The organism is Methylobacterium sp. J-076 (assembly GCF_022829405.1).
Lineage (GTDB): Bacteria > Pseudomonadota > Alphaproteobacteria > Rhizobiales > Beijerinckiaceae > Methylobacterium.
On the sequence record NZ_JAKSXW010000072.1, the window covers coordinates 1 to 51,729 of the forward strand.

45 protein-coding genes, 1 tRNA gene and 2 pseudogenes are annotated in these 51,729 nt (G+C 71.1%); 19 read left to right on the forward strand and 29 right to left on the reverse strand.

The genetic code is table 11. The features are described from left to right. The first annotated feature begins 432 nt into the window (after positions 1–432). The 6 genes and pseudogenes from MKK53_RS05645 (at position 433) to MKK53_RS05670 (ending at position 7,741) form a co-directional block, all read left to right on the forward strand. On the forward strand, positions 433–879 hold the full coding sequence (locus MKK53_RS05645; RefSeq protein ID WP_243927688.1) for a MarR family winged helix-turn-helix transcriptional regulator: 447 nt from the start codon (positions 433–435) through the stop codon (positions 877–879). 313 nt (positions 880–1,192) lie between these two features. Next, positions 1,193–2,566: pseudogene (locus MKK53_RS05650) on the forward strand (ABC transporter substrate-binding protein). 82 nt (positions 2,567–2,648) lie between these two features. Further along, a complete protein-coding gene (gene selB / locus MKK53_RS05655) occupies positions 2,649–4,634 on the forward strand; it encodes a selenocysteine-specific translation elongation factor (protein WP_243927690.1) in 1,986 nt (661 codons plus the stop codon). Positions 4,635–5,091: 457 nt separating this feature from the next. Further along, the gene (locus MKK53_RS05660) at positions 5,092–5,640 is read left to right on the forward strand and encodes a DUF3489 domain-containing protein (RefSeq protein ID WP_243927692.1); all 549 of its coding nucleotides are present in this window, start codon (positions 5,092–5,094) and stop codon (positions 5,638–5,640) included. A 41-nt stretch (positions 5,641–5,681) separates the two neighbouring features. Further along, the gene (locus tag MKK53_RS05665; protein ID WP_243927694.1) at positions 5,682–6,173 is read left to right on the forward strand and encodes a DUF2924 domain-containing protein; all 492 of its coding nucleotides are present in this window, start codon (positions 5,682–5,684) and stop codon (positions 6,171–6,173) included. Then, positions 6,170–7,741 (forward strand): recombinase family protein, encoded by a 1,572-nt coding sequence (locus MKK53_RS05670; RefSeq protein ID WP_243927696.1) that lies wholly within the window; start codon positions 6,170–6,172, stop codon positions 7,739–7,741. The genes MKK53_RS05665 and MKK53_RS05670 overlap by 4 nt, the downstream gene beginning before the upstream one ends. A 56-nt stretch (positions 7,742–7,797) precedes the next feature. On the opposite strand, the gene MKK53_RS05675 is transcribed toward MKK53_RS05670, so the two are convergent. Next, complete coding sequence (locus MKK53_RS05675; RefSeq protein ID WP_243927760.1) at positions 7,798–8,073, reverse strand: hypothetical protein; 276 nt, start codon at positions 8,071–8,073, stop codon at positions 7,798–7,800. Positions 8,074–8,242: 169 nt separating this feature from the next. After that, positions 8,243–8,318, reverse strand: a tRNA-Ala gene (locus MKK53_RS05680). Positions 8,319–8,439: 121 nt separating this feature from the next. On the opposite strand from MKK53_RS05680, the gene MKK53_RS05685 reads away from it, so the two are divergent. Together MKK53_RS05685 and MKK53_RS05690 are read left to right on the forward strand one after the other, a co-directional pair. After that, positions 8,440–8,742 carry a YggT family protein gene (locus tag MKK53_RS05685; RefSeq protein ID WP_243927699.1) on the forward strand — a complete coding sequence of 101 codons (303 nt, stop codon included), beginning with the start codon at positions 8,440–8,442 and terminating at the stop codon, positions 8,740–8,742. Positions 8,743–8,753: 11 nt separating this feature from the next. Continuing rightward, on the forward strand, positions 8,754–9,797 hold the full coding sequence (locus tag MKK53_RS05690) for a MaoC family dehydratase (RefSeq protein ID WP_243927701.1): 1,044 nt from the start codon (positions 8,754–8,756) through the stop codon (positions 9,795–9,797). A 71-nt stretch (positions 9,798–9,868) separates the two neighbouring features. On the opposite strand, the gene MKK53_RS05695 is transcribed toward MKK53_RS05690, so the two are convergent. The 3 genes from MKK53_RS05695 to MKK53_RS05705 all read right to left on the reverse strand — a co-directional run bounded on the left by MKK53_RS05695 (position 9,869) and on the right by MKK53_RS05705 (position 11,183). After that, a complete protein-coding gene (locus MKK53_RS05695) occupies positions 9,869–10,105 on the reverse strand; it encodes a hypothetical protein (RefSeq protein WP_243927704.1) in 237 nt (78 codons plus the stop codon). Continuing rightward, positions 10,102–10,539 carry a putative toxin-antitoxin system toxin component, PIN family gene (locus MKK53_RS05700; protein WP_243927706.1) on the reverse strand — a complete coding sequence of 146 codons (438 nt, stop codon included), beginning with the start codon at positions 10,537–10,539 and terminating at the stop codon, positions 10,102–10,104. Before MKK53_RS05700 ends, MKK53_RS05695 begins: the two co-directional genes overlap by 4 nt. Before the next feature lie 83 nt (positions 10,540–10,622). Continuing rightward, positions 10,623–11,183, reverse strand: coding sequence for a L,D-transpeptidase (locus tag MKK53_RS05705; protein ID WP_243927708.1), 561 nt, complete (start codon positions 11,181–11,183; stop codon positions 10,623–10,625). A gap of 196 nt (positions 11,184–11,379) precedes the next feature. Between MKK53_RS05705 and MKK53_RS05710 the strand changes: the two genes are divergently transcribed. The 3 genes from MKK53_RS05710 (at position 11,380) to MKK53_RS05720 (ending at position 16,637) form a co-directional block, all read left to right on the forward strand. Further along, a complete protein-coding gene (locus MKK53_RS05710; RefSeq protein ID WP_243927710.1) occupies positions 11,380–11,805 on the forward strand; it encodes a hypothetical protein in 426 nt (141 codons plus the stop codon). A gap of 161 nt (positions 11,806–11,966) precedes the next feature. Next, on the forward strand, positions 11,967–13,196 hold the full coding sequence (locus MKK53_RS05715; protein WP_243927761.1) for an efflux RND transporter periplasmic adaptor subunit: 1,230 nt from the start codon (positions 11,967–11,969) through the stop codon (positions 13,194–13,196). Between the two features lie 276 nt (positions 13,197–13,472). After that, positions 13,473–16,637 carry a multidrug efflux RND transporter permease subunit gene (locus tag MKK53_RS05720; RefSeq protein WP_243927712.1) on the forward strand — a complete coding sequence of 1,055 codons (3,165 nt, stop codon included), beginning with the start codon at positions 13,473–13,475 and terminating at the stop codon, positions 16,635–16,637. Between the two features lie 329 nt (positions 16,638–16,966). Here MKK53_RS05720 and purQ read toward each other — a convergent pair whose 3' ends face one another. The 5 genes from purQ to MKK53_RS05745 all read right to left on the reverse strand — a co-directional run bounded on the left by purQ (position 16,967) and on the right by MKK53_RS05745 (position 20,377). Continuing rightward, positions 16,967–17,647: a phosphoribosylformylglycinamidine synthase subunit PurQ gene (gene purQ / locus MKK53_RS05725; RefSeq protein ID WP_243927713.1), complete on the reverse strand. Its 681-nt coding sequence runs from the start codon at positions 17,645–17,647 to the stop codon at positions 16,967–16,969. Further along, positions 17,647–17,886 carry a phosphoribosylformylglycinamidine synthase subunit PurS gene (gene purS, locus MKK53_RS05730; RefSeq protein ID WP_243927715.1) on the reverse strand — a complete coding sequence of 80 codons (240 nt, stop codon included), beginning with the start codon at positions 17,884–17,886 and terminating at the stop codon, positions 17,647–17,649. The genes purQ and purS overlap by 1 nt, the downstream gene beginning before the upstream one ends. 130 nt (positions 17,887–18,016) lie before the next feature. Continuing rightward, positions 18,017–18,247, reverse strand: coding sequence for a hypothetical protein (locus MKK53_RS05735; RefSeq protein WP_243927717.1), 231 nt, complete (start codon positions 18,245–18,247; stop codon positions 18,017–18,019). Positions 18,248–18,343: 96 nt separating this feature from the next. After that, positions 18,344–18,943, reverse strand: coding sequence for an ActR/PrrA/RegA family redox response regulator transcription factor (locus tag MKK53_RS05740; RefSeq protein ID WP_243927719.1), 600 nt, complete (start codon positions 18,941–18,943; stop codon positions 18,344–18,346). 36 nt (positions 18,944–18,979) lie between these two features. Further along, positions 18,980–20,377 (reverse strand): ActS/PrrB/RegB family redox-sensitive histidine kinase, encoded by a 1,398-nt coding sequence (locus tag MKK53_RS05745; protein WP_243927721.1) that lies wholly within the window; start codon positions 20,375–20,377, stop codon positions 18,980–18,982. Positions 20,378–20,574: 197 nt separating this feature from the next. On the opposite strand from MKK53_RS05745, the gene MKK53_RS05750 reads away from it, so the two are divergent. After that, positions 20,575–21,855, forward strand: coding sequence for a polyhydroxyalkanoate depolymerase (locus tag MKK53_RS05750; protein ID WP_243927723.1), 1,281 nt, complete (start codon positions 20,575–20,577; stop codon positions 21,853–21,855). A gap of 75 nt (positions 21,856–21,930) precedes the next feature. On the opposite strand, the gene MKK53_RS05755 is transcribed toward MKK53_RS05750, so the two are convergent. From MKK53_RS05755 to tsaE, 4 genes are all read right to left on the reverse strand, one after another. Then, positions 21,931–22,155 (reverse strand): hypothetical protein, encoded by a 225-nt coding sequence (locus tag MKK53_RS05755; RefSeq protein WP_243927725.1) that lies wholly within the window; start codon positions 22,153–22,155, stop codon positions 21,931–21,933. Positions 22,156–22,360: 205 nt separating this feature from the next. Then, a complete protein-coding gene (locus tag MKK53_RS05760; RefSeq protein WP_243927727.1) occupies positions 22,361–23,143 on the reverse strand; it encodes an SDR family NAD(P)-dependent oxidoreductase in 783 nt (260 codons plus the stop codon). Further along, the gene (locus MKK53_RS05765) at positions 23,110–23,919 is read right to left on the reverse strand and encodes a nucleotidyltransferase family protein (RefSeq protein ID WP_243927729.1); all 810 of its coding nucleotides are present in this window, start codon (positions 23,917–23,919) and stop codon (positions 23,110–23,112) included. The genes MKK53_RS05760 and MKK53_RS05765 overlap by 34 nt, the downstream gene beginning before the upstream one ends. Positions 23,920–24,064: 145 nt before the next feature. Beyond that, positions 24,065–25,621, reverse strand: coding sequence for a tRNA (adenosine(37)-N6)-threonylcarbamoyltransferase complex ATPase subunit type 1 TsaE (gene tsaE, locus MKK53_RS05770; protein WP_243927731.1), 1,557 nt, complete (start codon positions 25,619–25,621; stop codon positions 24,065–24,067). Between the two features lie 249 nt (positions 25,622–25,870). Between tsaE and cynS the strand changes: the two genes are divergently transcribed. Next, positions 25,871–26,359 (forward strand): cyanase, encoded by a 489-nt coding sequence (gene cynS, locus MKK53_RS05775; protein ID WP_243927733.1) that lies wholly within the window; start codon positions 25,871–25,873, stop codon positions 26,357–26,359. Positions 26,360–26,365: 6 nt separating this feature from the next. Here cynS and MKK53_RS05780 read toward each other — a convergent pair whose 3' ends face one another. The 5 genes from MKK53_RS05780 to MKK53_RS05800 form a co-directional block, all read right to left on the reverse strand. Continuing rightward, complete coding sequence (locus tag MKK53_RS05780) at positions 26,366–26,518, reverse strand: hypothetical protein (RefSeq protein ID WP_243927735.1); 153 nt, start codon at positions 26,516–26,518, stop codon at positions 26,366–26,368. Between the two features lie 54 nt (positions 26,519–26,572). Next, on the reverse strand, positions 26,573–27,010 hold the full coding sequence (locus tag MKK53_RS05785) for an EamA family transporter (protein ID WP_243927737.1): 438 nt from the start codon (positions 27,008–27,010) through the stop codon (positions 26,573–26,575). 373 nt (positions 27,011–27,383) lie between these two features. Continuing rightward, positions 27,384–29,636 (reverse strand): xanthine dehydrogenase family protein molybdopterin-binding subunit, encoded by a 2,253-nt coding sequence (locus MKK53_RS05790; RefSeq protein ID WP_243927739.1) that lies wholly within the window; start codon positions 29,634–29,636, stop codon positions 27,384–27,386. An 8-nt stretch (positions 29,637–29,644) separates the two neighbouring features. Further along, on the reverse strand, positions 29,645–30,652 hold the full coding sequence (locus MKK53_RS05795) for an FAD binding domain-containing protein (RefSeq protein ID WP_243927741.1): 1,008 nt from the start codon (positions 30,650–30,652) through the stop codon (positions 29,645–29,647). Continuing rightward, on the reverse strand, positions 30,649–31,176 hold the full coding sequence (locus MKK53_RS05800; protein WP_243927743.1) for a (2Fe-2S)-binding protein: 528 nt from the start codon (positions 31,174–31,176) through the stop codon (positions 30,649–30,651). Before MKK53_RS05800 ends, MKK53_RS05795 begins: the two co-directional genes overlap by 4 nt. A gap of 498 nt (positions 31,177–31,674) precedes the next feature. On the opposite strand from MKK53_RS05800, the gene MKK53_RS05805 reads away from it, so the two are divergent. Beyond that, positions 31,675–33,063, forward strand: coding sequence for a M20/M25/M40 family metallo-hydrolase (locus MKK53_RS05805; protein WP_243927745.1), 1,389 nt, complete (start codon positions 31,675–31,677; stop codon positions 33,061–33,063). 120 nt (positions 33,064–33,183) lie between these two features. Here MKK53_RS05805 and MKK53_RS05810 read toward each other — a convergent pair whose 3' ends face one another. The 4 genes from MKK53_RS05810 to MKK53_RS05825 form a co-directional block, all read right to left on the reverse strand. Then, the gene (locus tag MKK53_RS05810; protein ID WP_243927746.1) at positions 33,184–33,474 is read right to left on the reverse strand and encodes a hypothetical protein; all 291 of its coding nucleotides are present in this window, start codon (positions 33,472–33,474) and stop codon (positions 33,184–33,186) included. A gap of 208 nt (positions 33,475–33,682) precedes the next feature. Continuing rightward, positions 33,683–34,348, reverse strand: a complete 666-nt coding sequence (locus MKK53_RS05815) for an AAA family ATPase (RefSeq protein ID WP_243927747.1) — start codon at positions 34,346–34,348, stop codon at positions 33,683–33,685. A gap of 175 nt (positions 34,349–34,523) precedes the next feature. Then, a complete protein-coding gene (locus MKK53_RS05820) occupies positions 34,524–35,300 on the reverse strand; it encodes a YoaK family protein (RefSeq protein ID WP_243927748.1) in 777 nt (258 codons plus the stop codon). A gap of 68 nt (positions 35,301–35,368) precedes the next feature. After that, positions 35,369–36,328, reverse strand: coding sequence for a class I SAM-dependent DNA methyltransferase (locus tag MKK53_RS05825; RefSeq protein ID WP_243927749.1), 960 nt, complete (start codon positions 36,326–36,328; stop codon positions 35,369–35,371). Positions 36,329–36,460: 132 nt separating this feature from the next. Between MKK53_RS05825 and MKK53_RS05830 the strand changes: the two genes are divergently transcribed. The 4 genes from MKK53_RS05830 (at position 36,461) to MKK53_RS05845 (ending at position 40,756) form a co-directional block, all read left to right on the forward strand. After that, on the forward strand, positions 36,461–37,504 hold the full coding sequence (locus MKK53_RS05830; RefSeq protein ID WP_243927750.1) for a ligase-associated DNA damage response exonuclease: 1,044 nt from the start codon (positions 36,461–36,463) through the stop codon (positions 37,502–37,504). Further along, on the forward strand, positions 37,501–39,333 hold the full coding sequence (locus tag MKK53_RS05835) for a cisplatin damage response ATP-dependent DNA ligase (RefSeq protein WP_243927751.1): 1,833 nt from the start codon (positions 37,501–37,503) through the stop codon (positions 39,331–39,333). Before MKK53_RS05830 ends, MKK53_RS05835 begins: the two co-directional genes overlap by 4 nt. Further along, positions 39,330–39,797 carry a secondary thiamine-phosphate synthase enzyme YjbQ gene (locus tag MKK53_RS05840; RefSeq protein ID WP_243927752.1) on the forward strand — a complete coding sequence of 156 codons (468 nt, stop codon included), beginning with the start codon at positions 39,330–39,332 and terminating at the stop codon, positions 39,795–39,797. Before MKK53_RS05835 ends, MKK53_RS05840 begins: the two co-directional genes overlap by 4 nt. A 167-nt stretch (positions 39,798–39,964) precedes the next feature. Continuing rightward, entirely contained in the window at positions 39,965–40,756 is a 792-nt protein-coding gene (locus tag MKK53_RS05845) for a flagellar hook basal-body protein (protein WP_243927753.1), read from the forward strand. Positions 40,757–40,798: 42 nt separating this feature from the next. Here the strand turns inward: MKK53_RS05845 and MKK53_RS05850 are convergent, their stop codons facing one another. From MKK53_RS05850 to MKK53_RS05860, 3 genes are all read right to left on the reverse strand, one after another. Beyond that, entirely contained in the window at positions 40,799–42,313 is a 1,515-nt protein-coding gene (locus MKK53_RS05850; protein WP_243927754.1) for an efflux transporter outer membrane subunit, read from the reverse strand. Between the two features lie 196 nt (positions 42,314–42,509). Continuing rightward, positions 42,510–45,659, reverse strand: a complete 3,150-nt coding sequence (locus tag MKK53_RS05855; RefSeq protein WP_243927755.1) for an efflux RND transporter permease subunit — start codon at positions 45,657–45,659, stop codon at positions 42,510–42,512. Positions 45,660–45,669: 10 nt separating this feature from the next. Further along, positions 45,670–46,998 carry an efflux RND transporter periplasmic adaptor subunit gene (locus tag MKK53_RS05860; protein ID WP_243927756.1) on the reverse strand — a complete coding sequence of 443 codons (1,329 nt, stop codon included), beginning with the start codon at positions 46,996–46,998 and terminating at the stop codon, positions 45,670–45,672. A 355-nt stretch (positions 46,999–47,353) separates the two neighbouring features. On the opposite strand from MKK53_RS05860, the gene MKK53_RS05865 reads away from it, so the two are divergent. Further along, the gene (locus MKK53_RS05865) at positions 47,354–48,346 is read left to right on the forward strand and encodes a CobW family GTP-binding protein (protein WP_243927757.1); all 993 of its coding nucleotides are present in this window, start codon (positions 47,354–47,356) and stop codon (positions 48,344–48,346) included. A 196-nt stretch (positions 48,347–48,542) separates the two neighbouring features. Here the strand turns inward: MKK53_RS05865 and MKK53_RS05870 are convergent, their stop codons facing one another. The 3 genes and pseudogenes from MKK53_RS05870 to MKK53_RS05880 form a co-directional block, all read right to left on the reverse strand. Beyond that, on the reverse strand, positions 48,543–49,664 hold the full coding sequence (locus MKK53_RS05870; RefSeq protein ID WP_243927758.1) for an ATP-dependent RecD-like DNA helicase: 1,122 nt from the start codon (positions 49,662–49,664) through the stop codon (positions 48,543–48,545). A 205-nt stretch (positions 49,665–49,869) separates the two neighbouring features. After that, positions 49,870–50,802, reverse strand: a complete 933-nt coding sequence (gene hemF, locus MKK53_RS05875; RefSeq protein WP_243927759.1) for an oxygen-dependent coproporphyrinogen oxidase — start codon at positions 50,800–50,802, stop codon at positions 49,870–49,872. A gap of 622 nt (positions 50,803–51,424) precedes the next feature. Next, positions 51,425–51,729 (reverse strand): annotated as a pseudogene (locus tag MKK53_RS05880) (OmpA family protein); the annotation flags it as partial.

The window sequence follows — 51,729 nt, forward strand, 5'->3', positions numbered from 1 at the left end:
ACCAGGGCGTAGCCAATACAACAAAGCCCAGACCAAATTAGGAGCGCGCAACCTGCAAGAATATTTGCTATCAACACGTTGGTCGCCCCGGCCATTTTGTAGGGTTGAAGGCCCTGGTCCAATTACATGCCCGCTTCCCACTCCGATGTGAAGTTGCCAAGCGGCTGACGAACGTCCGCTTCGTGGGAATACCGCCAGCACTCCCGACGACCGGGTTGGGTCGAAGGCGGAATGGCCGCTTGGGGTCGGAAGCGGGATGGCTGCTTAGTGTGGATAGTCGCCGGTCCGCTTTCGGTCGACTTCTCGCGGATGCAGACGCTCAGAAAGCGGGCAAGGCAGGCCTGTTAGCCGCGTTTGCCGCTGCATAAGATACGGCCCGTTGACAATATCTTTCACGCGTGAATGATCGAGGTCTGAACGGAGCAGCGGTCAATGGCGACGTCGACGAAGCAACGCGGCCTGCGGCTGGACGACCAGCTCTGCTTCGCTCTCTACGCCGCTACGAACTCGGTCGTGCGCGCCTACAGGCCGCTATTGGGCGAGTTCGGGCTTACCTACCCGCAGTACCTCGTCATGCTGGCGCTCTGGCAGGATGGCGTGACGGCAGTGCACGACCTCGCCGCCCGCCTGCAACTCACGTCCAGCGCGATTACGCCCTTGGTCGACCGGCTGGAGGCGGCGGGCTTTGTGATCCGGACCCGCGCCGTGGACCGGCGCATTGTCCTCGTCGCCCTGACGGAGGCGGGCCGGTTGCTGGAGGACCAAGTCGCGACGGCGCAGCAGGCCGTGGTCTGCCGTACCAGCCTCGGCGACCGCGAGCTCGCCGACCTGCGCCAGGAGTTGAAGGATCTCGCTGACCGCGTCGCTGCGACGGGCTGAGAATGCACCGCGCGCAGGCGTGCGGATGATGCGCCCCGAGTGGGCGAACTGAAACTGCGAGGGTTCGACACCGGCCTGGCCGACGACCCACGTGGACCAATCGAGGGCCATGCACAAGTGCACGCGCCTTCCATCCTGTCGGCTCGCGATGAGCCAGACGATGCTCGCAAGCCATGCGGGTCGAACACGAGGAGGAGACATGGACGCGCAAGCGACCGGGGATCCGGGGGGCGGCCAGCCCTGGGGACCCCACAACACGGTGACGGTGGTCGACCCGTCGCCGGTGAACTGGCTCTCCATCACCTGGAACACGATGGAGGAGGCCAACCGCGTCGACCACGACGGCATCGGCCAGCCGAGCCTCGCCGAGAGCTGGCGCTGGCTCGATGGCGAGATCCTCGAACTCAAGATGCGTGACGCGGTCTACCAGGACGGCGAGCCTTTCAACGCCGCGATGTTCAAGCTCGGGTTCGACAAGGTCCAAGAATGGACCAACCCGCACCCGCCGGGCGCCTTCCTAAACTTCGCCCGGGACGTGACCTGCGAGGCGGTGGACGACCGTACCATCCGCATGCGCTTCCCCAGCGGTGATTCTGCGGCGCTGATGAAGCTGCGCGGCATGCACCTGCCGTCGACGCGCTTCTGGAATGAGTGGGGTTTCGTCGACCCGAAGACGGGGTCGGCAGAAGGTCATTGGTGAGTGATCGACGCGCCTGGTCCGTGGGGGACTGGCCCGTTCGTGCTCACCGAGGGCGTCTCGCTCATCGATAGCCGCTCCGACCGCGTGGTCATGGAGCCCAACCCGACGTACTGGAACCCGGCCCGCAGGCCGACGGTCCGGATCGTCTACGACAACGTCATCGGCAAGGACGAAGGCATCAAGTCGGTCGCGGCCGGTGACGGTCGGGTCGACGTGGTGTTTGACCTCACCCCTGCCGAAGCGAAGTCCTTCCCGGACAGTGCGCACGGAAAGATCCAGACGAAGAAGGCGAAGACGATCCTGACGGGCGTCTTCAACGAGAACCGTCCGGCCTCGCCCTGGCGCAACCCGGAGGCCCGCCGGGCGCTCAACCTCGCCATCGACCAGGCGTTCGTGCTGGAGCACGGGGCGCATGGCTACGGCACGGTGATCCCGGCCTTCATCCAGCCCGGGCGCTACGGAGCGGACCCGGACATGAAGCCGATGCCGCACGACCCCGAGGGTGCCAAGCGCACGCTCGACGGTCTGGGCCTCGGGGGACGGGAATTGGTCTTCGTCGCCTCGCCCGCCTGGAAGGGCGTGGTGGACGCCATCGACCAGTGCCTCGCCAAGGTCGGCATGGGCTGCCACTTCGTCAGCGCCAAGGATGAGCCGCCGGCAGAGTTCGACGTCAAGCTCGAATGGTACTTCGACTGGACGCCGCAATATCCGGTGGCCTGCGTGCACCGGGAGTTCTTCGGACGTGACGCGACCCTGCGCCAGGGTCCGGAGGATCCGAAGTTCGACGCCCTCTACGAGAAGCTCTTGCATACGCCGGAGACCGAAACGGAGGGGGTGGTGCGCGAGGTGGAGCGCTACCTGCAGGACGAGGCCAAGGCCCTGTTCCTGTACTCGCCCTTCACCCTGTTCGCGGTGTCGGACCGGGTAGAGTTCACACCCTACGACACCTGCATGTCCGAACTTGCCGAGACCCGGATCAAGGGTTGATGCCTTCGGGCGGAAGTGAACGCCGGCGCGGGGTGACCCGCGCCGGTCCTTCGTGTCAAATGCAGCTCGGTCGAGGGACAAGATGATCGTCGCGACCGCCGGGCACATCGATCACGGCAAGACGGCCCTCGTGAAGGCGTTGACGGGGGTCGATGCCGACCGGCTTCCGGAGGAGAAGGCCAGGGGCATCACCCTCGACCTCGGCTTCGCCTACGCGCCGAGGAACGGTCGCCTGCGGGCCCCGCTAGGCTTCGTTGACGTGCCGGGCCACGAACGCTTGGTGCGCACCATGGTGGCGGGCGCCACCGGCGTGTCCTGCGCGCTCCTGGTGGTCGCCGCCGACGACGGGGTGATGCCGCAGACGCGCGAGCACGCTGCCATCCTCGACCTTCTTGGCCTGGACCGCGGCGTTGTCGCGGTGACGAAGTCCGACCGCGCCGATCCAGAGCGCGTCGCGGCGGTGGCCGCGGAGATCCACGCCCTCCTCGCCGGAACCGGGCTCGCCGCGGCGCCGGTCGTCGCCTGCTCCGCGCTGACGGGATCAGGCATCGACGACCTTGCCCGTCGGCTGGAGGCCGCGGCCGGCTCCCACGCCCCGGCAGGTGCGGATCGCGGCTTCCGCCTTGCCGTCGACCGGCGCTTCACCGTGCCCGGTGCCGGCCTGGTCGTGACTGGGGCGGTGCACGCGGGCACGGTGCGGGTGGGCGACCGGCTCCTCGTCTCGCCAAGCGCGCGCGAGGTCCGGGTGCGCGGCGTGCGCGTTCACGATGCGGTGACCGAGACCGCGTGCGCCGGGGAGCGCTGCGCCCTGAACCTGGCTGGTTCTCGCCTTTCGCTCGACGATGTGGGCCGGGGCACGTGGATCTTGGCGCCGGACCTGCACGGGCCGGCGACCCGCCTCGACGTCTCCGTGCGCGTGCTGCCGCACGAGGTTCGCCCCCTGCGCCACCGTACGCCGGTGCATCTCCATCTCGGCGCGGCCGCGGTGACCGGACGGTTGCTGCTTCCCGGGGGCGGATCGGTCGAGCCCGGCGCGTCCGCCCAGGCGGTGATCACGCTCGACCACGAGATCGGCACCCTCGCCGGGGACCGTTTCGTCCTGCGCGACGTCTCGGCCGCGCAGACCCTCGGGGGCGGTCGGGTGATCGATTTGGATGGACCGCACCGGGGTTCCTGGACGCTGGAACGTCGGGCGGTCGTTGCCGCCCTCGACACCATGGACGACGGTCGCGCCCTTCGCGGCCTCCTTGCCACATCCGGACCTGGAGTCGACCTCGTCCGCTTTGCACGCCTACGCAACCTGCCCGCGGCAACCCTCGATGCACTCGTTGCGGATGCGGGGGCGGTCGTCGCGGACGATGGCTCGCGGATGGCGTTCCAGGGTTCGCGGGTCGCGGCGCTGGCCGCGGGCGTGATGTCTGAACTCGCCCGGACACACATGGCCCAGCCTGACAATCCCGGGCTAACGCGGGACGAGATCGCGTCGACGGTAGAGGCCGGGGACCGTCCGGCCCTCGCGGCCGCCCTCGATGGCTTGGTCCGGACGGAACAGGTCTTGCGGCGCGGCTCGCTCCTGCACCTACCCGGCCACACGGCGCGCCTGCGTCCGGCCGACGCCGCACTCTACGATGCTGTTCGCGCCGTGCTGGAGAAGGCGGGCTTGGACCAGCCCCGCCTCACCATCCTCGCCGACCGCCTGGGCCGCCAGCCGGACGATCTTCGCCACCTCCTCGACAAGGCCGGCCGCCTCGGCTGGATCCAGCGGATCTCGAAGAGCTACTACGCGCTGCCTGACGTGGTGGCCGAACTGGCTCGGGTCGCCGACGTAGTGGCGCGTGAGCATCCAGAAGGACTGCTGACGGTCGGGCGCTTCCGCGAGATGGCCGGCATCGGTCGCAACATGACCATGCCGCTCCTTGAGTTCTTCGACGAGAGCGGATTCACGGTTCGGATCGCGGAGGGCCGGCGCATTCGGGCCGACTGGCGCGTCCTGGCCTCCTCGTCCTTGCATGCCTCAGCGCCTGAAGCATCGGGTTCGGATCCAACGAACCTGCGGGTGTCAGCTTGATGGTGGGGGCGCTTCTCTTGGTCCAGGCTTAATTAGCTCGGAGGGGGCTCTCGTATAGAGCGGCGTACATTAGGGTATCCACCGTCCCGCATGAACGACTGCTTTCGGGTTTCGTTCGAAACAAGTCGAACTGCGTGGTTGGGTCTGAACCAGTCCGTCCGCTTTGCGCACAGTTTTGCACCGTCCCCGCCCACCCGCACATTCGACTGGACTGCCGAAGCGAACGGAGCGTGTGTGGTCGCCGGGACGACGCAGCCGGTGTCGCTGAGGCTGCGCTCGTTTGGACCGAGGGGCAGCAGGGGGGCGTCAGAACAGACCACTCAACGACTGTTGGCTTTCCCCGCCTCGGGGTCGTCTCTCCAGCATCATGCACGTTGCCCCGCCGGCCGGCCTCGCGCCGTCCGCGGGGTCAGGGTCGTGGCAGGGCCTGTCCTGCCGCTGACAGAGATCCCGACCCATGACTACCATCTCGCTCACCCGCTCCGAGGCGGGCATCCTGCGGGCTGCCGCCGCGGACGAGGGGCGGCTGCATTTCGCCCCAGCCATGAAGCCGGCCAGCCGCAAACGGCTCGTCGGGCGCTTGCTGCGTGATGCGCTCATCAGCCCGCCGTGCGCGCAGGACGGACAAGTTCGTCTCACGCCCGCGGGCTACCGAGCCCTCGGCCTCACTCCGCCCCCGGTAGCTGGGGCAACATCCCGCCCGAATAAGAAGGCGCTGGTGCTGACGCTGCTAGCCCGGGACGAAGGGGCGACGCTGGCCGAGCTGATCGCGGCGACGGGCTGGCTGCCACATACGACCCGCGCTGCCCTCTCGCGGATCCGGTCGGGAGGACAGCCGCTGGCCAAGGCAGCTCGCCCGGACGCGGCTACGTCCTACCGTATCCTGCCGCCCCCGCCCGCGGCGCGTAACCGCGCCCGGCGCAAGGCAGAGGTTCCGGCCGGTGCGCTGACCGGAGGCACAGGTTCTGAGCCGCATGCGGGTGCGTCGATGCAGGCCACCGCCTGATGGCGCGGCACCGACCCATCGCGGGGGGCGAGGCGGACCGCATGTCCGCCTCGCTGGACGCGCTCGCCGGGATGGACGCGGCGGCGCTCGAACGGCGGTGGCGCCAGGTCTTGGGTTCGGCCCCGCCTCCCGGCCTCCCGCCGGCGCAGCGCGCGCGGGTCATCGCCTACCGCCTGCAGGCCCTCGCCTACGGCGACCTCGACCGCGACACGGCACGAGCCCTCGATCGGCTCGCGCGAGCACGGGAACAAGCGGGCCAGGGAGGGGACGATACCCCAATCCGCGTATCGGTGCTGGTGCCGGACCGGCGCGGGCACACCCCCGGCGTGACGCTCTCGCGGGAATGGGCGGGGGTGATGCACACCGTGCAGGTGCTGGAGCAAGGCTACGCCTGGAACGGGGCGATCTACGACAGCCTGTCCCGGGTGGCGCAGCTCATCACCGGCACCAAGTGGAACGGGCCGCGCTTCTTCGGCCTCCGCGCCAAGGGGACCGGCGGCGGGGAGATCGGAGCGGGGAGGGTTGAGGCATGAGCACTCGCTCGCCCAAACCGCGGCAGGCGCCGCCCCTCGGCACACGGCCGACGCTGCGTTGCGCGATCTACACCCGGGTCTCGACCGAGCATGGGCTCGATCAGGAGTTCAACTCCCTCGACAACCAGCGTGAGGCGGCCGAAGCCTATATCCGCTCGCAGGCACACGAGGGCTGGCGCCTGCTGTCCGGCCGCTACGACGACGGCGGCTTTTCCGGAGGATCGCTCGAACGCCCCGCCCTGCAGCGGCTGCTGGCCGAGGTACGGGCACGGCGTGTCGACGTCATCGTCGTGTACAAGGTCGACCGGCTCACCCGCGCCCTGTCAGACTTCGCCAAGCTGGTCGAGCTGTTCGACGGGCACGGCGTCTCGTTCGTGTCGGTGACCCAGGCGTTCAATACCACCACAAGCATGGGCCGGCTCACGCTCAACGTGCTCCTGTCGTTCGCCCAGTTCGAGCGTGAGGTCACCGGCGAGCACATCCGCGACAAGATCGCCGCGAGCAAGCGCAAGGGGCTGTGGATGGGCGGCGTCGTCCCGCTCGGCTACCGGGTCGAGGGCCGCGCGCTGCACGTCGTCGAGGAGCACGCCGCCCTCGTGCGGGCGATCTTTGCGGGCTACCTCGCCCAGGGCACGGTGGCAGCGCTGAAGCAGGATCTCGATGCGCAGGGCATCAACCTGCCGGTCCGCCGCGACGGGGCCGGGCGGGAGACGGGCGGGGGTCCGTTCTCGCGTGGGCATCTGTACAAGCTGCTCGGCAATCCCCTGTACGTCGGTCAACTTCGGCACAAGGGGCAGGTCCATGATGGCCAGCATCCCGCGATCGTGGACGGGGCGACGTGGCGGGCGGTGCAGGATCAGCTCGCCGCTAATCACCATCAGCATCATCGCGGCCGAGCGGCGAGCGGACATCTCCTCGCCGGACGCCTGCGCGATGCGGGGGATGAGTCGATGGTGACGAGCCACGCCCAGAAGGGCGCGGTGCGCTACCGCTACTACGTCGCCCGTGCAGTCGGGCTGGACAGCAAGCGGCTGCGCCTGCCCGCCGCATCGATCGAGGCGGTGGTCGTGGCGGGTCTGCGGAGCATCGCTGCACCGAACCCAGTACCACTTGATGACACCGCCCTGGTCGCTGCAGAACTCGAGGCGGTGACGGTCCATGCCGATCACCTCGTAGTGCAGCCCACCGGCGATCGCCCTCCCCTCACCCTTCCCTTCGCGCAGCAACCGCAGCGGCGCCGCCGGGCGATCGTCGTGCCGCTAGACCGCGAGGGCGATCGACAGCGTGCGATGAAGGTGGAGGATCGCACCCGCATGCTCGCGGGCATCGCCGCGGGCCGCACCTGGATGGGAGATCTCGTGGCTGGGCGAAGCGAGGGGATCGAGGCGATCGCTCTGGCCAAGCAGCGCAGCGAGCGCTCGGTGCGCATGACGCTGTCACTCGCGCTGCTCTCCCCCCGCATCGTACAAGCGATCGTCGAGGCCCGTCTGCCCCGGGGCATCGGCCTGCGCCATCTCTGCGAGCTGCCTCCGGCCTGGGATGCGCAGGAACGCATCCTCGGCCTTTGACGTCGAAGCATCCAGCCAGAGCTCCGCACGGCTGACGTCATTGCCTCCGGAGGCGATCAGGCGATCAGGCGAACCGCCATCCCAACCAGCACCGCGGCTCCCAAGCAGCGCCGCCATGGGTTGACCCCGCGCAGCAACTCATCGCCCGCCCAGACCGCGAGGGCGATCCAGGATGCCAGGTCCGCCCACCGCCCGACGGTGGTGTCCTCCCCCGCAATCCAGGCGACGGCCTGCATCAGACCGAACAGCCATAGCGGCGTGTTCGGCCACTGGCCGATCACGATGCGTCCGCTGGTGCGGTCGTGGAAAAACCAATCGAAGGCTGCGGACAGCATCGCAGGAAACGGGAATGAGGCCTGTGGAGACCGGAGGCAGAATGGCCGGTGATCCGGCCCCGGAGACACAACAGAGACGCGGCTGAAGCGGGACACTCGAGCTAAGCTACTGACAAGTCGAGCAATCTGACGACCACCGGGATCCTGCGATTTGCGCAAAGACCTTTGGTGGAGCTGAGGGGAATCGAACCCCTGACCTCCGCAGTGCGATTGCGGCGCTCTCCCATCTGAGCTACAGCCCCGTCGAGGCGCCGGCCTTGTAGGCGCGGCGGGCTCAGCCTGTCAATTCCCGTCTCGCATGTCCGCTTCGCTTTCGGCGAAACCGGCGCGCGGACGTGCCCCCGAGGACATCGCGCGGACCGCATGAACGCCCTGATCTGGCTCTTCGATACCGTCGTCCAGCTGTTCATCTACGTGCTCATCGCGAGCGCGGTGCTGAGCTGGCTCGTGGCCTTCAACGTCGTCAACGTGCGCAACCCCGTCGTGGCGCAGATCGGCGAGGTCCTCTACCGGATCACCGAGCCCGCCCTGCGGCCGATCCGCAACCTGCTGCCCAATCTCGGCGGGGTCGACATCTCCCCGATCATCCTCATCCTGCTGCTGCTGTTCGTCAGCCGCCTGCTGCACGAGTTCGCCGTCCCGGCGACCTCCGTCTACATCCGGTGAGGGGCGGCCCGATGAAGACCAATCCCGGCCGCTTCTTCGAGGATTTCCGCCTCGGGGAGACCATCCGCCACGCCACGCCCCGCACGGTGACCGTCGGCGACGTGGCGCTCTACACCGGCCTCTATGGCCCGCGCTTCGCCGTGCAGTCCTCGGACGCCTTCGCCCGGGCGCTCGGCTACCCGCAGAGCCCCCTCGACGACCTGCTCACCTTCCACGTCGTGTTCGGCAAGACCGTCCCCGACGTCTCCCTCAACGCGCTGGCCAACCTCGGCTACGCGGAGGGCGGCTTCCGCCGGCCGGTCTATCCGGGGGAGACCCTCTCCACCGTCTCCGAGGTCATCGGCCTCAAGGAGAGCTCCAACCGGCAGACCGGCGTCGTCTACGTCCGCTCGGTCGGCTCGGACGAGCGCGGCGAGACCGTGCTCAGCTATTGCCGCTGGGTGCTGGTCCGCAAGCGCGACCCCGAGGCCACGATCGCCGAGGAGCACGTGCCGGTGCTCGCCAAGGCCGTCGACCCGAAGGACCTCGCGGGTGCCCTGCCCCCCCTCCGGGGCTCCGCCTACGACCTCGCCCTGGCCGGCTCGCCGCACCGGTTCGGCGACTATGCCGCGGGTGAGAAGATCGACCACGTCGATGGCATGACCGTCGAGGAGGCCGAGCACCAGATCGCCACCCGCCTGTTCCAGAACACCGCCAAGGTGCATTTCGACGGGCTGGCCGCCAAGGACACCCGCTTCGGCCGCCGGCTGATCTACGGGGGCCACGTGATCTCGCTGGCCCGGGCGCTGAGCTACAACGGCCTCGGCAACGCCTTCGCCCTGGCGGGCATCAATGCCGGCCGCCACGTGGCGCCGCTGTTCGCCGGCGACACGGTCTATGCCTGGAGCGAGGTGCTGGAGACCGCCGACGTCGGGCGGGACGATGTCGGCCTGCTGCGCCTGCGCACCGTGGCCACCAAGAACCAGCCCTGCGCCGCCTTCCCCGGCAGGGTCAACGACGGCTACGACCCGGCGGTGATCCTCGACCTCGACTACTGGGCGTTCATCCCGAAGTAGCGGCGGTCATCGGCTCCCGAAGCGCAGGCCCTCGGGGGGGGGCCAGGGCCGGGCCCTGCATGAGAGCCCGCTCAGGGCATCTCGTCACCCTCGGCCGCGGGCAGGTCGGGGGCCTGCGCGAGGAGTTCCAGCACCGCCGGGACGTCAGCCCGTGCGGCGCGGCGGCGGATGGTCTCGAACGCCTGATGCTGCCCCAGCCCATAAGCGATGAAGCTCGTGAAGAGCTGATTGAGCGACGTCCCCTGCGCCTCGGCGACGGCCTTGGCCTGCTCCATGACATGGTCGGGAAGCCGGAGGGCGTAGGTCATGATGATCTCCTCGACGACGTCAGCCGGACGATGAACTCCCGCGGGGACAGAACCTCGATTCCGAACGCCGGGACGGCGGGATCCTGAAAATGCCGGTCATGCGTGACGATGACCGTGGCGGCGGCGGCCATGGCACACTCGATATAGAGATCGTCCTTGGGATCGCTCAAGAACGGGCGGTATCGGAAGAAGGGACACGACGGCGTCAGCCGGTCGCAGAGCGCATCGAGCACGGCGTCGATCTGCTCCGGCCTCAGCCAGGGCTCGGGCCCAAGGATGCCGGGCCGTTTCAGCAGGTCCTCGTACTCGACCATCACCGCCGGAGAGACCGCGAAGGGAATCGTCCCCCGCAGCATCTCCGTGAGCACCGCATGCGATGCGCCGTTTCGCGAGCGGAGACCGCTCAGGATGACGTTCGCGTCCACGACGTTCATGACCGCATGATATCGCAGGCGATATCATCGTCAACCGCGCCGGCCGGTGGCGTCGGGCCCCGACGCCACCGAACCGCGTGCCCTCAATCCCGCACGATCACCTTGGTGCCCACCCGCACCCGGTCGTACAGGTCGGCGACGTCCTTGTTGGTCATGCGGATGCAGCCGGAGGAGACCGCCGCGCCCATCGTCTCGGGCTCGTTGGAGCCGTGGATGCGGTAGAGCGAGGAGCCCAGGTACAGGGCGCGGGCGCCGAGGGGGTTGTCCTGGCCGCCGGCCATGTAGCGGGGGAGGTCCGGGCGGCGGGCCAGCATCTGCTGCGGCGGGCGCCAATCCGGCCATTCCTTCTTCATGGTCACGGTCTTCACCCCCGACCAAGAGAAGCCCTCGCGGCCGACGCCGACGCCGTAGCGCACCGCCTCACCGCCGCCGAGCACGTAGAAGAGCCGGCGCTGGCGCGTGGAGACCACGATGGTGCCGGGCTTCTCCTTGCCCGACCACGCCACCGTGTCCCGGGGGATGGCCTGGGTGCGGAAGCCGTTGAGGAAGTCGGCGATCGGCCCCCGGTCGAAGAAATCCGCCCGGGCCGGCACGGCCCCGAGCAACACTCCGGCGATCGCCAGCGTCGCGATGCGTCCCGACATGCAGTCTCGTCCCCTACATCGTTGATGGGCAGCCCCTTGGGGGGGCCTCAACCGGAACGGGCATCGGCATCGCGGCACGGATGAGGCCGCGCAGGCGTGGTCCGTCGCCTTTGCCGGGGGGTGTGCGATCCGGGCCACAGGGGCTGCGGCACCGGCTGCGATTGCATCCGCGGGCCGCCGCGCTTATCACACCGGCGTGATCACCCAGCCTGCCCCACCGGCCCGCCCCGGCGCGGACCTCGCGGCCCCCCGGCCGGGCGCATGGCTCGTGGCGCTCGCCGCGGGCTTTCTCGCCCTCGGCCTCGTCGCCCTGGCCTTCGCCGTCCTCGCCGTCCCCGGGCCCGCCCCGGCAGGCGCCGCGGCGTCGTTCCGGCCCGCCCTGGCGGTGATGGCCCCGCACACGGCCCCGGTGCAGGCGCCCCTCGTGCACCGGCTCGACCGCACCGGCACCACCGTCGCCCCCGCCGACATCGAGGTGCCCGCCGATCCGGCCCTGCCGGGTCAGGTCGCCGAATCGCTCGTCGCCCCCGGCTTCGTCGCGGCGCCGTTCCCCCGGACGCACGCGGCGCTGCCCGCGCCCGCGCCGCTGGCCTCGCCCCTGCGGCCTCCCCGCGCGGCCTGATCCCGGCGCATCGGACAAGGGGACACGGCCCAGGGCATGATGCACCCGGAAGCCTTCGCCCGCCGATGCCGCCTTTCGCGCCGAACCCCTTAGAGTTCCGCCCACACGACTCCGTCCGCGTCCGCGGATGCCAGTCAGGAGCGTCGCCACCCGTGATCCGCCTGTCCGCCCTCACCCTCCTCCCGGCCGTCGCCCTCGGCCTGTCCCTGGCCGCCTGCAACCCGCAGCAGGCCGCCGCGCCCGCGCCGCCCGTGCCCGATGTCGGCTTCGTCACCGTGCATCCGCAGGCGATCCCCTACCTGCGCGACCTGCCCGGCCGGGTGGCGCCGATGCGGATCGCCGAGGTGCGCTCCCGGGTCTCCGGCCTCGTGATCAAGCGGCTGTTCGAGCAGGGCAGCCAGGTCAAGGAAGGCGACATCCTCTACAAGATCGACCCGGCCCCCTACGAGGTCGAGCTGGCGAGCGCCGAGGCGGCGCTGGCACGCCAGGAGGCGGCGCAGGTGCTGGCCCGCCAGCAGGCCGACAGGCTGGAGCAGCTGCTCTCCCGCGCCACGGCGAGCCAAGCGCAGTACGATGCCGCCTTCGCCGGGAAGAAGCAGGCGGAGGCCGAGGTGGCCGGCGCCAAGGCGGCCCGGGACCGGGCCCAGCTCAACCTGTCCTGGACCGACGTGCGCGCGCCGATCACCGGGCGGATCGGCCGGGCGCTCCTCACCGAGGGCACCCTGATCGAGCCGGGCCAGACCGGGGCGCTGGCGACGATCCAGCAGCTCGATCCGATCTACGTCGACATCACCCAGTCGGTGGGCGAATTGAACCGCCTGCGTCGGGACCTCGCCAGCGGCGAGCTGGCGCGGCTGGAGGAGAACTCCGCCAACGTCCACCTGATCATGGACGACAACTCCCTCTACCCGCTCGCCGGCCGCCTGCTGTTCTCGGACGTGACCGCCGACCCGAGCACGGGGCAGGTGACGCTGCGCGTGCAGTTCCCCAACCCGCACGACGAGCTGTTCCCCGGCATGTACGTGCGGGCGCGCATCAAGCAGGGCATCGATTCGGATGCCATCGCCGTGCCGCAGCAGGCGATCCAGCGCACTGAGGACGGCCGCGCCGAGGTGTGGCTGATCCGCGACGACCAGACCGTCATGCGCCAGCCCGTCGAGGTGGGCCCGGTGGTGGGCACCGACTGGCTGATCCGCTCCGGCCTGAAGCCCGGCGAGCGGGTGGTGGTGGACGGCTTCCAGAAGGTCACCGTGGGCATGAGCGTGAAGCCCATCGACCAGACGCCGCCCTATGCCGAGGGCGGCGCGGAGGTCCCCAAGATCGACGCCGACGAAGCCGCCGAGAAGGCCGACACCCAGCAACGCGCGCAAGCCGCCGCGCAGCGCCGCTGAGGGAGGCGCCATGTCGCGACGCGGATCCCCCTCTCCCCGCCTGCGGGGAGCGGCCCACGGACACCCTGTCGTGTCCGGGGGAAGCGCAGGCGAAGCCGGAGCGAGGGTGAGGGGGCCGAACGGAGGCACCTCGTCCGTCACGCCCCCTCACCCCCGGCTGCCGCCCCGCCGCGCCGACGACGGGATCGTCGCGGCCCTCTCCCCGCAAGACGGGGAGAGGGGATTCGTCCCATCGGCCATGAGCCTGTCCGCACCGCCCACCCAGGGAGCCATCTGATGGCCCGCTTCTTCATCGACCGGCCGGTCTTCGCCTGGGTCGTCGCGCTGTTCATCCTGCTCGGCGGCGCGCTGGCGATCCCGAACCTGCCGGTGGCGCAGTATCCGGTGATCGCGCCCCCCTCCATCGCCCTCTCGACCGCCTTCCCCGGCGCCTCGGTGGAGAGCCTCTACACGGGCACGACCCGGCTCATCGAGGACGAGCTGAACGGCGCGGCCAACATCATGAGCTTCGAGTCGACCACCGACTCGTTCGGCTCCGTGAACATCACCGCCACCTTCCGCCCCGGCACCGATCCGTCGCTCGCCTCGGTGGAGGTGCAGAACCGGCTGAAGCGCGTCGAGGCGCGCCTGCCCCTGGAAGTGCGCCAGAACGGCATCCTCGTGGAGGAGGCCTCCGCCGCCACCCTCAACATCATCACCCTCGTCTCCACCGACGGCGGGATGGACGAGGTGGGGCTCGGCGACTTCCTGATCCGCAACGTCATCAACGAGATCCGCCGCATCCCCGGCGTCGGCCGGGCGACCCTGTACTCGACGGAACGCTCCCTCCGGGTGTGGGTGGACCCGGACAAGCTGCGCGGCCTGTCGCTGACCCCCGGCGACGTCAGCGACGCCATCCGCAACCAGAACATCCAGATCGCCTCGGGCGCGGTGGGCGCGCAGCCGAGCCCGTCCGCCAACGCGCTGACCGCGCCCATCGTGGTGAAGGGCCAGCTCTCGACCGTGGAGGATTTCGGGGCCATCGTCCTGCGGGCGAACCCGGACGGGTCGAACGTGCGCCTGCGCGACGTCGCCCGGATCGAGCTCGGCGGCGACGCCTACCAGTTCTCCACCCGCCTCAACGGCGGTCAGGCGGCGGGCATCTCGGTGACGCTCGCCCCCGACGGCAACGCGCTGGAGACCGCCAAGGCCATCCGCGCCAAGATGGAGGAGCTGTCGCCGTTCTTCCCCTCGGGGCTGAAGTGGGACATCCCCTACGACATCACCCCCGCCGTGAAGGCCTCCATCGAGAAGGTGCTGCACACCCTCGTGGAGGCGGTGATCCTCGTCTTCCTGGTGATGTTCCTGTTCCTGCAGAACATCCGCTACACCCTGATCCCCACCATCGTCGTGCCCATCGCCCTGATGGGGACGGTGACGGTGATATGGCTTTCGGGCTTCTCCGTGAACGTGCTCACCATGTTCGGCATGGTGCTCGCCATCGGCATCCTCGTGGACGACGCCATCGTCGTGGTCGAGAACGTCGAGCGCATCATGAACGAGGAGGGTCTGCCCCCGAAGGAGGCGACCCGGAAGGCCATGGACCAGATCACCGGGGCGATCATCGGCATCACCCTGGTGCTGATGGCGGTGTTCGTGCCGATGGCGTTCTTCCCCGGCTCGGTGGGCATCATCTACCGGCAGTTCTCCATCGCGATGGTCACCTCCATCGCCTTCTCGGCGCTGCTCGCCCTGTCCCTGACGCCGGCGCTGTGCGCGACCTTCCTCAAGCCGGTCGAGAAGGGCCACGGCCACGCCAAGGGGGGCGTGTTCGGGGCGTTCAACCGCTTCGTGGACCGGGAGACCGCCCGCTACGGACGCGGCACGGCGTGGTTCATCCGCAAATCCGGCCGGGTGATGCTGGTCTACCTCGCCCTGGTGGCGGGCACGGCCTACGCCTTCATGCGCCTGCCGGAGGGCTTCCTGCCGGTGGAGGACCAGGGCTTCTTCACCGTCGACGTGCAGACCCCGCCCGGCGCCTCGTTCAACCGGACGCTTGCCGCCGTGCGCAAGGTGGAGGAGCACCTGTTGGCGCAGCCGGGCGTCGCCACGGTGACGATCCTCAACGGCTTCTCGTTCTCCGGCCAGGGGCCGAACACCAGCCAGGCCTTCGTCACCCTGAAGCCCTGGGACGAGCGCGACGCGGGCAGCTCCGCCGCCGCCCTGGTGAAGGGCACCAACGAGGCGCTCAGCGGCTACCGGGACGCGATGATCGACGCGCAGGAGCCCCCGCCCGTCGACAACCTCGGCAACGCGGCGGGCTTCTCCTTCCGCCTGCAGGACAGGGCGCAGCGGGGCTACGCCGCCCTCACCGCCGCCCAGGCGCAGCTGATGGCGGTGGCCAAGCGCAGCCCGGTGCTGAAGAACGTGAAGATCGAGGGCCTGCCCGCCACGCCCCAGGCCGAATTGATCATCGACCGGGAGAAGGCGGCCGCGCTCGGCGTGAAGTTCGAGGACATCAACGACGTCATCCAGGTCAACCTCGGCTCGGTCTACACCAACGACTTCCCGAACCGGGGCAAGATGCAGCGCGTCTACGTGCAGGCCGAGCAGCTCCAGCGCCTCAACGCCTCCGACATCCTCAACTACGCGGTGAAGAACAGCACTGGCACGATGGTGCCGATGTCCTCCTTCGCGGAGCTGAAATGGGGCGTGGGGCCGAGCCAGATCGTCGGCTTCAACGGCTACCAGTCGGTGCGCTTCACCGGCGAGCCCCGGGCCGGCTACACCTCCGGCGACGCCATCGCCGAGATGGAGCGGCTGATGCTCCAGTTGCCCAAGGGCTTCGGCTACGCCTGGACCGGCCAGTCCGAGCAGGAGAAGCAGGCGGGCAGCCAGGCGACGCTGCTGCTGGCCCTCTCGGTGCTCCTCGTCTTCCTGTGCCTCGCCGCCCTGTACGAGAGCTGGGCGATTCCCGTCTCGGTGCTCCTCGTCATCCCGCTGGGGGTGATCGGCTCGGTGGCGGCGGTGATGCTGCGGGGGATGCCCAACGACGTCTATTTCAAGATCGGGCTCATCACGATCATCGGCCTCTCGGCCAAGAACGCGATCCTGATCGTGGAATTCGCCCGCGACCTGTGGAAGCCCGGCACCTCGGTGACGCAGGCGACCATCGCGGCGGCGACGCTCCGGTTCCGGCCGATCGTGATGACCTCGCTCGCCTTCATCTTCGGCGTGGTGCCCCTGGCCATCGCCACCGGCGCCGCCTCGAAGAGCCAGCAGGCCATCGGCACGGGCGTGATGGGCGGCATGATCACCGCCACCGTCCTCGCGGTGTTCTTCGTACCGGTCTTCTTCGTGGTGGTGATGCGCCTGTTCCGCCGGAAGGCGGTGCGGGAGGGCGAGCGGGCGGCCGGCGCGGAGACGCCCGCGCCCCGCGTCCACGCCAGCGCGGCGGAGTAGGCCGGCCCCCGCGGTGCCGGCCCCCCGCCGTCGTCGCGGGTGAGGCGACCCAGGGTGGCGGGGCGTGTACGGGTGCGGCGCCGCCCTCGGGAGGCTCCCCCCGCCACGGGCATGGCGCATGAAAAAAGCCGCCCCGGAGGGCGGCTGAACGAGTCGTCAGGGAGGCATCAAACAGAGTGGACGAAGAGAGTCGCACTCGCATCCAGCACACTGGATGCCTCCTTCATGAAGCGAAAACCTTAATCGCCGGTTAAGTATAGTTTTCGACGTCAGATCTGCGGGGCGGAATCAGTCTCTCCGCCGCCGCGCCCGAAACGAGGACGGGCCGGTCAGGCCGCGAGGCTCGCGAACAGGCCGCGCCCGTCGGTGCCGCCGATCAGGTCTTCCACGAAATTCTCGGGGTGGGGCATCATCCCGAGGACGTTGGCGGCCTCGGAGTAGACCCCGGCGATGCTGTTGAGCGAGCCGTTGCGGTTGGCGGCGACGGTGATCGCGCCGGCCTCGTCGCAGTAGCGGAAGGCCACCCGGCCCTCGCCCTCGATCCGGGCCAGCGTCTCCGGGTCGGCGAAGTAGTTGCCCTCGCCGTGGGCGACGCAGACGTCGATCACCTGCCCCTTCGTGTAGGCTTGGGCGAAGCGGGTGTCGGTGCGCTCGACCCGCAGGGTCTGCCGGTGGCAGATGAACCGGCGGTCGGCGTTGCGCATCAGCGCGCCGGGCAGGAGGCCCGACTCGCACAGGATCTGGAAGCCGTTGCAGATGCCGAGGACGAGGCCGCCCCGGGCCGCATGGGCCCGCACCGCGTCCATGGCCGCCGCGCGGCCGGCGATAGCCCCGCAGCGCAGGTAATCCCCGTAGGAGAAGCCGCCGGGCAGGACGGCGAGGTCGGTCCCGGCGGGCAGCGCCGTGTCGGCGTGCCACACCATCGAGACCTTCGCGCCCGACATCCGGAGCGCCCGCGCGACGTCCGCCTCGCGATTCGAACCGGGAAAGACCACGATGGCGGCGTGCATCAGGCGATCTCGATCGCGTAGTTCTCGACGACGGTGTTGGCCAGCAGCTTCTCGCAGGCCGCCTTCAGCGTCTCCTGCGCCGTCGCGGCATCGGAGGTGGCGACCTCCAGGTCGAAGACCTTGCCCTGGCGGACGCCCTCGACCCCGGCGATCCCGAGCGACTTCAGGGCGGCCTCGATCGCCTTGCCCTGGGGATCCAGCACGCCGGTCTTCAGGGTGACGGTGATTCGGGCTTTCATCGCTGTGCAGCTCACCAGTTACCGGCCGCGAACCGCGTCGGCGACATCCAACATATGACAGGCGATCCTTAGAACAGGCGGCCCACCTTGTCGAACGCTCCGCCGCCCGCCATCCCCACCCCGAAAGGGTCTACCGATGCCGCGGCGCGGAGAGCGGTTCGATGCTCGTGGCCCGGCGCCAGAGCTGGACCATGATCCAGACGGCGAAGAGACTGAACAGCCCCATCAGCCCATGGCCGACCCTGTCCCCCAGGTCGAACAGGCCGGCGAGCGCCCAGCCGGCCGCGATCGCCACGGCGAACACCTCCGTGCCCACCAGAACCATCATGCTCAGGATGGTGACCGCATTGCGTGCGTTCACAGCTCACGCCCTTCCCGCCCGGCGACCGGGCCCGCGACGCTGCCCTGCTACCCCAGCCCGGCCCGGCGGCGCAACCCGCGCCGCCGGAGGACCGGTTCAGCGCGGGGCGCGCTTGGCCAGGATGCGCTGCAGCGTCCGGCGGTGCATGTTGAGCCGCCGCGCCGTCTCGCTGACGTTGCGGCCGCACAGCTCGTAGACCCGCTGGATGTGCTCCCACCGCACCCGGTCGGCCGACATCGGGTTCTCCGGCGGATCCGCGCGCTCGCCCGGCTGGGCCATGAGCGTGCCGTGGATCTCGTCGGCGTCGGCCGGCTTGGCGAGGTAGTCGAACGCCCCGAGCTTCACCGCCGTCACCGCCGTGGCGATGTTGCCGTAGCCCGTCAGGATGACCCCACGGGCCTCCGGCCGGCGCTCCTTGAGCCGGGCGATCACGTCGAGCCCGTTGCCGTCGCCCAGGCGCATGTCGATCACCGCGAAGGCGGGGGCGTGGGCCTCGACGGCGGACACACCCTCGGCCACGCTCTCGGCCACCTGCACGTGGTAGCCGCGGCTCTCCATGGCCCGGGCGAGCCGGGTCGAGAACGGCTTGTCATCATCGACGATCAACAGGCTGCGGTCCGAGAAGGCAGCCAGTGGATCGGCGTCGTTCAATATGGCGGCGTCCGCGGCCACGCTCGTCCCGGATTGCGTCAGCATCGGGAGCTCCTTTCGAAGATCTCTTCGTTGAGTCCACTATATAGGCACGATGTCGCGGGACGGCAGGGGCGTGGAACCGCTTATCTCAGGAGAATGTCGCGGGACGGCGCCACGCTCGAAAATGTGACGGGCCCAGGAGACACGGACGATCGCCCCGTGCTCATCGTGGCCGGCGGCGTTCGACAGGCCGATCTGCGCGCCGGATCTCTCGATCAACGTCTTGGCGATGAACAGGCCGAGGCCGAGACCCACCGTCTCGGTGCCGCCGGCCGAGGGCTGTTCGGCGCTGCGGGTGGTGACGTAGGGCTCCCCCGCCCGCAGGAGCACCTCCGCCGAGAAGCCGGGGCCGTCGTCGCGGATCTCGATCCAGACCCGGTCGTGGTTCCAGTGCCCCTCGATCACGACCCGCGTCGTCGCGAAGTCCACCGCGTTGTCGAGGATGTTGCCGAGCCCGAACATCACCCCGGGGTTGCGGCGGCAGCCGGGCTCCGGCCCCTCCCCCCGGCAGGAGGCATCGATCACCACGCCCAGCGCCCGCTGGGGGGCCACCAGCTCCTCCACGAGGTGGCTGAACGTCACCGTCGTCAGGAAGCCGCCCCCTTCGCCGTCGCCGTCGAGGGAGGTGAGCTTGCCGAGGATGCTCCGGCAGCGGTCGACCTGCTCCCGGAGCAGGGCGAGGTCCTCGGCGACGGCGGGGGAGGCGTCGGGCCCGATCTGGCGGATCAGCTCCTTGGAGACGACCATGATCGTCCCGAGCGGCGTGCCGAGTTCGTGGGCCGCGGCGGCGGCGAGCCCGTCGAGCTGGGACAGGTGCTGCTCGCGGGCGAGCACCAGCTCCGTGGCGGCGAGGGCCCGGGCGAGCTGGCGCGCCTCCTCCGCCACCCGCCACGCGTAGACGCCGGTGAAGGCCGTCCCGAGGAGGATCGCCGTCCACACCCCCGAGACGTAGAGGAACGGCAGCTCGATCCGCCCGTCGGCGAACCAGGGCAGGGGCCGGTGGACCAGGGCGAGCAGGGTGGCGAGGCCGATGGCGAGCAGCCCGAGCGCCAGGGTCCGCTCCGGCGGCAGCGCCGTGGCGGAGATCAGCACGGGGGCGAGGAACAGCAGGGAGAACGGGTTCTGCAGCCCGCCCGTGAGGAACAGCAGGGCGGCGAGCTGCACGATGTCGAAGGCCAGCAGCAGGGCCGCCGAATCGGCGTTCAGCCGGTAGCTCGCCGGGAAGCGGATCCGCAGGGCGAGGTTCAGCCAGGACGACGCCGCGATGACGAGGAAGCACCAGCCGAAGGGCAGGTTCAGGCCGAGCCCGAACTGCGCCCCCACCACCGCCGCGCTCTGCCCGGTGATGGCGAGCCAGCGCAGCCTGACGAACGTGTCGAGGCGAAGTTGCCGGGCCCTGCCGTCGAGTCCGGCCAGACTCTCCTGAATCGTATGCATCCTCAGACCTTAGGGTGCGGTTCGCGGAACTGAAGGCGGCCTGCGTCGAAACCGCATCCGATCCCCCCTCCGGCCGGGGGCCCCGGTTGAGACGACGGGCCGCGTTGTTCCGCCGGTGTTCAGGGGGAACACTCATTCTCCGGGTCCGGTTGCCGGGAGTTCGCCGGCGACCCTGTGCGCCACGGAGGAGACCGCCGATGCTGCTGGCCTATGGGATGTTCGAGGGCGCGCGGATGATGATGGCGCCGGCGCGGATGGCGGCCGACCTCACCCGCCACAGCATCCGGAGCCCGGCCAACCCGCTGGCCTACTCGCCCTACGCCCGCTCCATCGCAGCGGGGTGCGAGATGTTCGAGCGGGTGACCCGGCGCTATGGCAAGCCCGCCTTCGGCTTCACCGAGACCGTGGTGGACGGGCAGCGCGTCCCGGTGACGGAACGGGTCGTCTCCGAGCGGCCGTTCTGCCGGCTCATCGCCTTCGACCGGGGCTTCACCACCCCGCCCGCCGCGCCGCAGCCGAAGCTGCTGGTCGTCGCCCCCATGTCGGGCCACTACGCCACGCTGCTGCGCGGCACCGTGGAGGCGATGCTGCCGAACCATCGGGTGTTCGTCACCGACTGGACGGACGCGCGGATGGTCCCGCTGCTCGCCGGCCCGTTCGACCTCGACAACTACATCGAGACCCTGCGCGACATCTTCGCCGAGCTCGGGCCCGACCTGCACGTGATGGCCGTGTGCCAGCCGGCCGTGCCGGTGATGGCGGCCGTGGCGCTGATGGAGGCCGAGGGCGAGCCGCACGTGCCCGCCTCCATGACCCTGATGGGCGGCCCCATCGACACCCGCCGCTCGCCCACCGCCGTGAACTGCCTCGCCCAGGAGCGCGGCCAGGAGTGGTTCGAGCGCAACACGATCAGCCTCGTGCCGCCGCTCTATCCGGGGGCGTTCCGCCGGGTCTATCCGGGCTTCCTGCAGCTCTCGGGGTTCATGGCGATGAACCTCGACCGGCACGTCACCGCCCATACGGACATGTTCGACCACTTGGTGAAGGGCGACGGCGATTCGGCCGAGAAGCACCGGGAGTTCTACGACGAGTACCTCGCGGTGATGGACCTCACCGCCGAGTACTACCTGCAGACCGTGGAGACGGTGTTCGTGAACCACAGCCTGCCGAAGGGGGAGATGGTCGTGCGCGGGGTGCCGGTCGATCCGTCCGCGATCCGCCGCTGCGCCATCCTGGCGGTGGAGGGCGAGAACGACGACATCTCCGGCGTCGGCCAGACCAAGGCGGCCCTCGACCTGACGCCCAACCTGCCGGATTCGCGCAAGGCCTACCACCTGCAGGCGGGCGTGGGGCATTACGGGGTGTTCAACGGCTCCCGCTACCGCGCGATCATCGCCCCGCGGATCGCGGCCTTCATCCGCGAGATGGGCACCGGGGCGAAGCAGACCCGCCCGGCCTACCTGCGCAGCGTCGGCTGACGCCCACCGCGTCCCCTCCCCGCTCTGCGGGGGAGGGCGGCCCCCGGAGGGGGCGGGAAGACCGGCCCGCCCGCCTCAGGCCGCGAGGCCGACGGGCTCGGCCTGCACCGCCGGGCGGGGGCCGAACAGGGTCTGGTAGAGGGCGCCGGGGGTGCGCGAGCACCCGTCGCCGTCGACGATCGCCACCTCGGACAGGCCGGCGGCGATGAGGCTCATGGCCTGATCGAGGGCCGAGAGGACCGACGCGTGCAGGTGGTCGCGGCGGCCGACGGCGCAGCGGGCGGTGACAGTATAGCTCACGGGGATTCGTTCCTCGGCAGTCGGCTCCGCGCAGAGGCTGCCGGCGCCGTCTCATTCACCCGGAATAGCGGCGACACGTTGATTTAAAGTTGTCTCGCCCGAGACGCCGCAACAAATCGCGCGGAAATGGATGACGCGCGATCTTCTGGCGGTGCCGTCACCGCGTGCGCCCCGCCGCGATGACGAGGGAGGGGCGCCGCGCGCCCTACCGCTTGTCCGCCCGCAGGGCCGGCAGGCCGATGCCGGTGGCCTCGAAGCCGCCATCCACCGCGATGACCTGCCCCGTGACGTAGGAGGCCCGCGCGGAGCACAGGAACACGATCACCTCGGCGAGCTCGGTCTCCAGCCCGTAGCGGGCGAGCGGCACGGCGTCGTGGTAGGCGGCGCGGATCTCGGGGCTGTGGACCGCCTTGGCCATGGCGGTGTCCACCGGGCCGGGGGCGACGGCGTTCACGCGGATGCCGTCCTGGGCCAGCTCGATGGCCAGTTGCTTGGTGAGCTGGGCGAGGCCGGCCTTGCTGGTGCCGTAGGCGACCCGGAGCGTCGAGGCGCGCAGGCCCGAGATGGAGGTGATGTTCACCACCGCCCCGCCGCCGCCCGCGGCCATGAGCGGCGCGGCGGCCTGGGTGCAGAGGAACGGGCCGGAGAGGTTCACCGCCAGCACCTTCGACCAATCCTCGAAGGTGGTCTCCAGAAGCGGCTTGAAGATCGCGATGCCGGCATTGTTCACCAGGGCGTCGAGGCGGCCGAACCGGTCGGAGACCTGCTGCACGGCGGCCTTCACCTGCGCGGGGACGGAGACGTCGGCGGTGATCGCCAGCGTCGCCTCGGGCTTGGCGAGGCGGTCCATGGTCGCCGCGAGGGTCGCCCCGTCGATGTCGAGGAGGGCGACCGTCCAGCCCTCCGCGAGCAGGCGCTCCGTGGTGGCGAGGCCGATGCCCCGCGCGGCCCCCGTCACGAGGGCGATCCGTCCTTGGGTTTCCTGCACGATGCGATCTCCGTCGCGGGGGTGGGCCGAATCGACCCTTGATTCAGGGGGGTGCGGGTGCTGGCCTGCACCCGTTCCTCGGCGGCGCGGATCGCCTCCGGGGTTCCGACATGCAGCCATTGCCCGTCGAGGCGCATGCCGCAGAGCCGCCCGGCCGCGATGGCCCTGTCGAACAGGCGGTTCAGGGAGAAGGACCCCTCCGGCGCGTCGGTGAACAGCGCCGGCTTCAGGATGGCGACGCCCGCGTAGATGAAAGGCGCGACCTTGCGCTCGCCCCGGCGCTCCAGGCGCCCGTCCGCGTCCATCACGAAGTCGCCCGCGCCCTCGTAGCCGAGGCTGGTGGTGGTGGGGGCCACGAGGAGGAGCGCGTCCATCCGCGCCCCGTCCCACCGGGCGATCAGCCGGGAGAGGTTGGGCTCGGGCCCTTCGAGCCAGAACGAATCGGAGTTCATCACCACGAAGGGCGCCTCGCCCAGGAGGGGCAGCGCCTTGCGGACGCCGCCGCCGGTCTCGAGCAGGGCCGCGCGCTCGTCGGAGACGGTGATGCGCGGCGCCCCCGACCGGCGGGCGAGGTGCCCCTCGATCTGGTCGGCGAGCCAGTGGACGTTCACCACCGCCTCGGTGAGCCCCGCCTCCGCCGCCCGGTCGAGGGCGTGGTCGAGGAGCGCCTTGCCGGCGACCGCCACCAGCGGCTTGGGCAGGGTGTCCGTCACCGGCCTCATGCGCGTGCCGAGCCCGGCGGCGAGGACGAAGACGGTCGAGGGCGCATCGCTCATGGGGGTCGTGACCGGCAGGCTTTGGACGAGACGGGGGTCCCGGAGGGCGAGCCCTTCGGTGGGGTCCAGGGGCAAGGCCCCCGGAGAACGCGGGGGCCCACCCCGCACCCGCACGAGGATCCCGGACCGGGTGAAACCACGATTCCTAGGTGGCGAGAAGCGCGGGCAGGTGCTGCGCGTGCCAATCCCGCAGGTTTGACAGGGCCGGGTGCGCGAGGTTGCGGGCGAGGTAGCCCTCGATCCGCGGCAGGTGGGCGAGGTAGCCCGGCTTGCCGTCGCGCCTGTCGAGGCGGGCGAAGATGCCTAGGATCTTGGTGGCCCGCTGCGCCGCCAGCAGGGCGTAGGCGGTGGCGAAGGTGCCCATGTCGAAGGCCGGGTCCCGGGCCCGGCGCTCGCGCACGTAGAGGCCGAGCAGCCGCAGCTCGAAATCGGCGCTGGCATCGACCCGGGCGTCCTGCAGCAGCGAGGCGACGTCGTAGGCCGGGTGGCCCATCACCGCGTCCTGGAAGTCGATCACCCCCACCCGCTCCAGCCCTTCGCGGCCGGGGAGCCAGATCAGGTTGGGGGAGTGGTAGTCCCGCAGCGTCCAGGTCGGGCGGGCGGGCACGGCCGCGTCCAGGGCCTCCCGCCACAGAGTGACGAAGGCGCTCCGGGCCTCCTCGGGGAGGCTCACGCCGCGGATGGCGGGGGCGTACCATTCGGGCAGGAGTTCCGCCTCGAACAGCAGCGCCTCCTTGTCGTAGGGCGGGATGACGTGGTCGATCCCCGCCGCCACCGGCAGCACGGAGGGAAGGTCGGTGGCGTGGAGCTTGGCGAGCAGGCGCACGGCCTCCGCGTAGCGCTCCGGCCGGGGGGCGCCGCCCTCGACCACCGGCTCGCTGCCGAGATCCTCCAGGATCAGCAGCCCCTCGGTCAGGTCCTCGCCGTAGACCCTGGGGGCCGAGAAGCCGAGAGCTCGCAGGCCCCGGTCGAGGGCCACGAAGGCGTGGACGCTCTCGGCCAAGTGGACGATGGCCGAGTAGGGCTTGCCGTCGCGCACCGGCGGCCCGTCCGGCCGGGGCGGGGCGATCATCAGCACCGCCGTGGACCCGTCCGGCCTGCGCAGGCGCTCGTAGGCGCGGGACGAGGCGTCCCCCTGCATCAGGATGCGCTCGGCATCGTCCCACCCGGCCCGGGCCAGGAGCTTGCGCACCGCCCGCGCCCGGTCGAGGCGGGCGCGCATCGCGCCATGCCCCTCGATCCGGGCGAAGCGGGAGCCCTCGCCGAATTCCGGCCGCAGGGACAGGCTGACGGACAGGACCGGCCCGTCATGGGGCGGCATCTTCTCCGGCCACTCGACCAGGGTGATGGCCTCCTCGGCCATCTCGTCGAAGCCGAGCTCCACCAGTTCGTCCGCGTCGCGCAGGCGGTAGAGGTCGGCATGGACGATCCCGCGGCCGTCGCGGGCGGTGTAGGGCTGGATGAGGGTGAAGGTCGGGCTCGGCACCTCCAGGTCGGGCTCGCCGGTCAGCTCGCGGATGATCGCGCGCGCCAGGGTCGTCTTGCCGTCGCCGAGGCTGCCCGTGAGGGCCACCCGGTCCCCCGGCATGAGGAACTCGCACAGGAACAGGCCGAGATCCTCGGTGGCCGCCTCGTCGGGCAGCACGAATTCCCAGGTCTGGGGGAGGGATGCCGCCTCCCCCCCGTCCTCGTCCTCGCGCACGTCTTGTTCGTCGCCGCCCAAAACCACCTCCGCGCGCTTAGGCTCATGGTTCGTAAAGCGCTGGCCGATGCAAGCCTTATCCCGCCCCCGCCCCCGTAACGCACCCGGGCGGTGCAGGGAAACCACGCCCTCAACTTCCATCCGGTGCAACGCGGCGCTCCCGGAACTTTTCCGGAGCGCGCGGGCGGATGGGGCGGCCGATGGCATAGGGCATGCTATGGGCCGCGCGCCATGGCGCAGAGGATCATTATGAAGCGCGAAGACCTCACCGAGAAGCTCCTCGACATCAAGCGCGAGAAGGGCTGGAGCTGGAAGCACATCCACGAGGAGATCGGCGGCCTGTCGCCGTTCCTGATCACCGCGGCCTGCATGGGCCAGATGAAGCTGCCGAAGGCGCAGGCCAAGCGCGCCGCCGCGCTGTTCGGCCTCACCGAGGCCGAGGAGCGGATGATCAACGAGGCGCCCTACCGCGGCTCGATCCCCTCCATGCCCCCGACCGACCCGCTGATCTACCGCTTCTACGAGCTGGTGATGGTCTACGGCACGACCTTCAAGGAGCTGATCCAGGAGGAGTTCGGCGACGGCATCATGTCGGCCATCGACTTCAACATGGACATGGCCCGGGAGGCCAACAACAAGGGCGACCGGGTGAAGCTGAGCATGTCGGGCAAGTTCCTGCCCTACAAGTATTACGGCAACGACGACGAGACGCCGGAATACGGCTTCAAGGAGAAGTAGGCGCCTTCAGCGCGACGCCGTCACGCTGATCATCGGCAGGGTGACGGCGAGGGTGGCCTCCGGCTCCCGGGCGGGGCCGAGGCTCGCCAGGGCCGCGAGGCCGAGGCACAGGGACAGGCCGAGGAGCGACGTCTCGAAGCCGCGGTAGACCCATTCCATCGTCATCTCCCGCCTGAGGATCCGAGGATCGGCGGGAAAGGTTACGAAACCGGCCTACCAGCCCGACGCCACGAGGGCGGCGCCCGCCGCGATCAGCACGACGCCGGCCCAGGCGGCGGCGCTCAGGCTCTCCCCGAGCAGGCTCGTCCCGAGGATCGCCACCAGCACCACGCTGAGCTTGTCGATGGGGGCGACCCGGGCCGCCTCGCCGAGCGACAGGGCGCGGAAGTAGCACAGCCACGACGCCCCCGTGGCCAGCCCCGACAGGACCAGGAACAGCAGGCTGCGGCCGGAGATCTGCCCGAGGGCGCTCCCCTGCCCCGTCACCGCCACGAGGGCGGCGGCGAAGAGCAGGATCACCCCCGTGCGGACCAGGGTCGCGACGTCGGAGGGGACGCCCGAGACACCGACCTTGGCGAGGATCGCGGTCATCGCCGCGAAGACCGCCGAGAGGATCGCCCAGAAGCGCCAGGATTGCAGAATCACGCTCAAGGCTCGCCCTCCGGCGGGCCCCCCCGCCGGTGTCTGCGCTACCACGCCGTGTGGGAGGGCGCTGCCCATCACGCCATCCCGTCATTGCGAACGCAGTGACGGGGGTCAGTCGCATCGCGCCATCGTCGACAGGCCTCCCCCTCGCCCCGCGTGCGGGGAGAGGGCTCCGGCGACCTCGTCGTCGCCGGAGCGAGGCGGCAGCCAGGGGTGAGGGGCGTGCCGAAAGGGGCTCCTCCGGGTGGCCCCCTCACCCCCGCTCCGGCTTCGCCTCTCGCTCCCCACGGACACCACAAGGTGTCCGTGGGCCTCTCCCCGCAGGACGGGGAGAGGGGGAACCCGCGCCCGGGGGAAGAGGCCCCCGTGCGCCCTGCCCTTACAGCAGCTTCTCGACGGTGATCGGCATGTCGCGGACGCGCTTGCCGGTGGCGTGGTGGACGGCGTTGGCGATGGCCGCCGCCGTGCCGACGATGCCGATCTCGCCCACACCCTTCACGCCGAGGGGGTTCGCCTTGTCCTCCTCGTCCACGAAGATCACGTCGAGGTCGTGGATGTCGGCGTGGGCGGGGACGTGATACTCGCCGAGGTTGCGGTTCATGAACCGGCCGAGGCGATGGTCCAGCATCGATTCCTCGTGCAGGGCCGAGCCGATCCCCATCACCGTGGCGCCAATGATCTGGCTCCTGGCGGTCTTGGGGTTCAGGATCTTGCCCGCCGCGATGGCCGAGACCACCCGCGTCACCCGGACCTGACCCAACTCCTCATCGACCTTCACCTCCACGAACACCGCCTGGTGGGTGAAGCACTCGAACTCCTTGGCGAAGTCCGAATCCGGCCCGGCCTCCCCGACGACCTCGATCCGGTCGAAGCCGCCGGCCTTCATGGCGTCGGTGATGGCCACCGAGCGGGACGGGTCGTCGGCGAGCGCGATGCGCCCGCCGGTGAACACCACCCGCTCGAAGTCGGCGTTGGCCAGCGGCGAGTCGTCCATCTGCCGGGCGAGCACGAAGACCTGCGCCGCGATCTCCCGGCACGCCTTCATCGCGGCGGTGCCCGAGGAGGCCGCCGTCCACGAGCCGCCGGCCACGGGGGCCTCGGCGAGCGAGGTGTCGCCGAGCTTGGTCGTCACGTCCTCCATCGACAGCCCGAGGCTGTCGGCGCCGATCTGGGTGAGGATGGTGTAGGTGCCGGTGCCGATGTCGCCGGTGGAGTTGCCGAGCTCGAGCTTGCCGTCGCCGGTCAGCACCGCGCGCACCTTGGAGGGCATCATCAGCGCCTCCCAGATCCCCGAGGCCACGCCCCAGCCCACGAGCTCCCGGCCCTCGCGCATGGAGCGCGGCTGCGGGGTGCGCTTGGCCCAGCCGAAACGCTCCGCCCCCTGCGTGAAGCAGGCCTTCAGGGCCTTCGAGCCGAACGGCTTGTCCTCGATGGGCTCCCGGTCGGTGTAGTTGATGAGCCGCAGCTCGATCGGGTCCTTGCCGAGGTCCTGGGCCAGCTCGTCCATCGCGCTCTCGAGGGCGAACAACCCCGAGACGGCGCCCGGGGCGCGCATGTCGCCGGGGGTGGCCGTGTCGATCTTGGCGAGCTTGTAGGTGAGCTTGACGTTGTCGCAGGCGTAGAGCGTGCCCGACCAGTTGACGATGTTCTCCTGGTAATCCTCGTAGTGCGAGGTGCCGTGCACGGCATCGTGCCGGAGGGCCTGGAGGGTGCCGTCCCGGTCCGCGCCCAGGGAGACGGTCTGCACCGCCTCGGCCCGGTAGGTGAAGCTCCACATCTGCTCGCGGGTGAGCACGATCCGCACGGAGCGGTTCAGGTCGCGGGCCGCGAGCATCGCCAGGAAGGCCTGGAACTGCGGGCGCAGGCCGCCGCCGAAGCCGCCGCCGAGATACGGATTGAGCACCCGCACCTGCTCCGGCTTCAGGCCGAAGGCGCCGGTGAGGTATTGCTGCGTGTTCGCGACACCCTGGATCTTGTCGTAGACCGTGAAGGTCCCGCCCTCCTCGACCACGACGGTCGTGGCGTGGGGCTCCATCGGGTTGTGGTGCTCGTTGGCCATCCGGTACTGCTGGCGCAGTTGGATCGGCGCCTTGGCGTAGGCCCCGTCGGCATCGCCCCACGGCTCCGGCGGCGGCTTGATGCCGTCGCGCTTCTTGGGCGGCTCGTAGGCCTCGCCCAGCAGCGCGTCGATGTCGGTCTTCGGCGTCTCGGCCTTGTAGGTCACCTTCACCAGGGAGGCGGCGTAGCGGGCCGTCTCGAAATCCTCCGCCAGCACCACCGCCACCGGCTGGCCGGAGAACAGGACGTTCGCGTCGAGCAGCGGGCGGTAGGGCACGCCGGGGGGGCCGACCATGTCCTGGTAGGACTTGGGGTCCTCGGACATGTCCGGGCGGTTGTCGTGGGTGAGCACCTTCACGACGCCGGGCACGGCCCGCGCCGCCGCCGTGTCGATGGCGGTGACGGTCCCCCGGGCGATGGTGCTGGTGACGATGTAGCCGTGGACGAGGCCCTCGGCGGTGAACTCGGCCGCGTACTTGGCGAGGCCGGTGACCTTGGCGGGGCCGTCGACGCGGCTGCGGGGGCTGCCGACGTGGCGGTCGGTGCCGGAGGCGGGACTGATCTGGGTGGCCATAGGTTGCCTCACTGAATGCGCTTGTCGCTGAGCGACTGGGGCGTGCCCGCGGCGGCCTGTTCGAGGCCGCGCACGATGGCGCGCCGGGCGAGTTCGACCTTGAAGCCGTTCTCGGACTGGGGCTTGGCCTCGGCCACGATCAGGTCGGCGGCCTTGGCGAAGGTCTCCCGCGTGGCGGGCTGGCCGACGAGCAGGGCCTCGGCCTCCTGGTTGCGCCAGGGCTTGTGGGCGACGCCGCCGAGGGCGAGGCGGGCGGTGGTGATGGTGTCGCCGTCCAATTCGAGCCCCGCCGCCACCGAGACCAGGGCGAAGGCGTAGGACAGCCGGTCCCGCAGCTTCAGGTAGGTGTAGTTCCGGGCGAAGCCCCGCTCCGGCAGGTCCACCGAGACGACGATCTCGCCGGGCTTGAGGGTGGTGTCCTTCTCCGGCGCGTTCCCCGGCAGGCGGTGGAACTCCGCGAAGGGAATCGCCCGCTCGCCGTCCGGCCCGCTCACCCGCACGGTCGCCTCCAGGGCGGCCAGGGCGATGCACATGTCGGAGGGGTGGGTGGCGATGCACTGGTCGCTCGCCCCGAAGATCGCGTGGATGCGGTTCACCCCGCCGATCGCCGGACAGCCGGAACCCGGCTCGCGCTTGTTGCAGGGCGTGCCCGCATCGTAGAAGTAGTAGCAGCGGGTGCGCTGGAGCAGGTTGCCGCCGGTGGTCGCCGCGTTGCGCAGCTGCGCCGAGGCCCCGGCCAGGATCGCGTTGCGCAGGAGCGGGTACCGCTCGGCGACGCGCGCGTCGTAGGCGACCTTGGCGTTGGTGGCGAGCGCCCCGAGGCGCAGGCCGCCCTCGTGCTCCTCGATGCCCTGCAGCGGCAGGCGCGTGATGTCGATGAGCCGGCCCGGCTTCTCGACCTCGTACTTCATCAGGTCGATGAGGTTGGTGCCGCCGGCGATGAAGCGGGCGCCGTCCCCGAAGGCGCCGACCGCCTCCGCCACCGTGCCGGCCCGGACGTAATCGAAGCGGTTCATCGGGCGGCTCCGTGCTGCATCACATCCTCGATGGCATCGACGATGTTGGTGTAGGCGCCGCAGCGGCAGATGTTGCCGCTCATGGCCTCGCGGATCTCGTCGCGGCTGTGGGCGTGGCCCTCGCCCATCATGCCGACCGCCGAGCAGAGCTGCCCGGGCGTACAGTAGCCGCACTGGAAGGCATCGTGCTCGATGAAGGCTTCCTGGATCGGGTGCAGGGCGTTGCTGCCCTTGCGCTCGCCCAGGCTCGCCAGACCCTCGACGGTGGTGATCTCGGCGCCGTCCTTCATCACCGCCAGGGTGAGGCAGGCGTTCACGCGGGTGCCGTTCACCAGCACGGTGCAGGCGCCGCACTGGCCGTGATCGCAGCCCTTCTTGGTGCCGGTGAGGTCGAGGCGCTCGCGCAGCAGGTCCAGCAACGTGGTCCAGGGGGCGACCTGGAGCTCCCGGCGCTGGCCGTTGATGGTGAGGGTGATGCCGATGGGCGTATCCGCCGAGACCGGCGGACTCGTGTCGAGGAGCATATTGTCGTCCACGAAAGGGGCCGGCGGGGCCGGCGGAAAAGGTCGGGTTTCCACGGAGGGCGCATCGCGATGGCCCACCCGCGACCGTGTCCGTCGATAACCATTCCAAACTGAGGGTGTTCCGGGGGTCGGACGCGGTGCGACCGCGGGTGCCGGCCGGGTAGGCCCCACCGCCGCGCCCCCTCCCCCCTCTGCGGGGGAGGGTAACCTGCGCAGCAGGGGGGGAGAGGGGAGCGACGGTTCAGGATGGATCGCGACGCGAGCCACACCCGGCACCGTCGCTCCCCTCTCCCGACCCCCTTCGGGGGCCACCCTCCCCCGCAGAGGGGGGAGGGAATGCAGCGTCTCTGGACGTCCCCGTCCGCCAACCCCGTCATTGCGAACGCAGCGAAGCCATGACGATGAGGAAGTCAGACCCCGCCGCCTTCCGAAACCATTGCCGCCCCCCGCCGGCCTCGGTTAACCGTGGGCCGACCGTAAGGCACCCCGGAGCCCCCGATGCCCGCCCTCGACGCGATCCTGAACGACATCGATGCGGATCTCGACACCGCGCTCGAGCGGCTGTTCGCCTTCCTGCGCATCCCCTCGATCTCGACGGACCCGGCCTATGCCGGCCAATGCCGGGAGGCCGCCCAGTGGCTCGCCGCCGACCTGACGGCGCTGGGCTTCGAGACCAGCGTGGAGGAGACCTCGCTCCACCCGGTGGTGCTGGCCCACAAGCCGAAGCCCGGCGCGCCGCACGTCCTGTTCTACGGCCATTACGACGTGCAGCCGGTCGATCCCCTCGACCTCTGGACCCATCCGCCCTTCGAGCCGCGCCTGTCCGACGACGGGAAGGGGCACAAGACGATCGTCGCCCGGGGCGCCTCGGACGACAAGGGCCAGGTGATGACCTTCGTGGAGGCCTGCAGGGCGCATCTCGCCATGAGCGGCGAACTCCCCTGCGGCGTCACCATCCTCATCGAGGGCGCGGAGGAGAGCGGCTCGCAGGGGTTGCCCGAATGGGTCGCGGCCAACCGCGACCGGCTCGGCTGCGACGTGGTCCTCGTCTGCGACACGGGGATGTGGGACCGGCGGACCCCGCAGATCACCTCGTCGCTCCGGGGCCTGTGCTACTTCGAGGTGAAGGTCACCTGCGCCGACCGGGACCTGCATTCGGGCTTCTTCGGCGGCGCGGCGCGCAACCCGATCCACGTCCTCTCCCGCATCGTCGCCGACCTGCACGATGCCGAGGGCCGGGTGACGGTCCCCGGCTTCTACGAGGGCGTGCACGAGCGCCCGGCCGAGGTGATCGCGCAATGGCGCGGCCTCGGCATGACGGCGGAGACGCTGCTCGGCCCCATCGGCCTGAAGGAGCCGGCGGGCGAGACGGGGCGCCTGCCCCTCGAACTCGTGCAGTCGCGCCCGGCCTGCGACGTCAACGGGATCTGGGGCGGCTACACCGCCGAGGGCACCAAGACGGTGATCGCCTCCACCGCCTCGGCCAAGGTCTCCTTCCGCCTCGTGGACGACCAGGACCCGGCGGCGCTGGCCCGGAGCTTCGAGGCCTTCGTCCGCGCCCGGGTGCCGGCCGACTGCTCCGTCGAGGTCATCACCTACAAGGGCTCCCGGGCGATCAGCCTGCCCTTCGACATGCCCGAACTCGCCACCGCCAAGGCGGCGCTGGAGGAGGAATGGGGCGTGCCCGCCGTGACGGTGGGCGCGGGGGGCTCGATCCCCATCGTCGGGGACTTCAAGCGCCTGCTCGGCAAGGACACGCTGCTCATCGGCTTCGGCCTCGACGACGACCGCATCCACTCCCCCAACGAGAAGTACGACCTCACGAGCTTCCACAAGGGCACGCGCTCCTGGGCGCGGATCCTGTCCGCCCTGGGCGCGCGGGGGTAGCGCCGCGCCGCCATCCGGGGCCGCGCCCGATCACGGGAGCGGCCCCCCGAACGCAGGCAACCCCCCGCCATCCGGAGATGGCGGGGGGTTCCCCGTCTTCGGGCCCGGTGAGGGCCGAGCTCAGCGGTGGGCGCGGCGCGGCGCGGTGCCGGAGGCCCAGTGCGGGGCGACGATGTCGCCGCGGGAGACCGTGGCCCGGTGGCCGTCGTGGAACATCGGCGCCCCGGCGATCTGGCCCGTGCCCATCCGCTGGGAATGGAGCGACTTCGGGTTGTGGTACGGGTCGCTGATGTAGCTGCTCATGTGGCCGCCCCCGGCGGATTGCCGGCTGCCGTCACCGCCTTCGGCATACGCCATGGTCGGCAGGGCGAGGGCGGCGGTGGCGAGGCCCAGGATCGCGAAGCGCTTCATCTCAATAACCTTTCTTGGAGTTTCCTGCGCCGGACCCCTGCCCTGCGCCGATGAGATGAACCTAGCGACTATTCTCCGATCTATAAGTGCGCATACGCACAGTATATCAACGTCAATTTTAATCCCAATATTTGTATAGCGTCGTGCGGCGGCACACATGGCCGGGGCCGGACGGCGGGCACGCGGGACTAAACCGGCCGTCCCGACGTCACGCCCGGGTGGACCGGCCGATCCGCCGGTCGATCCAGCCCCACAGGGCGCGGATCTCGGCCGCCGCGAAGCCGCCGGGGGCGTGCTCGGTGACGCCCCGGCCGAGGGCGACGGCGTCCTGGTGATCGACCCGCTGCAGGATCGAGGGTTCGGCCATCACGCCGAGCCCGGCGAGCTGCGCCGCGTAGAGGCCGGTGCGCGGCGAGGGCGGCGGCGGGCACTGGTTGAGGACGAGGGCGATGCGCTCCCCCATGCCCTGGCCCGCCAGGACCTCGATGGTCGGCAGGGCCGCCATCAGGTCGAGGCGGGACGGGCGGATCGGGATCAGGACGAGGTCGGCCAAGCGCAGCAGCGCCGCGACCCCGCCGATGGAGGCGCCGGGCGTGTCGATGATGGCGAGTGTCCGCCCCTGCTCGGCCTGCTGCGCGAGGATGGCGGCGAACTGCGCGAACTCCCAGGGGCGCACCCGGTCGACCAGGGGCTCGCCTCCCTCCCGGAGGGCACCCCAGGCGCCGAGGGAGCCCTGCGGGTCCGCGTCGAAGGCGGTCACCCGCTCGCCGGCCTGCGCCGCCGCGACGGACAGGGCGGCGGCGAGCGTCGTCTTGCCCGTGCCGCCCTTCTGGACCGCGACCGCGACGACGCGGGGTCGGGCCGCGGCGCTCACGCGCGGGCCTCGTGCGGTGCGGGTCCCGTGCGGCGGGGGTCCATGGTGCGCTTCCGTCCCCCGTCGTCACCGGCGGGGGAGCCGCCTTGAGTCTGGGCGGTCCAGGCTTAGGGCAGGTGCGGCCCGCGGGAAACCGCGCCGGGCGCCCCGCCCACAGCCTGGGGCGAGGGCCGCCCTAGTGGATCGCGTCGATGATCGCCGCCTTCGCGCTGGCGTCGGGGGCCGGGGAGGAGCCGGCGACGAGGGTGCTGCCGGGCTTGGCGACGGTGAGGGCGATGGCGATGAGGGCGAGGAGCGCCGCGAGGCCCGCCGGGAACAGGAAGGCCAGCTCGCCGAACCGGTAGTCGAGCAGGCCGCCGAGCACCGCGCCGGCGCTCAGGCCCGCCCAGAGCGGCGCCTGGATCCAGAACGAGGGCGCCACCGTGCCCAGCAGCAGGTTGGCGCAGCCGGTGCCGAAGCGCACCACCGCCCCGGTCACGTAGGTGAGCGCCAGGGAGCGCCCGGCCTCGTCCTGGAGGGTCGCGTTCTGCAGGCCGAGCGCCAGCACGATCGGGTAGGCGTGCAGCGGGTAGGCGAAGGTGCCCCAGGGCATCAGCAGGCCGGTGGCCAGGAGCGCCGCCTGGAAGGTCAGCAGCACCGACAGCCGCCAGCGCCCGACCGCGGCGGCGATGAGCGTGCCGAGGAAGGCGCCGAAGCAGAAGACGGCGATGGTGCTGGCGACGCGGGTGACGTTGTCCCAGTCGGCGTTGGCCACCGCCACGCCGAAGCGGGTGGTGTTGCCCGACATGAACGACATGAAGAGCTGCGAGAATTCGAGGAAGCCGATGGAATCGGCCGTGCCCGCCAGCATCGCCAGGGCGATGGCGAAGAACAGCCGGGACCGGGGATCGGCGGGAAACGACTTGTCCGGCGGCCCCGCCGACGTGTCCGTCTCCACGCGTTCATCGACCATGAGGCATCCCCGCGACCTTGGCCGTCCCTGTGACGGCCGACCATTAATGGACGGGGCTGCCGGAGGTTTCATCCAACGCCGCGTTGCAGTGCGACGACCCGACCCGGAACCGGCCCTCCGCCCTCGTACCGCACCGCCGCCTCCCGCAGGGCGTGGACCCTCAGGCCGGCCGCCTCCGCCGCACCGCGAAGGTGGGCGTCCGCATGGGCGTAGCGCCCGTCCCGGCCGAGGACGACGCCGGACGCCCCGCCCTCCCCCGCCGACGGGGAGGGGTCGGCGGGGGACTGCAGCGTGAAGGCGGCCCACCCGCCCGGCCGCAGCACCCGGCCGATGCCGGCGAGCACCGGCGCGAGGTCGGCACAGTAGATGAACACGTCGGCGGCGATGCAGAGGTCGGCCGAGCCCTCCGGCTCCCCGCCGAGGAACGCCCCGAGCTCGGCCGCCGCCAGCCGGTCGTAGCAGCCCTTCCGCCGGGCCTGTGCCAGCATGGCCGGCGAGAGGTCGATCCCCGTGAGGCGCCCCGCCCGGTGGGCCAGGGCCGCCCCCGCGAGGCCGGTGCCGCAGCCGAGGTCGAGGACGTCGGCGAAGCGCGCCGGCTCGTCGGGCAGCACCCCCGCCACCAGGGCCGGGCCGACATAGCGCAGCCCCTCCACGAGGTGACGCTCGAAGCGCGGCGCGTAGCCGTCGAACAGGGCGCGGACATAGGCGGGCGTCAGCGCCGCGCCCTGTCCCGCCCCGAGCCGGGCGAGGTGGAGCCCCGCGCCCAGGGCGTCCTCCGGGTCGAGCCCCCGCGCCGTCCCGTAGGCCGCCAGCGCCCCGTCCCGCTCCGCCGGATCGCCGGCCGCGGCGAACAGCGCCTCCCGCGCCCGCCCCAGGAGCAGCCAGGCCGGGGCGTAGCGGGGGGCGATCTCGATCGCCTGTCCGGCGAGGTCGGCGCAGGCGGCGGCATCCCCCTCCGCGAGGCAGGCCTCCGCGTAGCGATAGCGGCGGTCGGCGAGGAGGTCGCCGGAACTGCGGTGGGTGTCCATGCGTCGATCAGGGTTCCCAAAGGGCCGGGCGCTTTTGCGGGTGCGGGGGGAGCCCTGCATACCGTCGGGGCGCTGCCCCGACACCCCCGCCGAAGGGCCCGGCCCTTTGGGAACCCCACATCGCGAGGGTCGATGTCCACACGCGCGAGCGACCTGCTCACCCTGACCCGCGAGGGGCTTTACTGCCCCCTCGGGGATTTCCACGTCGATCCGACATGGCCCGTCCCGCGGGCGCTGATCACCCACGGCCATGCCGACCACGCCCGCGCCGGGCACGCCCACGTCATGGCGACCCCCGAGACCCTGCGGATCATGGCCGTGCGCTACGGCGAGGATTTCTGCGGGTCGTCGCAGGAGGCGATTCTGGGGGACACGCTCCGGGTGGGCGGCGTCACCGTGCGCTTCGTGCCCGCGGGGCACGTCCTCGGCTCGGCCCAGGTCGTGATCGAGCGGGAGGGGATGCGGGTCGTCGTCTCGGGCGACTACAAGCGCGCCGCCGACCCGACCTGCCTGCCCTTCGAGGTGGTGCCCTGCGACGTGTTCATCACCGAGGCGACCTTCGGCCTGCCGGTCTTCACCCACCCCGACACGCGCGGCGAGGTGCGCAAGCTGATCGCATCGCAGCGCCTCTTCCCGGAGCGGACGCACATCGTCGGCGCCTACGCGCTCGGCAAGGCGCAGCGGGTGATGGCGCTCCTGCGCGAGGAGGGCTGGGACCGGCCGATCCACCTGCACGGGGCGATGGAAAAGCTCACCGAACTCTACAAGCGCGAGGGCATCCCGCTGGGGGAGACGCCGAAGGTGGTGGCCGCCGCGCGCAAGGACCTCGCCGGGGCCATCGTGATCTGCCCGCCCTCCTCCATGCAGGACCTGTGGTCGCGCAAGTTCCCCGATCCGGTGACCTGCTTCGCCTCCGGCTGGATGCGGGTCCGCGCCCGGGCCCGGCAGAAGGGCGTGGAGCTGCCCCTCGTCATCTCCGACCACGCCGACTGGCCGGACCTCTGCCGCACCATCCGCGAGACCGGGGCGGGCGAGGTCTGGGTGACGCACGGGCAGGAGGACGCCCTGGTCCACTGGTGCGGGAGCGTCGGCATCCGGGCCAAGCCCCTCCATCTCCTCGGCTACGGCGACGACGGCGAGGCGGAACCGGCCGCCCCGGCGGAGGCGGCGGCGTGAACGACTTCGCCCACCTCCTCGACCGCCTCGGCTACGAGCCCCGCCGCAACGCCAAGCTGCGGCTGCTCCAGGACTATTTCGCCCGCACCCCCGACCCCGAGCGCGGCTACGCCCTCGGCGCCATGACCGACACCCTCACCTTCCGCGAGGCCAAGCCGGCCCTGATCCGCGGGCTGGTGGAGGCGCGCATCGACCCGCTGCTGTTCCGGCTGTCGCACAACTACGTGGGCGATCTCGCCGAGACCACGGCGCTGATCTGGCCGACCAGCCCGCGGCCTGACCCGGACGTCGGCTCCTCCCACCCCCGTCCTCATCCTGAGGAGCCCGCCTTCGGGGCTTCCGCTCGTGCGCAAGCCCCTCAGGATGAGGAACCGGGTGGGATGTCCGGGGCGCCCCCGGGGCAGGCCGGGATCGGCCACAACAACCCCCCTCCCCATGTCCCGACCCTCGCGGAGGTGGTGGAGACCCTCGCCACCATCCCCAAGCGCGACCTGCCCCACCACCTCGCGACGTGGCTCGATGCCCTCGACGAGACCGGGCGCTGGGCGCTGCTGAAGCTCGTCACCGGCAACCTGCGGGTCGGCGTCTCGGCGCGGCTCGCCAAGACGGCGGTGGGGGCGCTCGGCGGGCATGAGGCGGACGCCGTCGAGGAGGTCTGGCACGGGCTCACGCCCCCCTTCGAGAGCCTGTTCGCCTGGGTCGAGGGGCGGGCCGGGCGCCCGGAGACCCTGAACCCCGCCCCGTTCCGGCCGCCGATGCTCTCCCACCCGATCGAGGAGCGGGACGACCTCGACAAGCTGGAGCCCGAGGCGTTCTCCGCGGAATGGAAGTGGGACGGCATCCGCGTCCAGCTGGTCGGCGGGCGCGACCGGGACGGGGTCCAGGTGGGGAGGGTCTATTCCCGCACCGGCGAGGACATCACCCACGCCTTCCCCGACCTCGCCGAGGCGATCACCTTCGCGGGCGCCCTCGACGGGGAGCTGCTGATCCTGCGCGAGGGCCGGGTGCAGAGCTTCAACGTGCTCCAGCAACGGCTCAACCGGAAGGCGGTGACGGGCAAGCTGCTGGAGGAATTCCCGGCGCATGTGCGCGCCTACGACCTCCTGACGAGCGAGGGCGAGGACCTGCGCACCGAGCCCTTCTCCACCCGGCGGACGCGGCTCGAACAGGTCGTCCGGCAGCTGGACCACGCGAGGGTCGACATCTCCCCCCTCGTGCCCTTCGCCGACTGGGAGGCGCTGGCCGCCGCCCGGGCCGACCCGGCCTCCGTCGGCGCCGGGGAGGACGCGGACGCCATCGAGGGCGTGATGCTCAAGCGCCTCAACAGCCCCTACCTGCCGGGCCGCCCGAAGGGTCCGTGGTGGAAATGGAAGCGCGAGCCGCACGTCGTCGATGCGGTGATGATGTACGCCCAGCGCGGGCACGGGAAGCGCTCGTCGTTCTACTCGGACTACACGTTCGGGGTCTGGCGCGAGGCGCCCGAGGGGGGCGACGAGCTGGTGCCGGTGGGCAAGGCCTATCACGGCTTCACCGACGCGGAGTTGGCCAAGCTCGACCGCTACGTCCGCAACCACACCACCAAGCGGTTCGGCCCGGTCCGCGAGGTCGCCCACGGGCGGGACGGGGGCCTCGTGCTGGAAATCGCCTTCGAGGGGGTGCAACGCTCCACCCGGCACAAGTCCGGCGTGGCGATGCGCTTCCCCCGCGTGAGCCGCATCCGCTGGGACAAGCCCCCCGCGGAGGCCGACCGGATCGCCGTGCTGGAGCGGATCCTCGCCCGGGGCGAGAAGGAGATCGCCCCCGGCGGCAGCCTGGAGGAGGAGGCATGAGACAGGGCAAGTTCGGGCGGGTGGAGCCCCTGGCCGCCGGCCCGGTGACGCGGCAGGCGAGCGGGCGGCTGACCATCGCCACCCCCGGCCCCGGCTTCACCGACGTCACCGACGCGGTGGCGGAATTCGTCCGCGGCAGCGGCGTGACGGCGGGGCTCGCCAGCGTGTTCTGCCGGCACACCTCGGCCTCCCTCACCATCCAGGAGAACGCCGACCCCGACGTGCAGGCCGACCTGCTCACGGCGCTCGACGGCCTCGCCCCCCGCCACGGGGCCTATGTCCACGGCGCCGAGGGGCCGGACGACATGCCCGCCCACATCCGCAGCCTGGTGACCGATTCCGGGCTGGTGGTGCCGGTGGTCGCGGGCCGTCTGGCGCTGGGGACGTGGCAGGGGATCTACCTGATCGAGCACCGCGACCGCCCGCACCGGCGGGAGATTCTGGTGGGGGTGATGGGGAGTTAGGGCGTTTTTCGCGAACCTCGGATCGGGTGTTCCCGCAGCGCGGTGGGGGCCCCTCCCTCCCCGAAACATTCGGGAACACACCCGGCCTTAACGCCCCCGAAACCATAAGGGCCCGGCCGGACCGGCACCCCGCCCTCCCCCGCGGGCCGTCCGGGCAGGACGACGCCATGAGCCTCCTCGACGCGGTCTCGAACTCGACCAGCGGCCTGTCCGCCCAGGCCTTCGCGCTGAACAACATCTCCGGCAACATCGCCAACAGCGCGACGGCGGGGTTCAAGAGCACCGAGACCCACTTCGCCGACCTGCTGGCCGAGACCGAGGCCGGCAGCCAGGCGGCGGGGGGCGTCTCCCTCAGCACCCGCTCCAGCCTGCAATTGCAGGGCACGGTCGCCTCGACGGGGGTCTCGACCAACCTCGCGATCTCGGGCGAGGGCTACTTCATCGTGAAGCCGAACACCGGCTCGGCGAACGCCCCGAGCTTCGGCGGCCAGACGGGCTACACCCGCCGGGGCGACTTCGCGGCGGATGCCAACGGCTACCTCGTGAACGGCGCCGGCTACTACCTGTTCGCCGGCCCCTCGGCGAGCACGCCCATCCAGGTCGCCACCGGCTCTTCCGCCCCGACGACCCTCGCGGTCTCGTCGGCCGGCGCCCTCACCGCCACCCACGCCGACGGCAGCACGACGAGCCTCGGGACGATGACGCTGGCCCAGTTCGACGGGCCGGAGAACCTCGCCCCCCTCGACGGCGGCACCTACCTCGCCACCGACCGCTCCGGCCCCCCCGCCTACGGCTTCGCCGGGGCGAGCGTGACGGCCGGCGCCGTCGAGCAATCGAACGCCAGCCTCTCGGACCAGTTCGCCAAGATGATCGAGACGCAGCAGGCCTACAGCGCCAACACCAAGGTCCTGAACGCCGCCAACGAGATGCTGCAGGACGTGATCACGATGTACGTGTGAGGCGCCTTGCCCCGTGCTCCCCTCGCGCCGACGGGAGCGGCGTCACAGGAACTTGAGCGGGTCCGTCTCGGGCGGCGGGGGGGCGACGTCGTTGCGGTTCCACCAGCCGCCGCCGAGCGCCACGAACAGGGCCGCCGTGTCGGCGTATTGCGTGGCCCGGGCCGCGGCCGAGGTCACCAGGGCCGAGAGGTAGCCCTGCTGGGCGATCAGCACCTGCGACGAGTTGACGGCGCCGGCCGTGTACTGCTTGCGGATCAGCTCCAGGCTCTGGCCCGTGGCCCGCTCGGCGGCCTGGGCGGCGGCCACCGCCCGGGCGTCCGCCTGGAGGGCGCGCAGCGCATCCGCCACGTTCTGGAAGGCCGTGATCACGATGGCCTTGTACTGGGCCTGGGCCTGGGTCAGCCCCTCCTCCGCCGCCCGCTGGCGCCGGAACAGGGTGCCGGCGTCGAAGAGCGGCGCCGTCGCCTGCCCGATGATGGTGAAGAAGGACGCGCCGGGGTTCACCACCTGGGGCAAGCGCACGGCGCTCGATCCGCCCGTGACGGAGATGTTGAACTGCGGCAGACGGTTGGCCACCGACACGCCGACATTGGCCGAGGCCTGCTGCACCAGCGCCTCGGCGGCCTTCACGTCCGGCCGCTGCTGGACGAGGCGCGAGGGCAGGCTCACCGGCAGGCGGGTCGGCAGGCGCAGGCTCGCCAGGGTGAAGGTCTCGGACACCTCGTCCGAGGGCAGGCGCCCGGCCAGCGCGGTCAGCAGATCGCGCTGGATGGCGAGCTGCTTCTCCAGCGGCGGCAGCAATTGCTGCGAGAGGGCCAGCGCCGCCTGCTGCTGCACCACGTCCGCCCCGGCGATCTGCCCGAGGGAGAGCTGCTTGTTGTAGAGGCCGAGCACCTCGGTCTGGGCCTGGATCACCTTCTTCGTGGCGTCGATCTGCGCCCGCAGGGACGCCTCCTGGATCGCCGCGGCGACCACGTTGGCGGTGAGGCTCAGATAGGCCGCCTCCAGCTGGAAGCGCTGGTTCTCGGTGGTCGCCTCCAGGGATTCGATCTGGCGCCGATTCAGGCCGAACACGTCCGGGTTGTAGGAGACGACGGCCTGGGGGGTGAACAGCGAGTAGAGGTAGCGCGTCTGGTTCTGCAGGGGCGATTGCAGGTCGAGCCCCGGCGCCATCGCCTCCTGGGCGAGGGGCGTGGCGGTCAGGCTCGGGTACAGGGTGCCCTTCTGCGCCAGCACGTTCTGCTGGGCGATGCGCAGCCCCGCCTGGGCCGCCTCGAGGTTCGGGTTGTTGGCGAGGGCCTGCGCCACGAGGCGGTTGAGGGCCTTCGAGTGGAACAGGGTCCACCACTCGCCGGGGATGTCCGCCCCCGCGGCGAAGCTCTGGTCGGCCGAGCCGCCCTGGCGGGTGCGCACGGTGTCGGCGGCCGAGGGATTGGCCAGGGGCTCCCTCGTGTAGCGGGAGACCGGGGGGGCCTCGGGCGGCACGAAGGTCGGCCCCACCGCGCAGGCGGACAGGCAGGCCGCCCCCAGGGCTCCGGCGGCCAAGCCGCGCGTCATCCGGGCCGCCGCACCCCGTGCGGCGCCGTTCCGGCCCGTCCTCGTCATCATGCCCCCGCCGTGGCCGAACCCGCGCTCCAGCCCCGCCGGAGCAGGGCCATCGGCGTCGCCGGTGTCAATGCCGGCCCCCGCCGGGGGCCGCGCGCGCGCCGCGCCTGTGTCCGGCCGGACACGCGGCGCCCCATGCCCCCCGCCATCACGCCGCCATCCGGTGTTCGCGCAGCGCCCGGGCGTCGGCATTGGTCTTCCGCCGGGAGAACAGGGAGATCAGGATCGGCACGATCACCAGAATCAGGTTCGGCGCCAGGGTGATGCCCCCGACCACCACCAGGGCGAGCGGCTTCTGCACCTGCGAGCCGATGCCCGTGGAGACCGCCGCGGGCAGCAGGCCGACGCAGGCGGCGACGCAGGTCATCATCACCGGGCGCATCCGCACCACGGCGGCGTGCCAGATCGCCTCGCCGCGCTCCCAGCCCTCCTCGAGGAGCTGGTTGTAGTAGGCCAGCAGGATCACCCCCTCCATGGTCGAGATGCCGAACAGGGCGATGAAGCCGATCGCCGCCGAGATCGAGAACGGCGTGCCGGTGGCGAACAGGGCGAAGATGCCGCCGATCATCGCCATCGGGATCACCGAGAGCGTCAGCAGCATGTCGGTCACCGAGGAGAAGTTCACGAACAGCAGCAGCGCGATCAGCGCCAGGGTGACCGGCACCACGAGGCTCAGGCGGGTCGCCGCCTCGGTGAGGTTCGTGAACTGCCCGACCCACTCCATGTGGTAGCCGGAGGGCAGGTCCACCTCCTGCTCCACCCGGCGCTGGGCCTCGATCACCGTCGAGCCGAGGTCGCGCCCGCGCACCGAGAACTTCACCGGGATGTAGCGCTCCTGGTCCTCCCGGTAGATGAACGAGGCGCCCGAGACGAGGTCCACGTCGGCGATCTCGGAGAGGGGCACCTGGACCACGCCGCCGTTCGGGTTCTGGGCACCCACCGCGATGTTGCGGATCGTGGCCAGCGACGAGCGGTACTCCTTGGCGAGGCGCACCCGCATCGGGAAGTGCCGGTCCGAGCCGTACTCGTAGAGGTCGCCCACCGTCTGGCCGCCGACCGCCGCCTGGATCGTGGTGTTCACGTCGCCGATGGACAGGCCGTAGCGGGCCGCCTTGTGCCGGTCCACGTCGATGCGCACCGTCGGCTGGCCCAGCGATTCGAACACCGACAGGTCGGTGATGCCCGGCACCGTGGCCAGCACCGCCTTCACCTGGTTGGCCGCCTTGGTGAGCTGGGCGAGGTCGGTGCCGTAGATCTTCACCGAGTTCTCGCCCTTCACCCCCGAGGCCGCCTCCTGGACGTTGTCCTCGATATACTGGGAGAAGTTGAACTCGATGCCGGGAAACTCCTGGTCGAGCTTGACGCCGAGGTCGTGGATCAGGGTCTCCTTGTCGAGGCCCTTGCGCCACTGGTCGATGGGCTTGAGCGGCGCCAGGATCTCGACGTTGAAGAAGCCGGTGGCGTCGGTGCCGTCGTTGGGCCGGCCCTGGTGGGACAGGACGGTCGTGACCTCGGGCACCTCCTGGAAGATCTTGCGCAGCCGCTGCACGTAGGCGTTGCCGGCCTCCAGGGAGATCGAGGACGGCATGGTCCCGCGGACGTAGAGGTTGCCCTCCTCCAGCTTCGGCAGGAATTCCAGGCCGAGGTGCCGGGCCGCCACCCCCGAGGCGAGCAGGATCGCCAGCATGGCGGCCAGCGTCACCACCCGGTTGCGCAGGCCGAAGCGCAGCGCCGTCTCGTGGCCGACCCGCAGCACCCGGACGATCAGGGTGTCCCGCTCCTCCACCCGCTTCGGCAGCATGATCGCCGACAGGGCCGGCGAGACGGTGAAGGTGGCGATCAGGCCGCCGACCAGGGCGTAGGCGTAGGTCTTGGCCATCGGCCCGAAGATGTGGCCCTCGACGCCGGTCATCGTGAAGAGCGGCAGGAAGCCGACGATGATGATGGTGGCCGAGAAGAAGATCGCCCGGTTCACCTCGGCCCCGGCGATGGCGATGGTTCCGAGCCGCCCCTTGAGGCCCCCCGGCGCCGGCTGGCCCTCCGAATGCTCGGGCTCGGCCAGGTGCCGGAACACGTTCTCGACCATGATGACGGTGGCGTCGACGATCAGCCCGAAATCGATGGCGCCGAGCGACAGGAGGTTGGCCGAATCGCCCCGCACCACGAGGATCAGGATGGCGAAGCCCAGCGCGAAGGGGATCGTCGCCGCCACGATGATCGCGCTGGTGAGGGAGCCCAGGAACAGCCACTGCACCACGAAGACCAGCACCACGCCGAAGACGAGGTTGTGCATCACCGTGTGCGTGGTGGTGTGGATCAGCCCCGAGCGGTCGTAGATCCGCTCGATCTTCACGTCCGGCGGCAGGACCGTGGAGGCGTTGATCCTGTCGATCTCGGCCTCGACCCGCTCCAGGGTCGGCAGGCTCTCGCCGCCGCGGGTCATCAGCACGATGCCCTCGACCACGTCCGCCTGGTTGTCGTGGCCGACGATGCCGAGCCGCGGGGCGTTCGACACCCGCACCTCCGCCACGTCCCGCACCAGCACCGGCACGCCGTTGACGAGGCTGACCAGCGTGTCCCGGATGTCGTCCATGTCCCGGATCAGGCCGACGCCGCGCACCACCGCCGATTGCTGGCCGACGTTCAGCGTCTGCCCGCCGACGTTGATCGAGGCGTTGTTCAGGGCGGTGGTGAGCTGCACCAGGGTCAGCCCCTGCGCCTGGAGCCGGTTCAGGTCGACGGCGACCTCGAACTCCTTGGCCTTGCCGCCGAAGGCGGTCACGTCCACCACGCCGGGGATCGCCTTGAAGCGGCGCTGCAGCACCCAGTCCTGCAGGGTCTTCATGTCGGTGGGCGAGTACCCCTTCGGGCCGACGAGCTTGTAGCGCATGATCTCGCCGACCGGGCTGGTGGGCGAGATCGAGGGCTGGGCGCCGTTGGGCAGGGTGGGGGCCTGCGACAGGCGGTTCAGCACCCGCTGGAGCGCCTCCTCGTAAGTGTACTCGTAGTTGAACTGCACCTTCACGTCGGACAGGCCGAACAGGGAGATGGTGCGCACCGTCGTCGCGTTGGGGATGCCCGCGAGCGCCACCTCCAGGGGGATCGTGATGTAGCGCTCGATCTCGTCGGCCGACTGGCCGGGATTCTGGGTGATGACGTCCACCAGGGGCGGCACCGGGTCCGGGTAGGCCTCGATGTTGAGGCGCGTGTAGGCGGCGTAGCCGATGGCGAGCATCAGCACGAACAGCAGGCAGACGAGGACGCGCTGCCGGAGGGCGAAGACGATCAGGCCGTTCATCGCGCCCGCCTCACGAGGCCTTGTCGCCGGTGGCGGCCCGGTCGATGAACAGGGCGCCGCGGGTCACGATCTGCTCGCCGGGCTGGAGGCCCGTGACGACCTGGGCGTTGTCGCCGTTGATCAGCCCGAGCTGCAGGTCGCGGGCCTCCACCGCCCCGTCCGGCCGGGCGACCCAGACATGGGTGCGCCCGCCCTCGTAGACGACCGCGCTCAGGGGCACGCTCGGGCTCGGCTCGCCCTTGCCGGTGATGATCGTGTAGGTGGCGAACATCTCCGGGCGGAGCACCCGGTCGGGATTGTCGACCTCGCTGCGCACGGCCAGGCGCCGGGTCGCCGCGTCGAGGCTGGCGGCCATGTAGTTCACCCGCGCCTTGAACACCCGGCTGCCGAAGCCCGCCACCTTCGCCTCGACCTCCTGGCCGATGCGGATCTTGGGGATCTCGCTCTCGCGCACGTTGGCGACGAGCCACACCGTGGACAGGTCGCCGATGACGAATTGCGGGTCGGCGGAGGCGCTGATGTACTGGCCGATGCCGACCTTGCGCTGGACGATGGTGCCCGCGATCGGCGCCCGGATCTGGGTCTCCGGGCTCATCGTGCCGTTCTTCTCGTAGGCGGCGATCTCCGTATCGGTCTTGCCGAGGAGCCTCAGGCGGTTCTTCACCGCATCGAGGGCGGCTTCGGCGGTCTTGAGGTCGCTCTGGGCGGCGATGACATCGTTCTGCGCGGACTGGTAGTCCTTCAGGGCCACCGCCTTGGCCTGGAACAGCTCCTGCTGCCGCGTGGCGATGGTCTGGTCCAGCTTCAGCAGGGCCTGCTGCTTCTGGAGGGTGTTGAGCGCCGCCTGATAGTCGTTCTGCGCCTGGACCATGTCCGTCGCCTCGACCACGAACAGCACGTCGCCGGCCTTCACGTCGTCTCCCGCCCGGGCCATCACCTTGGTGACGCGGCCGGCATAGGGGGAGACCACGGGCACGTTGTCGTCGTCGTTGAGGGCGATGCGGCCTTCCGCGGCCCCCTCGGGCCGGAACATCTGCGTCGCCACGGGGAGGATCTCGAAGGAGGCGCGCTGCTCCTTGCTGGGGCGGAACACCCGCTCGGTCGGCTCGGCCGTCTTCAGGTCGATCCCGGGATCCGTATTGCCCGACGCGAACAGGCCCTGGGCCGCCCCGGCGATCCGGGCGCCCCAGTCCCGCGCCTCCTCCGGCCGCAGGGCGACGAAGGCGCCGACGCCCGCGAGCACGAGGAGCGGGACGAGGATGCGCAGCCTCCGCCGGCCGCGGGACCGCGCCGGCCGGGTGACGGCCTGATCCGATGAAAGGGGGTTGCGGGCGTCCATGAGCGTCGTTTCAGCCGGGCAGGGAGACATCGACCGCGATTCGTGCCGCCCGTCGGTGCGAGCACTGAATCCCAGGTTAGCGCTTTTCCAAGGCAAAGGCGCGGCGCTGCCTCGTGACGGCGGTTAGAATGTCGCCTCCCGCCGGGCAAACGACGGTTTCGTGAGGGGCCGGAATGCTCGTCACCTGCGTTGTCGCCGCCACACCGGGAATCTGCGAGGGGGGATGGCCCGTCTGTGAGCGACCCGCATGACGCTCTCGTGACGGGGCCGGGCGCCGGCCCTTCCGTTGGCGGGATGGCGCTACAATGTTACAGGCCGGACCCATCCGATCCTTCGCGAACCCTGGCAGGCCGACATGGCGATTTCCCCGGCGAACTCCCCGCAGACGGACGGCAAGATCCCGGTCACGGTGCTCACCGGCTACCTCGGCGCGGGCAAGACCACCCTGCTCAACCGCATCCTCACCGAGAATCACGGGCGCCGCTACGCGGTGATCGTCAACGAGTTCGGCGAGATCGGCATCGACAACGACCTCGTCGTCGGCGCCGACGAGGAGGTGTTCGAGATGAACAACGGCTGCGTCTGCTGCACCGTGCGCGGCGACCTGATCCGCATCATGGACGGGCTGGTGAAGCGCCGGGGCAAGTTCGACGCGATCATCGTGGAGACCACCGGCCTCGCCGACCCGGCCCCCGTCGCCCAGACCTTCTTCGTCGATCAGGATGTGGGCGACGCCGCCCGCCTCGACGCGGTGGTGACGGTGGCCGACGCCAAGTGGCTCACCGAGCGCCTGAAGGACGCCCCCGAGGCCAAGAACCAGATCGCCTTCGCGGACGTGATCCTGCTCAACAAGGCGGACCTCGTGACCCCCGCCGACCTCGACCGGGTGGAGGGCGAGATCCGCGCCATCAACCCCCTCGCCAAGCTCCACCGCACCACCAACTGCGCCGTGCCCCTGGAGGCGGTGCTGGAACGCAACGCCTTCGACCTCGACCGCATCCTGGATATCGAGCCCGACTTCCTGGAGGAGGGCCACCACCACCATCACGATTCCGAGATCCGCTCGATCTCGGCGAAGATCGAGGGCGAGGTGGACCCCGAGAAGTTCATGCCGTGGATCTCGAACCTCACGCAGGTCCAGGGGGCGGACATCCTGCGCTGCAAGGGCATCGTCGCCTTCCCGAACGAGCCGAAGCGCTTCGTCTTCCAGGGCGTGCACATGATCCTCGACGGGGACGTGCAGGGCGACTGGGGGGCGGACGAGAAGCGGGTCAGCCGCGTGGTCTTCATCGGCCGCAACCTCGACGAGGCGGCGCTCCGCGAGGAATTCGAGGCCTGCCGGGCGTAGGCGGCCCGAATCCCCTCCCCCCTCCGCGGGGGAGGGTGGCCCCATGAGGGGGGCGGAAGAGGGGGGCGACGCGGCAGAACGAGGCGACGCCCCTCACCCCACACCGTGCCTTATCCGGAAGCCGGGTTCCCCTCTCCCGACCCCTGCCGACGCAGGGGCCACCCTCCCCCGCAAGACGGGGAGGGAGCGCGGCCTGTCACACCACCACCGTGATCGCCTGCGCCGCCCGGGTCAGCCCGGTGTAGAGCCACCGCGCCCGGTGCTCGCGGAAGGCGAAGGATTCGTCGAACAACGTCACCTTGTCCCACTGCGAGCCCTGCGCCTTGTGCACGGTGAGGGCGTAGCCGTAGGTGAACTCGTCGGTCTCCCGGCGCTGGAAGAGCGGGATCTCCTCCTCCGAGCCGCTGATCATCGCCCGCAGCACCTTGATGTCCGTCGGGCGGCGGCGCAGCGCCGGGTCGTCCTCGGGCACGATGTCGAGGCGGATCATGTCGGGCCGGGGCGGGGCGCGCAGGGCGTGGACCGTCCAGGTCGAGCCGTTGAGCAGGCCCTTCACCCGGTCGTTGCGCAGGCACACCAGCTTCTCGCCGATGGCCGGCATCGGATCGGTGTGGCCGGCGAGCTCCCGCAGGCGGCCGTTGTAGAGCCGCCGCGTCTTGTTGAGGCCGACCAACACCTGGTCGCATTCCAGCACCTCGGCGGGGTCGAGGTCGCGGCGGGAGACGACGCGGCTCTGCCCGAACTCGCCGCGCTCCAGCCGGCCGCCCTCGCGCACGGTCATCGCCATGCGCACGATCGGGTCGTCCTTGGCCTGCCGGTGGACCTCGGTGAGCATCACGTCGGGCTCGGCCTCGGTGAAGAAGCCGCCGCCGCGCACCGGGGGCAGCTGGGCCGGGTCGCCCAGCACCAGCACCGGCTTGTCGAAGGACAGGAGGTCGTTGCCGAGGTCGGAATCGACCATCGAGCACTCGTCGATGACGATGAGGTCGGCCTTGGCCGCCGCCCCCGAGCGGTTGAGGGTGAAGCTCGGGCCGCCGCCCTCCTCCGCCTCCTTCGTGCGGTAGATCAGGGAGTGGATCGTCGCCGCGTCGTGGCAGCCCTTCTGGCGCATCACCGAGGCGGCCTTGCCGGTGAAGGCGCCGAACACCACCGCCCCGTCGACGTCCTCGGCGATGCGGCGGGCGAGGGTGGTCTTGCCGGTGCCGGCATAGCCGAACAGGCGGAACACCTGCGATCCGCCGTCCCGGCGCCACGCGTCGATCGCCTTCAGCGCCGCATCCTGCTGGGGGGCGTAGGCACCGGGCAGCGAGGCGCTCATGCCGGCCCCACCGCCGTCATCGCGAGCGGAGCGAGGCGCGCCGGCGCCGCCGCCGCACACCCGTCCTTGCAAGCGCAGGGAAGCCATCCGGGGATCCGCCACAGTCTGAGGCGTCCCGCTGCCCTGGATCGCCTCCCTGCATTCGCGATGACGGAGAGGGACGCCGAGGACCGCCCCGCTCCCCGATGACGGTGAGCAGGTCCCCTCACGGCCACCGCACCGTGGGCGGCATGGAGGACAGGATGGAGGCGACGTTGCCGCCGGTCCTCAGCCCGAAGATCGTGCCCCGGTCGTAGAGCAGGTTGAACTCCACGTAGCGCCCGCGGCGCACCTGCTGCTCGCACCGGTCCTCCTCGGTCCAGGCCCGGCGGATGTTCTCGCGCACGATCGGCGGGTAGGCGTCGAGGAAGGCGAGCCCGACGGACTTGGTGAAGGCGAGGTCCGCCTGCGGATCCCCCGTCCAGCGGTAGTCGTAGAAGATGCCGCCGATGCCCCTTGGCTCGTTCCGGTGCTTCAGGTGGAAGTACTCGTCGCACCACGCCTTGTAGGGGGCGTACTCGACGCCGTGGGCCTCGCAGGCCCGCTGCAGGCAGGCGTGGAAATGCCGGCTGTCCGGGTCGTCCTGGGTGCGGCGGCGCTCCATCACCGGGGTGAGGTCGGCGCCGCCCCCGAACCACGCCTTCGTCGTCACCACGAAGCGGGTGTTCATGTGCACGGTGGGCGCGTGCGGGTTCCAGGGATGGGCGATCAGCGAGATGCCGGTGGCGAAGAAGCGCGGATCCTCCGCCGAGCCGGGGATCTGGCCGCGGAACTCCGGGGCGAACTCGCCGTGGACCGTCGAGATGTGGACGCCGGCCTTCTCGAAGACCCGGCCCTTCAGCATCGCCATGGTCCCGCCGCCGCCCGGCGCGCCGCTGTGGTCGGTGCGTGCCCAGGGGGTGCGGACGAAGCGGCCGGGCTCGCGGGGGGCGTCCGGGTGGAGGGGCAGGTCCGCCTCGTCCTCGATCGCCTCCAGGGCGGCGACGATCCGGTCGCGCAGCTCGGCGAACCATGCCGCCGCCTGCGCCTTCATGGCGGCGACGTCGGCCTCGCTGGCCGGAGGCCCGAGGGAGGCGCGGGGATCGGCGGGCGTGCTCATGCCATGGCTTTCCCACCCCGCCGGACGGGCGTCAATCGGGCATCGCGCCCCCACCCTCTCCCCTCCGCGGGGGGAAAGGGAGTGACGGGGCAGACCGGTCGCCATCCGGGCTCCGCCCCCTCCCTCCCCCCTCCGCGGGGGAGGGTGGCCCCCGTCAGGGGGTCGGGAGAGGGGAGCGCCGGTGCCGAACGGGGCACCGCCCCGCCCGACGCCCCGCGCGCCCCTCGCGATCCCGGCTCAGGCAAAGGGCGCCCCTTGGGCCACCCTCCCCCGCAGAGCGGGAAGGGAGTGCCCGCACGGGTCGGCGTCGCCCGGTGAAGCCGTGTATAAGGATGGCCCGGTCCCCTCAGCCCCTCAGCCCTCCTTCCCCCTGAGCCCTGCTTCCCCCCAAGCCCCCCTTCCCCATCTCCCCCCCGCCCCCCCCCCCCCCCCTCCGCCCCCTGCCCGCCCACACGCCCGCTCCCCCCTGCCACGCGCCCCGCCATTCCCGCCCGCCCCCCTCCGCCCGCTACTCCGCGGTGCGCGCCTGCGGGCGGCGGCCGCGGACCGCGGACCTCTCCCGCTCCTCCCGCACTCCGCGCCGCCGCTGCGCGAGGGCCGCGCCTCCCCCCCGATCCCGGCTCTACGACTCGGGCGCGCCGCGCGCGGGGCCGGGCCGGGGCGCCGGCAGGGGGGCGCCGCCCCCCCGCGGCGCGGAGGGGGAGGCCGAGGGGGCGGGGGCCGCCGCGCGGGTCGGGAGGTGGCCGGGGCGGGAGGCGAGGGCGGGCGGGTCCCCGGCCACCGGCCCGACCGGCGGCCCCGGGGGCAGCGGGTCGGCCGGGGGCGGCGGGAACGGGGGGGCGGGGGAGACGGTGAAGGCGGCCGGGCGGGGGGGAATGGGCGGAAGGGGGCGGGGGGGGGAAGGGGGCTGGGGGGGAAGGAGGGCTC

Bases quoted from the DNA above. Each gene is read 5' to 3' on its own strand.
- MKK53_RS05645 (WP_243927688.1), top strand. From the start codon at position 433: ATGGCGACGTCGACGAAGCAACGCGGCCTGCGGCTGGACGACCAGCTC.
- selB (WP_243927690.1), top strand. From the start codon at position 2,649: ATGATCGTCGCGACCGCCGGGCACATCGATCACGGCAAGACGGCCCTC.
- MKK53_RS05660 (WP_243927692.1), top strand. From the start codon at position 5,092: ATGACTACCATCTCGCTCACCCGCTCCGAGGCGGGCATCCTGCGGGCT.
- MKK53_RS05665 (WP_243927694.1), top strand. From the start codon at position 5,682: ATGTCCGCCTCGCTGGACGCGCTCGCCGGGATGGACGCGGCGGCGCTC.
- MKK53_RS05670 (WP_243927696.1), top strand. From the start codon at position 6,170: ATGAGCACTCGCTCGCCCAAACCGCGGCAGGCGCCGCCCCTCGGCACA.
- MKK53_RS05685 (WP_243927699.1), top strand. From the start codon at position 8,440: ATGAACGCCCTGATCTGGCTCTTCGATACCGTCGTCCAGCTGTTCATC.
- MKK53_RS05690 (WP_243927701.1), top strand. From the start codon at position 8,754: ATGAAGACCAATCCCGGCCGCTTCTTCGAGGATTTCCGCCTCGGGGAG.
- MKK53_RS05695 (WP_243927704.1), bottom strand. From the start codon at position 10,105: ATGACCTACGCCCTCCGGCTTCCCGACCATGTCATGGAGCAGGCCAAG.
- MKK53_RS05700 (WP_243927706.1), bottom strand. From the start codon at position 10,539: ATGAACGTCGTGGACGCGAACGTCATCCTGAGCGGTCTCCGCTCGCGA.
- MKK53_RS05705 (WP_243927708.1), bottom strand. From the start codon at position 11,183: ATGTCGGGACGCATCGCGACGCTGGCGATCGCCGGAGTGTTGCTCGGG.
- MKK53_RS05720 (WP_243927712.1), top strand. From the start codon at position 13,473: ATGGCCCGCTTCTTCATCGACCGGCCGGTCTTCGCCTGGGTCGTCGCG.
- purQ (WP_243927713.1), bottom strand. From the start codon at position 17,647: ATGCACGCCGCCATCGTGGTCTTTCCCGGTTCGAATCGCGAGGCGGAC.
- purS (WP_243927715.1), bottom strand. From the start codon at position 17,886: ATGAAAGCCCGAATCACCGTCACCCTGAAGACCGGCGTGCTGGATCCC.
- MKK53_RS05740 (WP_243927719.1), bottom strand. From the start codon at position 18,943: ATGCTGACGCAATCCGGGACGAGCGTGGCCGCGGACGCCGCCATATTG.
- MKK53_RS05745 (WP_243927721.1), bottom strand. From the start codon at position 20,377: ATGCATACGATTCAGGAGAGTCTGGCCGGACTCGACGGCAGGGCCCGG.
- MKK53_RS05750 (WP_243927723.1), top strand. From the start codon at position 20,575: ATGCTGCTGGCCTATGGGATGTTCGAGGGCGCGCGGATGATGATGGCG.
- MKK53_RS05765 (WP_243927729.1), bottom strand. From the start codon at position 23,919: ATGAGCGATGCGCCCTCGACCGTCTTCGTCCTCGCCGCCGGGCTCGGC.
- cynS (WP_243927733.1), top strand. From the start codon at position 25,871: ATGAAGCGCGAAGACCTCACCGAGAAGCTCCTCGACATCAAGCGCGAG.
- MKK53_RS05780 (WP_243927735.1), bottom strand. From the start codon at position 26,518: ATGGAATGGGTCTACCGCGGCTTCGAGACGTCGCTCCTCGGCCTGTCC.
- MKK53_RS05790 (WP_243927739.1), bottom strand. From the start codon at position 29,636: ATGGCCACCCAGATCAGTCCCGCCTCCGGCACCGACCGCCACGTCGGC.
- MKK53_RS05795 (WP_243927741.1), bottom strand. From the start codon at position 30,652: ATGAACCGCTTCGATTACGTCCGGGCCGGCACGGTGGCGGAGGCGGTC.
- MKK53_RS05800 (WP_243927743.1), bottom strand. From the start codon at position 31,176: ATGCTCCTCGACACGAGTCCGCCGGTCTCGGCGGATACGCCCATCGGC.
- MKK53_RS05805 (WP_243927745.1), top strand. From the start codon at position 31,675: ATGCCCGCCCTCGACGCGATCCTGAACGACATCGATGCGGATCTCGAC.
- MKK53_RS05810 (WP_243927746.1), bottom strand. From the start codon at position 33,474: ATGAAGCGCTTCGCGATCCTGGGCCTCGCCACCGCCGCCCTCGCCCTG.
- MKK53_RS05820 (WP_243927748.1), bottom strand. From the start codon at position 35,300: ATGGTCGATGAACGCGTGGAGACGGACACGTCGGCGGGGCCGCCGGAC.
- MKK53_RS05825 (WP_243927749.1), bottom strand. From the start codon at position 36,328: ATGGACACCCACCGCAGTTCCGGCGACCTCCTCGCCGACCGCCGCTAT.
- MKK53_RS05830 (WP_243927750.1), top strand. From the start codon at position 36,461: ATGTCCACACGCGCGAGCGACCTGCTCACCCTGACCCGCGAGGGGCTT.
- MKK53_RS05840 (WP_243927752.1), top strand. From the start codon at position 39,330: ATGAGACAGGGCAAGTTCGGGCGGGTGGAGCCCCTGGCCGCCGGCCCG.
- MKK53_RS05845 (WP_243927753.1), top strand. From the start codon at position 39,965: ATGAGCCTCCTCGACGCGGTCTCGAACTCGACCAGCGGCCTGTCCGCC.
- MKK53_RS05850 (WP_243927754.1), bottom strand. From the start codon at position 42,313: ATGACGCGCGGCTTGGCCGCCGGAGCCCTGGGGGCGGCCTGCCTGTCC.
- MKK53_RS05855 (WP_243927755.1), bottom strand. From the start codon at position 45,659: ATGAACGGCCTGATCGTCTTCGCCCTCCGGCAGCGCGTCCTCGTCTGC.
- MKK53_RS05860 (WP_243927756.1), bottom strand. From the start codon at position 46,998: ATGGACGCCCGCAACCCCCTTTCATCGGATCAGGCCGTCACCCGGCCG.
- MKK53_RS05865 (WP_243927757.1), top strand. From the start codon at position 47,354: ATGGCGATTTCCCCGGCGAACTCCCCGCAGACGGACGGCAAGATCCCG.
- MKK53_RS05870 (WP_243927758.1), bottom strand. From the start codon at position 49,664: ATGAGCGCCTCGCTGCCCGGTGCCTACGCCCCCCAGCAGGATGCGGCG.
- hemF (WP_243927759.1), bottom strand. From the start codon at position 50,802: ATGAGCACGCCCGCCGATCCCCGCGCCTCCCTCGGGCCTCCGGCCAGC.